Annotated in this window: 54 protein-coding genes and 5 tRNA genes (2 of these 59 running past the window's edge); 36 read left to right on the forward strand and 23 right to left on the reverse strand. The window is 71.6% G+C overall.

Annotated elements, in window-relative coordinates; all coding sequences use genetic code 11:
- Both AB0F62_RS05805 and AB0F62_RS05810 read right to left on the reverse strand, forming a co-directional pair.
- On the reverse strand, positions 1-243 hold the 5' end (the start) of the coding sequence (locus AB0F62_RS05805) for a glycosyltransferase 87 family protein (RefSeq protein WP_361792580.1). The gene continues 1065 nt to the left of window position 1, outside the view; 243 of the gene's 1308 nt are visible here — the first part of the coding sequence; the start codon lies at positions 241-243; its stop codon lies beyond the left edge, outside the window.
- A gap of 138 nt (positions 244-381) precedes the next feature.
- Complete coding sequence (locus tag AB0F62_RS05810; RefSeq protein WP_361792582.1) at positions 382-1572, reverse strand: helix-turn-helix domain-containing protein; 1191 nt, start codon at positions 1570-1572, stop codon at positions 382-384.
- 142 nt (positions 1573-1714) lie between these two features.
- On the opposite strand from AB0F62_RS05810, the gene AB0F62_RS05815 reads away from it, so the two are divergent.
- Complete coding sequence (locus AB0F62_RS05815) at positions 1715-2644, forward strand: proline dehydrogenase family protein (protein WP_361792583.1); 930 nt, start codon at positions 1715-1717, stop codon at positions 2642-2644.
- Positions 2645-2681: 37 nt separating this feature from the next.
- Positions 2682-4322 (forward strand): L-glutamate gamma-semialdehyde dehydrogenase, encoded by a 1641-nt coding sequence (pruA, locus tag AB0F62_RS05820; RefSeq protein ID WP_361792585.1) that lies wholly within the window; start codon positions 2682-2684, stop codon positions 4320-4322.
- A gap of 420 nt (positions 4323-4742) precedes the next feature.
- Here the strand turns inward: pruA and AB0F62_RS05825 are convergent, their stop codons facing one another.
- The gene (locus AB0F62_RS05825) at positions 4743-6353 is read right to left on the reverse strand and encodes a metallophosphoesterase family protein (protein ID WP_361792587.1); all 1611 of its coding nucleotides are present in this window, start codon (positions 6351-6353) and stop codon (positions 4743-4745) included.
- A gap of 130 nt (positions 6354-6483) precedes the next feature.
- Between AB0F62_RS05825 and AB0F62_RS05830 the strand changes: the two genes are divergently transcribed.
- Complete coding sequence (locus AB0F62_RS05830) at positions 6484-7521, forward strand: 3-isopropylmalate dehydrogenase (protein WP_361792589.1); 1038 nt, start codon at positions 6484-6486, stop codon at positions 7519-7521.
- A gap of 207 nt (positions 7522-7728) precedes the next feature.
- Positions 7729-8817: a branched-chain amino acid aminotransferase gene (locus AB0F62_RS05835; protein WP_361792591.1), complete on the forward strand. Its 1089-nt coding sequence runs from the start codon at positions 7729-7731 to the stop codon at positions 8815-8817.
- Between the two features lie 96 nt (positions 8818-8913).
- Here AB0F62_RS05835 and AB0F62_RS05840 read toward each other — a convergent pair whose 3' ends face one another.
- On the reverse strand, positions 8914-10338 hold the full coding sequence (locus AB0F62_RS05840; RefSeq protein WP_361792593.1) for a cytosine permease: 1425 nt from the start codon (positions 10336-10338) through the stop codon (positions 8914-8916).
- Positions 10339-10480: 142 nt separating this feature from the next.
- On the opposite strand from AB0F62_RS05840, the gene ureA reads away from it, so the two are divergent.
- The 7 genes from ureA (at position 10481) to AB0F62_RS05875 (ending at position 17883) form a co-directional block, all read left to right on the forward strand.
- The gene (gene ureA, locus AB0F62_RS05845; protein ID WP_361792595.1) at positions 10481-11164 is read left to right on the forward strand and encodes an urease subunit gamma; all 684 of its coding nucleotides are present in this window, start codon (positions 10481-10483) and stop codon (positions 11162-11164) included.
- Entirely contained in the window at positions 11161-12849 is a 1689-nt protein-coding gene (locus AB0F62_RS05850; RefSeq protein WP_361792597.1) for an urease subunit alpha, read from the forward strand. The genes ureA and AB0F62_RS05850 overlap by 4 nt, the downstream gene beginning before the upstream one ends.
- Before the next feature lie 14 nt (positions 12850-12863).
- Entirely contained in the window at positions 12864-13907 is a 1044-nt protein-coding gene (locus AB0F62_RS05855; RefSeq protein ID WP_361792599.1) for an agmatine deiminase family protein, read from the forward strand.
- Positions 13908-13932: 25 nt separating this feature from the next.
- Entirely contained in the window at positions 13933-14547 is a 615-nt protein-coding gene (locus AB0F62_RS05860; protein WP_361792601.1) for a TetR/AcrR family transcriptional regulator, read from the forward strand.
- A 354-nt stretch (positions 14548-14901) separates the two neighbouring features.
- On the forward strand, positions 14902-16506 hold the full coding sequence (gene cimA / locus AB0F62_RS05865; RefSeq protein WP_361792603.1) for a citramalate synthase: 1605 nt from the start codon (positions 14902-14904) through the stop codon (positions 16504-16506).
- Positions 16507-16907: 401 nt separating this feature from the next.
- Positions 16908-17225 (forward strand): hypothetical protein, encoded by a 318-nt coding sequence (locus AB0F62_RS05870; protein ID WP_361792605.1) that lies wholly within the window; start codon positions 16908-16910, stop codon positions 17223-17225.
- Between the two features lie 151 nt (positions 17226-17376).
- Positions 17377-17883, forward strand: coding sequence for a hypothetical protein (locus AB0F62_RS05875; protein ID WP_361792607.1), 507 nt, complete (start codon positions 17377-17379; stop codon positions 17881-17883).
- Positions 17884-18023: 140 nt separating this feature from the next.
- Here the strand turns inward: AB0F62_RS05875 and AB0F62_RS05880 are convergent, their stop codons facing one another.
- A complete protein-coding gene (locus AB0F62_RS05880; RefSeq protein ID WP_361792609.1) occupies positions 18024-18857 on the reverse strand; it encodes an MOSC N-terminal beta barrel domain-containing protein in 834 nt (277 codons plus the stop codon).
- A gap of 72 nt (positions 18858-18929) precedes the next feature.
- On the opposite strand from AB0F62_RS05880, the gene AB0F62_RS05885 reads away from it, so the two are divergent.
- The 5 genes from AB0F62_RS05885 to AB0F62_RS05905 all read left to right on the forward strand — a co-directional run bounded on the left by AB0F62_RS05885 (position 18930) and on the right by AB0F62_RS05905 (position 23488).
- Positions 18930-19409, forward strand: coding sequence for a GNAT family N-acetyltransferase (locus AB0F62_RS05885; RefSeq protein WP_361792611.1), 480 nt, complete (start codon positions 18930-18932; stop codon positions 19407-19409).
- Positions 19410-19502: 93 nt separating this feature from the next.
- Entirely contained in the window at positions 19503-20594 is a 1092-nt protein-coding gene (locus AB0F62_RS05890) for a CoA ester lyase (protein WP_361792613.1), read from the forward strand.
- The gene (locus AB0F62_RS05895; RefSeq protein ID WP_361792615.1) at positions 20591-21463 is read left to right on the forward strand and encodes a CoA ester lyase; all 873 of its coding nucleotides are present in this window, start codon (positions 20591-20593) and stop codon (positions 21461-21463) included. The genes AB0F62_RS05890 and AB0F62_RS05895 overlap by 4 nt, the downstream gene beginning before the upstream one ends.
- A 167-nt stretch (positions 21464-21630) precedes the next feature.
- Complete coding sequence (locus AB0F62_RS05900) at positions 21631-23253, forward strand: acyl-CoA carboxylase subunit beta (RefSeq protein WP_361792617.1); 1623 nt, start codon at positions 21631-21633, stop codon at positions 23251-23253.
- Between the two features lie 16 nt (positions 23254-23269).
- Positions 23270-23488 (forward strand): acyl-CoA carboxylase epsilon subunit, encoded by a 219-nt coding sequence (locus tag AB0F62_RS05905; protein ID WP_089224994.1) that lies wholly within the window; start codon positions 23270-23272, stop codon positions 23486-23488.
- 168 nt (positions 23489-23656) lie between these two features.
- Here the strand turns inward: AB0F62_RS05905 and AB0F62_RS05910 are convergent, their stop codons facing one another.
- From AB0F62_RS05910 to AB0F62_RS05965, 12 genes are all read right to left on the reverse strand, one after another.
- A complete protein-coding gene (locus AB0F62_RS05910; RefSeq protein ID WP_361792619.1) occupies positions 23657-25312 on the reverse strand; it encodes a WD40 repeat domain-containing protein in 1656 nt (551 codons plus the stop codon).
- Positions 25309-26106: a nucleic acid/nucleotide deaminase domain-containing protein gene (locus AB0F62_RS05915; RefSeq protein ID WP_361792621.1), complete on the reverse strand. Its 798-nt coding sequence runs from the start codon at positions 26104-26106 to the stop codon at positions 25309-25311. The genes AB0F62_RS05910 and AB0F62_RS05915 overlap by 4 nt, the downstream gene beginning before the upstream one ends.
- Positions 26103-26684: an SUKH-4 family immunity protein gene (locus AB0F62_RS05920; RefSeq protein ID WP_361792623.1), complete on the reverse strand. Its 582-nt coding sequence runs from the start codon at positions 26682-26684 to the stop codon at positions 26103-26105. The genes AB0F62_RS05915 and AB0F62_RS05920 overlap by 4 nt, the downstream gene beginning before the upstream one ends.
- A gap of 35 nt (positions 26685-26719) precedes the next feature.
- Positions 26720-28477: a nucleic acid/nucleotide deaminase domain-containing protein gene (locus AB0F62_RS05925; protein WP_361792625.1), complete on the reverse strand. Its 1758-nt coding sequence runs from the start codon at positions 28475-28477 to the stop codon at positions 26720-26722.
- A gap of 160 nt (positions 28478-28637) precedes the next feature.
- Entirely contained in the window at positions 28638-29216 is a 579-nt protein-coding gene (locus tag AB0F62_RS05930) for an ATP/GTP-binding protein (protein WP_089224993.1), read from the reverse strand.
- Positions 29197-29766, reverse strand: a complete 570-nt coding sequence (locus AB0F62_RS05935) for a DUF742 domain-containing protein (protein ID WP_361792627.1) — start codon at positions 29764-29766, stop codon at positions 29197-29199. The genes AB0F62_RS05930 and AB0F62_RS05935 overlap by 20 nt, the downstream gene beginning before the upstream one ends.
- A gap of 71 nt (positions 29767-29837) precedes the next feature.
- Complete coding sequence (locus tag AB0F62_RS05940) at positions 29838-30251, reverse strand: roadblock/LC7 domain-containing protein (protein ID WP_018562059.1); 414 nt, start codon at positions 30249-30251, stop codon at positions 29838-29840.
- A 9-nt stretch (positions 30252-30260) separates the two neighbouring features.
- Positions 30261-33362 (reverse strand): nitrate- and nitrite sensing domain-containing protein, encoded by a 3102-nt coding sequence (locus AB0F62_RS05945; RefSeq protein WP_361792629.1) that lies wholly within the window; start codon positions 33360-33362, stop codon positions 30261-30263.
- A 462-nt stretch (positions 33363-33824) separates the two neighbouring features.
- Entirely contained in the window at positions 33825-34433 is a 609-nt protein-coding gene (locus AB0F62_RS05950; protein WP_078620110.1) for an ATP/GTP-binding protein, read from the reverse strand.
- Positions 34414-34821, reverse strand: coding sequence for a DUF742 domain-containing protein (locus AB0F62_RS05955; RefSeq protein WP_361792631.1), 408 nt, complete (start codon positions 34819-34821; stop codon positions 34414-34416). The genes AB0F62_RS05950 and AB0F62_RS05955 overlap by 20 nt, the downstream gene beginning before the upstream one ends.
- Positions 34822-34897: 76 nt before the next feature.
- A complete protein-coding gene (locus AB0F62_RS05960; protein ID WP_018562063.1) occupies positions 34898-35311 on the reverse strand; it encodes a roadblock/LC7 domain-containing protein in 414 nt (137 codons plus the stop codon).
- Positions 35312-35320: 9 nt separating this feature from the next.
- Entirely contained in the window at positions 35321-38815 is a 3495-nt protein-coding gene (locus AB0F62_RS05965; protein WP_361792633.1) for a nitrate- and nitrite sensing domain-containing protein, read from the reverse strand.
- 567 nt (positions 38816-39382) lie between these two features.
- On the opposite strand from AB0F62_RS05965, the gene AB0F62_RS05970 reads away from it, so the two are divergent.
- From AB0F62_RS05970 to AB0F62_RS06015, 10 genes are all read left to right on the forward strand, one after another.
- Positions 39383-39571 (forward strand): hypothetical protein, encoded by a 189-nt coding sequence (locus tag AB0F62_RS05970; protein ID WP_361792635.1) that lies wholly within the window; start codon positions 39383-39385, stop codon positions 39569-39571.
- A gap of 86 nt (positions 39572-39657) precedes the next feature.
- Complete coding sequence (locus tag AB0F62_RS05975; RefSeq protein ID WP_361792637.1) at positions 39658-40449, forward strand: fumarylacetoacetate hydrolase family protein; 792 nt, start codon at positions 39658-39660, stop codon at positions 40447-40449.
- On the forward strand, positions 40442-41926 hold the full coding sequence (gene gltX, locus AB0F62_RS05980) for a glutamate--tRNA ligase (RefSeq protein ID WP_361792639.1): 1485 nt from the start codon (positions 40442-40444) through the stop codon (positions 41924-41926). The genes AB0F62_RS05975 and gltX overlap by 8 nt, the downstream gene beginning before the upstream one ends.
- Positions 41927-41995: 69 nt before the next feature.
- Entirely contained in the window at positions 41996-42955 is a 960-nt protein-coding gene (locus AB0F62_RS05985; protein WP_361792641.1) for an RluA family pseudouridine synthase, read from the forward strand.
- Positions 42956-42964: 9 nt separating this feature from the next.
- Positions 42965-43684, forward strand: coding sequence for an HAD family hydrolase (locus AB0F62_RS05990; protein WP_361792643.1), 720 nt, complete (start codon positions 42965-42967; stop codon positions 43682-43684).
- Between the two features lie 88 nt (positions 43685-43772).
- Positions 43773-43844: transfer RNA gene (locus AB0F62_RS05995), tRNA-Gln, on the forward strand.
- A 17-nt stretch (positions 43845-43861) separates the two neighbouring features.
- Positions 43862-43934, forward strand: a tRNA-Glu gene (locus tag AB0F62_RS06000).
- Between the two features lie 27 nt (positions 43935-43961).
- A tRNA-Glu gene (locus AB0F62_RS06005) sits at positions 43962-44034 on the forward strand.
- Between the two features lie 12 nt (positions 44035-44046).
- A tRNA-Gln gene (locus AB0F62_RS06010) sits at positions 44047-44118 on the forward strand.
- An 18-nt stretch (positions 44119-44136) separates the two neighbouring features.
- Positions 44137-44209: transfer RNA gene (locus AB0F62_RS06015), tRNA-Glu, on the forward strand.
- Positions 44210-44292: 83 nt separating this feature from the next.
- Here the strand turns inward: AB0F62_RS06015 and AB0F62_RS06020 are convergent.
- Positions 44293-44985 carry a MerR family transcriptional regulator gene (locus tag AB0F62_RS06020; protein WP_361792645.1) on the reverse strand — a complete coding sequence of 231 codons (693 nt, stop codon included), beginning with the start codon at positions 44983-44985 and terminating at the stop codon, positions 44293-44295.
- A gap of 102 nt (positions 44986-45087) precedes the next feature.
- Between AB0F62_RS06020 and AB0F62_RS06025 the strand changes: the two genes are divergently transcribed.
- The gene (locus AB0F62_RS06025) at positions 45088-45582 is read left to right on the forward strand and encodes a DUF4188 domain-containing protein (RefSeq protein ID WP_361792647.1); all 495 of its coding nucleotides are present in this window, start codon (positions 45088-45090) and stop codon (positions 45580-45582) included.
- A 22-nt stretch (positions 45583-45604) separates the two neighbouring features.
- Here the strand turns inward: AB0F62_RS06025 and ndgR are convergent, their stop codons facing one another.
- Positions 45605-46321 carry an IclR family transcriptional regulator NdgR gene (ndgR, locus tag AB0F62_RS06030; RefSeq protein WP_361792649.1) on the reverse strand — a complete coding sequence of 239 codons (717 nt, stop codon included), beginning with the start codon at positions 46319-46321 and terminating at the stop codon, positions 45605-45607.
- A gap of 160 nt (positions 46322-46481) precedes the next feature.
- Between ndgR and leuC the strand changes: the two genes are divergently transcribed.
- The 4 genes from leuC (at position 46482) to AB0F62_RS06050 (ending at position 49602) form a co-directional block, all read left to right on the forward strand.
- The gene (gene leuC / locus AB0F62_RS06035) at positions 46482-47903 is read left to right on the forward strand and encodes a 3-isopropylmalate dehydratase large subunit (RefSeq protein ID WP_361792651.1); all 1422 of its coding nucleotides are present in this window, start codon (positions 46482-46484) and stop codon (positions 47901-47903) included.
- 5 nt (positions 47904-47908) lie between these two features.
- Positions 47909-48502, forward strand: a complete 594-nt coding sequence (gene leuD / locus AB0F62_RS06040; protein WP_361792653.1) for a 3-isopropylmalate dehydratase small subunit — start codon at positions 47909-47911, stop codon at positions 48500-48502.
- A 131-nt stretch (positions 48503-48633) separates the two neighbouring features.
- Entirely contained in the window at positions 48634-48867 is a 234-nt protein-coding gene (locus AB0F62_RS06045; RefSeq protein WP_018562075.1) for a hypothetical protein, read from the forward strand.
- A 123-nt stretch (positions 48868-48990) separates the two neighbouring features.
- Positions 48991-49602, forward strand: a complete 612-nt coding sequence (locus tag AB0F62_RS06050; RefSeq protein WP_361792655.1) for an HU family DNA-binding protein — start codon at positions 48991-48993, stop codon at positions 49600-49602.
- Between the two features lie 76 nt (positions 49603-49678).
- On the opposite strand, the gene AB0F62_RS06055 is transcribed toward AB0F62_RS06050, so the two are convergent.
- Together AB0F62_RS06055 and cofC are read right to left on the reverse strand one after the other, a co-directional pair.
- The gene (locus AB0F62_RS06055) at positions 49679-49897 is read right to left on the reverse strand and encodes a hypothetical protein (RefSeq protein ID WP_361792657.1); all 219 of its coding nucleotides are present in this window, start codon (positions 49895-49897) and stop codon (positions 49679-49681) included.
- 10 nt (positions 49898-49907) lie between these two features.
- On the reverse strand, positions 49908-50681 hold the full coding sequence (gene cofC / locus AB0F62_RS06060) for a 2-phospho-L-lactate guanylyltransferase (protein WP_361792966.1): 774 nt from the start codon (positions 50679-50681) through the stop codon (positions 49908-49910).
- Between the two features lie 290 nt (positions 50682-50971).
- On the opposite strand from cofC, the gene AB0F62_RS06065 reads away from it, so the two are divergent.
- Genes AB0F62_RS06065 through AB0F62_RS06075 form a run of 3 tightly spaced genes read left to right on the forward strand, consistent with a single transcriptional unit; the run spans position 50972 to position 53859 of the window.
- A complete protein-coding gene (locus tag AB0F62_RS06065) occupies positions 50972-51697 on the forward strand; it encodes a lysophospholipid acyltransferase family protein (RefSeq protein WP_361792659.1) in 726 nt (241 codons plus the stop codon).
- Positions 51694-52695 (forward strand): NAD(P)H-dependent glycerol-3-phosphate dehydrogenase, encoded by a 1002-nt coding sequence (locus AB0F62_RS06070; RefSeq protein ID WP_361792661.1) that lies wholly within the window; start codon positions 51694-51696, stop codon positions 52693-52695. Before AB0F62_RS06065 ends, AB0F62_RS06070 begins: the two co-directional genes overlap by 4 nt.
- 27 nt (positions 52696-52722) lie before the next feature.
- Complete coding sequence (locus AB0F62_RS06075; protein ID WP_361792663.1) at positions 52723-53859, forward strand: D-alanine--D-alanine ligase family protein; 1137 nt, start codon at positions 52723-52725, stop codon at positions 53857-53859.
- A gap of 37 nt (positions 53860-53896) precedes the next feature.
- On the opposite strand, the gene AB0F62_RS06080 is transcribed toward AB0F62_RS06075, so the two are convergent.
- Both AB0F62_RS06080 and AB0F62_RS06085 read right to left on the reverse strand, forming a co-directional pair.
- Positions 53897-54361 carry a DUF3515 domain-containing protein gene (locus AB0F62_RS06080; protein ID WP_361792665.1) on the reverse strand — a complete coding sequence of 155 codons (465 nt, stop codon included), beginning with the start codon at positions 54359-54361 and terminating at the stop codon, positions 53897-53899.
- 50 nt (positions 54362-54411) lie between these two features.
- On the reverse strand, positions 54412-54645 hold the full coding sequence (locus tag AB0F62_RS06085; RefSeq protein ID WP_018562083.1) for an Lrp/AsnC ligand binding domain-containing protein: 234 nt from the start codon (positions 54643-54645) through the stop codon (positions 54412-54414).
- A gap of 155 nt (positions 54646-54800) precedes the next feature.
- Here AB0F62_RS06085 and AB0F62_RS06090 point away from each other — a divergent pair, with 155 nt between their 5' ends.
- Both AB0F62_RS06090 and thiD read left to right on the forward strand, forming a co-directional pair.
- Positions 54801-55760 (forward strand): thiamine-phosphate kinase, encoded by a 960-nt coding sequence (locus AB0F62_RS06090; RefSeq protein ID WP_361792667.1) that lies wholly within the window; start codon positions 54801-54803, stop codon positions 55758-55760.
- A 22-nt stretch (positions 55761-55782) separates the two neighbouring features.
- Positions 55783-56259, forward strand: partial view of a bifunctional hydroxymethylpyrimidine kinase/phosphomethylpyrimidine kinase gene (gene thiD / locus AB0F62_RS06095; protein WP_361792669.1) — the 5' portion only. 312 nt of this gene lie beyond the right edge of the window; the window shows 477 of its 789 coding nt (coding positions 1-477); its start codon is at positions 55783-55785; the stop codon falls past the right edge of the window.

Below are 56259 nucleotides of genomic sequence, written 5' to 3' on the forward strand. Positions count from 1 at the left end.
GACCCTGAAGCCGTACAGGTCGGTGCCGTTCACGACGGCGGCGCCCTCGGCGCGGTACACCTGCATGTCGGCCATGGGCACGGCCATCGACAGGCACAGCGCGGTGAACGCGGCCAGCGACAGGACCAGCAGCAGCCCGGCGAGGACGAGTCTGCGGTCGGGGCGGGATCTGCCGGAGACGGTCGGCGAGGTCCTCCACAGCGCCGGGCGTTCGCGTCCGTGGGCCTCCGTGGAATGAGTCACCGGCTCCTGATCCCTTGTTTCGCCATCCGCGGTGTTCGCGACGGACGCGCGGTTCGCCCGCGTCCTATGCGTGCTGATCAAGCCCCCCTCGGCCTCGCGCCACGTTACTTGTGCCCCCTCGGGTCGGCAACAGTCCCATCAGTCCCCGAGCCCGGCTGTCTTGAGGGCCATGTGCAGCAGCAGCCGGTCCTCCCCGTCGTCGAGGTCGAGACCGGTCAGCCGCTCGACGCGGGACAGCCGGTAGTAGAGCGTCTGACGATGTATTCGCAGTTCGGCGGCGGCGCGACCGGCCTGCCCCGCGCGGTCGAGGTACACCTCGGCGGTGCGTGCGAGGTCGGCGTGCGACGGATCCAGCAGCGGGCGTACCGCGGGGTCCACCGCCGCGGTGGGCAGCGCGGCCAGCATCCGGTACGGGCCGATCGCGCTCCACTGCGCCGTACGCCCGAGCCTGGGCTGGGCGCGGGCCGCGCGGGCGGCCGCGACGGCCTCGTGCCACGCGTCGGGCAGTTCTGTCAGTCCCTGGCGCGGGGCGCTGATGCCCGCTCGCGCCCCCGGGTCCGCCGCCTTGCCGTTGCCCTCCAGCAGCCGCGCCGCGGCCGTCAGCGCGGGCCCGGGAATCGCCGCCGAGCGCAGCCGTACCAGCGCCGCGAGGGCGCCGGCGGCGGGCTCCCGGTGCGCCTCGCCCGCGGTCTCCGGTCCCGGCGGTGCCACGCACAGCGCGGCGGCGCCCGGCACGGTGCGCGGCCCCGGTGCCTCGCCCTCCCCGCCACCGGGCCAGGGCAGGACGCACACCAGCGCGTGGGCCTCCTCCGCGTCCGGGCCCAGCGCCGCCCGCAGGGCCTCGCGCGCGGCGTTCCGTCCGGCCCCCGGGGCGGAGGCGAGCAGCTCGCCCAGCGCCCGGCCGGCGTCGGCGCCCGAGCGGGACTCGGCGGCCAGCAGCGCGCCGATGCGGGCCGCGACCTCCATGGCGGCGGTCAGCTGGGCGTCGGTGTGCCCCGCGGTGTCCAGCAGCCACACATAGCCGTGGACGACGCCGCCGTGCCGCACCGGCAGGCACAGCCGGGGCCGGAAGACCCCGGCGTCCGGGGCGGCCGGGATGCGGACCGGGTCCGTGGCGCGGGCGATGCCGAACCGCTCGAACCAGGAGCGGACCTCGGCGGTGGAGCGGCGGGTGAGGATCGACCGGGTGCGCACGGGGTCCATGGCGCTGTCGTCGTCGCTGTCGTGCGCGCCGAAGGCGATCAGCCGGAAGTCGCGGTCCTCCAGGGTCGCGGGGGCGCCGAGCAGCGCCGAGACCTCGTCGACCAGCTCCTGGTAGTCACCACGCACGCCGCCATTCTCCCTCATACATCTGTATGAGGGATGCCGCCGTGATGCGTGACAGCTGTCGATGGCGGGCGGGGTAGGTGGATCCTAGATTTCACGGCGACGCTGCCTGCCCCCTGGGCAGCCCTTCTTCCAGGAGGAGACCGTGCTGGGTCCCGTGCTGCTCGCCGCCTCGCGCAGCGACCGTATGCGCCGCGTCGTCGCGGGCGCGCCGATCACCCGTCCCGTGGTGAACCGCTTCATCGCGGGTGACGAACTGGCGCCCGCCATGGAGACCGTGCGGTCGCTTACCTCGTCCGGCCTGGAGGTCACCCTCGACCATCTGGGCGAGGACGTCACCGACAAGGCGACGGCGCTCGCGACCCGCGACGCCTACCTGCGTCTGCTGGAGGCCCTGAAGGACGAGGGCCTGGGCGCCCGCGCCGAGGTCTCCGTCAAGCTCTCCGCCTTCGGGCAGGCCCTGCCCGAGGGCGGCCACGACATCGCGCTGGAGAACGTCCGTCCCGTCGCCGACCTGGCGAGCGAGATCGGCACGACGGTCACGCTCGACATGGAGGACCACACCACGGTCGACTCCACCCTCGCGATCCTCGCCGAGCTGCGCCGCCGCCACCCCGCCACCGGCGCCGTCCTGCAGTCGTACCTCTTCCGCACCGAGGAGGACGCCCGCAACCTCGCCGTCGCCGGCTCCCGGGTGCGCCTGGTGAAGGGTGCCTACAAGGAGCCCGCCACCGTCGCCCACCAGGACAAGGCCGAGGTCGACCGCGCGTACGTGCGCTGCCTGAAGATCCTGATGGCGGGCGAGGGCTACCCGATGATCGGCTCCCACGACCCGCGGCTGATCTCCATCAGCCAGGAGCTGGCCCAGCGCCACGGCCGCAAGCAGGGCTCGTACGAGTTCCAGATGCTGTACGGCATCCGCACCGCCGAGCAGCGGCGCCTGGCGGACGAGGGCGAGCGCATGCGCATCTACGTCCCGTACGGCGCAGACTGGTACGGGTACTTCATGCGGCGCCTCGCGGAGCGGCCGGCGAACCTGGCCTTCTTCCTGCGCTCCTTCCTCCCCACCCGCTGAGCCCCCGACCCCACAAGGACACAAGGAGATGTCTTCCATGGACGCTGTGACCCAGGTCCCCGCCCCGGTGAACGAGCCGGTGCACTCCTACGCCCCGGGGAGCCCGGAGCGGGCACGGCTGGAGGCGAAGCTCAAGGAGCTGGCCGGGAACCCGGTCGAGCTGCCGATGACCATCGGCGGCGCGAAGCGGATGGGCGGCGGCGAGCGCTTCGACGTCGTGCAGCCGCACAACCACGGCGCCCGCCTCGGCACCTACGCCAACGCCACCCAGGACGACGCCCGCGACGCGATCGACGCCGCGCTGACCGCCGCCCCGGCCTGGCGCGCCATGTCCTTCGACGACCGCGCCGCCATCATCCTGCGCGCCGCCGACCTGCTGGCCGGCCCCTGGCGCGAGACCATCGCCGCCTCCACGATGCTCGGGCAGTCCAAGACCGCCCAGCAGGCCGAGATCGACAGCCCCTGCGAGCTGGTCGACTTCTGGCGCTTCAACGTGCACTTCGCCCGCCAGATCCTGGCCGAGCAGCCGATCGCCAACTCCCCGGGCGTCTGGAACCGCCTCGACCACCGGCCGCTGGAGGGCTTCGTCTACGCGATCACGCCCTTCAACTTCACCGCGATCGCGGGCAACCTGCCGACCGCTCCCGCGCTCATGGGCAACGTCGTGGTCTGGAAGCCGTCCCCGACCCAGACGCACGCCGCCGTGCTGCTGATGGAGCTGCTGGAGGAGGCCGGGCTGCCCAAGGGCGTCATCAACCTGGTCACCGGTGACGGCATCGCCGTCTCCGAGGTCGCCTTGGAGCACCCGGACCTGGCCGGCATCCACTTCACCGGCTCCACCCGCACCTTCCAGCACCTGTGGAAGACGGTCGGCAACAACATCGACAAGTACCGCAGCTACCCGCGGATCGTCGGCGAGACCGGCGGCAAGGACTTCGTCGTCGCCCACCCGTCGGCCGACCCGGCGGTGCTGAAGACCGCGCTGACCCGCGGCGCCTTCGAGTACCAGGGCCAGAAGTGCTCGGCGACCTCCCGCGCCTACATCCCGCGCTCGCTGTGGGAGAACGGCTTCAAGGAGGAGTTCGCGGCCGAGGTCGACGGCCTCACCATGGGTGACGTCACCGACCTGTCGAACTTCATCGGCGCCGTGATCGACGACCGCGCGTTCGCCAAGAACAAGGCCGCCATCGACCGTGCCAAGGCCGACCCGACCGTCGAGGTCGTCGCCGGCGGCACCTACGACGACAGCGTCGGCTACTTCGTCCGGCCGACCGTGCTGGTCTCCTCCGACCCGGAGAACGAGATCTTCCGCGAGGAGTACTTCGGCCCGGTCCTGGGTGTGCACGTCTACGACGACGCGGACGAGGGCGCCTTCGAGGCGATGCTCGCCCAGATGGAATCGGTCGCCGCCTACGCGCTGACCGGCTCGGTCGTCTCCCGTGACCGCGCGGCCGTCGCCCACGTCATGGAGAAGCTGCGCTTCGCCGCGGGCAACTTCTACATCAACGACAAGTCCACCGGTGCCGTGGTCGGCCAGCAGCCGTTCGGCGGCGGCCGCGCCTCCGGCACCAACGACAAGGCGGGTGCCGCGCAGAACCTCATGCGCTGGACGTCGACCCGGTCGATCAAGGAGGCCCTGGTGCCCCCGACCGACTACCGCTACCCGCACATGGGCTGACCTCCGCGTCACCCGGACGAGCCCGCAAGGGGCAGGGCCCGGTACCCCCGATTCCGCGGGGTGCCGGGCCTTCGCCGTCTCAGATAGTAGGAAGTCCGAGTAATTGTGGAGACAGATCGGCCCGGCTGTCCTAGCTTTGTAGGAGCCGAACGTCTCGCTCCACCAGCGACCGGCGGACGAGAGCCGCGCACCATTCGCAGGTCACCCCCTGCAGCGCCGCTCCCCGCCCCGTTCTATGGCGACGCAACCCTCCTCTTCTTCTTTGGGAGCTGTTCACCATGGACGAGACCGCCCGCAAGAACGCCGCCGAAGCCCTGCAGCGCGCCCTGGACCGCCGTGACAACGGCGGGTCGACCGGACACGAGCCGCGTTGAGCGGCGCTTCCGTGCCCCGCCCCATCCGCCGTCTGCGCCGCCTCGCCTACCTGGCCGTCCGCGCGATGGTGAAGTGATCGATCCGCTCGCCGCTCTCGGCGAGCGCGGACACGAGCAGCCGCGCCGTTCGGCCGGACGGCGCGGGCTGCGACTCCACGGCCAGGAACGAGTAGCCCGTGTAGCGGACGCGTGACCACTCCACCGTCTCGGTGGCCTTCCGGGCGCCCTTCACCCAGTGATAGGTGTCCACGCTGTCCAGATCCTTGACGTGGCCCTCGTAACTGTCCGGCACGGGGAAGCTGTAGAGGGCCCTGCCCGCGCCGCCCGCCGTGACGTAGACGATGCCGTCCCGCTCGGGGTCGGTGGTCGCCCCGATCGGAACCTCCGCGCCGACGGCACCGCGCCGCACCGCGTCGGTGCGCTCGTAGACGTGGTTGTGCCCGTTCACCACCAGGTCGACGCGGTGCTGCTCGAAAAGGGGCACCCAGGCCTCGCGCACCCCGCCCTCGGAGGCGTGCGCGCTGGTGGTCGAGTAGGCGCAGTGGTGGAAGAAGACGACGACGAAGTCGATGTCGCGCCGGGCGCGCAGTTCGCCCAGGCGCCTGTCCAGCCAGGCGGTCTGCCGGCCGCCGCTGATCCCGCGATTGGCGGGGATCTCGTAGGACACGTCGTTGGCGTCCAGGGCCACGACGGCCACGTTGCCGTAGGTGAAGGAGTAGGCGCCGGGGAGCCGGGCCGGGTCCGGGCCGTTGACCGGCAGCGACCAGCGGGCCTCCTGACCTCCGTAGCCGCTGGGGGAGTACCAGGCCTCCATGTCGTGGTTGCCGACCGCGACCATCCACGGGACCCGTGAGGCGACGCTCTCGGTCTGGGCGAGGAACTGGTCCCAGGTGCGGGCGTCGTAGCTGTCGCCCTCCTCGCCCTGGCCGGAGTCGTCGGCGTAGCAGATGTCACCCGCGTGGAGATGGAACGCCGGGTTCTGAGCCAGGATCAGGCTGTCGTTGGCGAGCGCGTGGTAGCTGACGCCCTGGTCGCCGAAGGCCGTGAAGACGAAGGGCCGACGCTGCCCGGGGACCGGGGCGGTGGTGAAGGAACCGACGGTGGCGTAGGCGGCCGCCGACGCGGGGTCGAAACCCTGGTGGCCGACGCCGTAGTAGTACGTGGTGCCGGGGCGCAGCCCGTCGAGCGCCGCGTGCAGGTAGTACTGGTCCACCGCGGGCAGTTCCTTGCCGAGCGCGGGCGTGTGCAGCGGACGCACCTCGGCCTCGATCCGCAGACCGAGGTCCCAGGGCCGCAGCCCCACCCTCACGAACGGCCGCCGCACCGGCAGCGGTACCTGCCAGGAGACGCGCATCTGGGTCCCGGGGTCGGCTCCGAAGGCCAGGTGCCGGCCGAACGGGGCCACCAGCGAACCGTCCACATGGGCCGCCGCGGGCGGGGCGAGCACCTCGGGGAAGCGCGCGGGCGCCGCGGCGCCCTCCCTTCCGGCGTAGGCGGACGGGCCCAGCACACCGGCTCCGGCGACGATCCCGGCCGCCGCCACGCCGCCGCGGATCACCCGCCTGCGGGAGTGCCGCTCCCTCAGGTAGGCGTGCTGCTCCGCCATGCTCATACGGCCGGCGAGGTGCTCGTCGATGCCCATCCGTGGAGTGTCCATGGATGGGGAATTCCCGGCCCCCGCCAACTCAGCACGGTCAGACGGGTGAACAGCGTCCGACGGGACGGCGGAGTGTCCGCCATGCGGACATCGTGTGTCATTCCATGGACGGGAGAGTAGGGTTCTCGCCATGTCTCGCAGCATCAGTCTCGCAGTGATCCCCGGCGACGGAATCGGCCAGGAAGTGGTGGCCGAGGGTCTCAAGGTCCTGTCCGCCGTCCTTCCGGAGGACGTGAAGCTGGAGACCAAGGAGTACAGCCTCGGCGCCAAGCGCTGGCACGAGACCGGCGAGACCCTGCCGGACGCCGAGCTGGAACAGCTCAAGGTCCATGACGCGATCCTGCTGGGCGCGGTCGGCGACCCGTCGGTGCCCTCCGGCGTCCTGGAGCGCGGGCTGCTGCTGAAGCTGCGCTTCGCCTTCGACCACCACGTCAACCTGCGGCCCTCCCGGCTCTTCCCGAGCGTGAAGGGCCCGCTGGCCGGGGACCCGAGCATCGACTTCGTCGTCGTCCGCGAGGGCACCGAGGGTCCCTACGTCGGCAACGGCGGCTCCCTGCGCACGGGTACGCCGCACGAGGTGGCCACCGAGGTCAGCCTCAACACCGCGTTCGGCATCGAGCGCGTGGTCCGCGACGCCTACGCCCGCGCGCAGGCGCGTCCGCGCAAGAAGCTCACGCTGGTCCACAAGAACAACGTCCTCGTGTACGCCGGACACCTCTGGAAGAACATCTTCGACCGGGTCGGCGAGGAGTACCCCGAGGTCACCACCGACTACCTGCACGTGGACGCGGCGACGATCTTCTTCGTCACCCAGCCCGAGCGCTTCGACGTGATCGTCACCGACAACCTCTTCGGCGACATCCTGACCGACCTCGCCGCCGCCGTGACCGGTGGCATCGGCCTCGCGGCCAGCGGCAACATCAACCCGAGCGGCGAGTTCCCGTCGATGTTCGAGCCGGTCCACGGCTCCGCCCCGGACATCGCGGGCCAGGGCAAGGCCGACCCGACCGCGACCGTGCTGTCCGTCGGCATGCTGCTGCGGCACCTCGGCTACATCGCCGAGGCCGAGCGCGTCGAGGCCGCGGTCGCCGCGGACCTCGCCGAGCGTTCCGGGACGCGCAGCACCGGTGAGACCGGCGACGCGCTCGCTGCGCGAGTAGCCGGCTGACCGCCGGGTTACCCACGCCAGTCGGCCCGGCCGGTCAGCCACCGTTCCACGACTGACCCTGACCTCTCGGGCCGCACATGTATGTCCACGGCCCCGCCGCTGCGATAATCGGCGGTGGGGCCGCTGTGCGAGGGGAAACTCGGACGTCCTAGCACCTGGGGACGGCGGGTGCGGTCCGCCCTGACCTTGACGCGAAGGACACGACACATGACGACGCCCACGATCGAGCTCAAGCCCTCCTCGCACCCGCTGCCCGCCGCGCAGCGTGAGGCGATCCTCGCCAGCCCGGGTTTCGGCCGCCACTTCACCGACCACATGGTGACGATCCGCTGGACCGAGGGCCGCGGCTGGCACGACGCCGAGCTCGTCCCGTACGCGCCGCTCTCCATCGACCCGGCCAACATGACGCTGCACTACGCGCAGACGATCTTCGAGGGGCTCAAGGCCTACCGCCAGCCCGACGGCTCGGTCGCCACCTTCCGTCCCGAGGCCAACGCCGAGCGCTTCCAGGCCTCCGCCCGCCGCCTGGCCATGCCCGAACTGCCCGTCGAGACCTTCATCGCCGCCGTCGACGCGCTCGTCGCGCAGGACAAGGAGTGGGTGCCCAGCCAGGGCGAGCAGTCGCTCTACCTGCGGCCCTTCATGTTCGCCACCGAGGTCGGCCTCGGCGTCAAGCCGGCCAACGAGTACCTGTTCATGGTGATCGCCTCCCCGGCCGGCGCCTACTTCTCCGGCGGCGTCAAGCCGGTCTCCGTGTGGCTCTCCGAGGAGTACGTCCGTGCCGCGCCCGGCGGCACCGGCGCCGCGAAGGCGGGCGGCAACTACGCGGCGTCCCTGGTCGCGCAGGCCCAGGCCATCGAGCACGGCTGCGACCAGGTCGTGTGGCTCGACGCGATCGAGCGCCGCTGGATCGAGGAGATGGGCGGCATGAACCTGTACTTCGTGTACGGGGACAGGATCGTCACGCCCGAGCTCACCGGCTCCCTCCTCCCGGGCATCACCCGGGCCTCCCTGCTGCGGATCGCGGCCGACTTGGGATACGAGGTGAGCGAAGGCCGCCTCTCCGTGGACGACTGGAAGAACGGCAACGCCGACGGGTCGCTGACCGAGGTCTTCGCCTGCGGGACCGCCGCCGTGATCACCCCGGTCGGCTCCGTGAAGTCCACCCGGGCGGACTGGACGGTGGCCGACGGCCGGCCCGGCGAGGTCACCATGAAGCTCCGCAAGGCGCTGCTGGACATCCAGACCGGTCAGGCTCCCGACACCCACGGCTGGATGCACCCGCTGGGCGGCTGACGCACCTTCCGGCGGCGCCGCGCCGAGCACGCGCACGGGCGGCGCCGCGCACCGCCGCCGGTCGGCGGGGAGCGGCACCCCTTACGGCGGCACCTCTCACACCGGGACGGCGATCCGTTCCGGGGTGTCCGCCGGCACGGGGTGCGGGCGGCCCACGTGGAGAGCGAGGTACACCGCTGCGGTGACGGCACCGGATATCAGGAAGCTCAGATCGATCCCGCCGGTCGCGTCCAGCAGGGGCCCGCTGTACGCCGGGGTGTCGACCGCGAGCAGCCCGACAACGGATCCCGCCGCCCAGGCGGCGGCCGCCCGCACATTCCAGCCGCCGCGGTACCAGTACAGGCCGCCTCGGCTGCGCCGGTTGTAGACCTGCAGCGCGTCGGCGTCGTAGCGCCCCCGGCTCCGTGCGAATCCGATGAGGGTGATGACCGCCCACGGGGTGCCCACGGCGGTGAGCAGCAGGACGAACGAGGTCATCGCCTCCTGCGCGGCCCATGTGAAGTGCCCCAGGTAGACCAGCGCCGTGGAGACCGCGGCCACCGCATACGTGGCCTGCGTGCGGGTCGCCCGGGGCAGGATCGCGTCCAGGTCCAGGCCCATGCTGTAGAGCATCAGCCCGGCGTTGCCCACCGAGCCCGCCGAGGCGTTGACCAGCAGCAGCGCCAGGTACCAGGCGGGAGTCGCGGCCACCAGCGGCCCGGCGTAGTCCTCGCCGGCGCCGACCGCGAGTGCGGTGAAGGTGCCGAAGAGCTGCGGCACGAGCAGCCCGGCGACGAGTCCGGCGCAGGTGGCGCCGAAGACCCGCGGCTGGGAGAACCGGCGCGGCGATATGTAGCGCGTGTAGTCGCCGAGCAGGGTGATGAAGGCGATGGGGCCGCTCAGGCCCGCCGAGACCGTGGCGAGCAGCCAGGTCGGCCAGAAGCCGCCGAGCAGGTATGCCGTGCCGGAGGGCGCGGCCGTGGTGAAGTCCCCCGCGTACGCAAAGACCCCGATGGCCAGCAGCACCGTCAGCCCGACGGACAGGGCACGGCTGAGCCGGAGCAGCATCCGGTAGCCGAAGACGGCCGACGTGGCGGTGCAGGCCGCCAGCAGGGCGTAGACGACGGCGTAGCTCCAGCCTCCGGCAGGGAGTCCGGTGAGCCGGTTCAGGCAGCCGACGACCGCGTCGCCGCCGACCCACAGGGTCAACGCGGTGTAGCCGAGGGACAGCAGCAGGCCGATGACCGAACCGAGGAGCCGGCCGCGCACGCCGAAGTGGGCCCCGCTGCTCGTGGAGAGGTTGGTCGCGGTGCGCAGGGAGACCAGGGTGAGCGGGGCGACCAGCAGGGTGCCGACCGCGGTCCCCACGAGGAGCGACGTGAAGGAGGCCCACCAGCCGAGGCCGAACGAGACCGGCAGCCAGCCGAAGACGATCACGCCGAGCGCGAGGTTGGAACCCAGCAGGATGCTGACCAGATCGCGGGGGCGACTCGTCCGTTCGCCGTCCGGGACGGTGTCCACTCCGCGTTGTTCGATCTGCATGGCGGGCTCCCTTGCCGTGCCGGAGAAGTTAGAACGCCATTCAATTTCTCCCGACCGCTGTGCCAGGTAAATACTTCCCAAGGGTGTCTTTCGGGTTTAGAGTGATGTTCTAAACGGTGATCGATGTGGGAGGTGCGGAGGCGTGAGGCTCACCCCGACCGAGCGGGACCGGCTGCTGCTGTTCGGCGCCGCCGAGCTGGCGCGGGCGCGCCGGGCCCGCGGTCTTCGGCTCAATGTGCCCGAGGCCACCGCCCTGATCGCCGACGCGGTCTGCGAGGCCGCCCGGGACGGCGCGCGCCTCGCGGAGGCCGTCGAGGCCGGCCGTGCCGTGCTCGGCCCCGGCGATGTGCTGCCCGGCGTGGCGGACGTCGTCACCGAGATCCACGTCGAGGCCGTCTTCGACGACGGCTCGCGGCTGGCCGTGGTCTCCGACCCGATCGGCGGAGGCTCGCTGGGGGAGGACGCCCCCGGCGCCGTGCTGCCCGGCCCCGCGTATCCCGAGCGGCCCTCGGAGGCGGTCGTGACCGTGCGCAACACCGCCTCCGTGCCGGTCAGCGTGACCTCGCACTTCCACTTCTTCGAGGTCAATCCGCGGCTGGACTTCGACCGTCCGGCGGCGTACGGCATGCGGCTGAACGTCCTGGCCGGATCGTCGGTGCGCTTCGGCCCGGGGGAGGAGCGCGAGGTCGGGCTGGTCCCGATCGGCGGCGACCGCGTGGCGATCGGCTTCGCCGGGCTCGTCGACGGTCCGCTCGACGCGCCCGGTGCCAAGGAGGAGGCGCTGCGGCGAGCCGCCGCGTGCGGGTACCTGGGAGCCGACCGATGAGCATCGATCCGTACGAGTACGCCGCCGTCCACGGCCCGCGCGCCGGGGACCGGGTCCGGCTGGGCGACTCGGGCCTGGTGGTCCGCGTCGAGTCGGACTCGCAGCGGCCCGGCGACGAGTTCCTCGCCGGATTCGGGAAGACCGCCCGCGACGGGCTGGCGCTGAAGGCCGCCGCCGTCCGCGAGACCTGCGACGTGGTGATCAGCAACGTGCTGGTCATCGACGCGGCCGTCGGCATCCGCAAGGTGTCCGTCGGGATCCGCGAGGGCCGCATCCACGCCATCGGCCGGGCCGGCAACCCCGACACGCTCGACGGGGTGGACGTCGTGGTCGGCACGGGCACCTCGATCGTGTCCGGCGAGGGGCTGATCGCCACCGCCGGCGCCGTGGACACCCATGTCCACCTGCTGTCCCCGCGCATCATGGAGGCCTCGCTCGCCTCCGGCGTGACCACGATCATCGGCCAGGAGTTCGGGCCCGTCTGGGGCGTCGGGGTCAACTCGCCGTGGGCGCTGCGGCACGCGTTCAACTCCTTCGACGCGTGGCCCGTCAACATCGGCTTCCTCGGCCGTGGTTCGTCCTCCGACCCGGCACCTCTGGTCGAGGCGCTCGCCGAGGGCGGGGCGTCCGGCTTCAAGGTCCACGAGGACATGGGCGCGCACACCCGAGCCCTGGACACCGCGCTGCGGGTCGCCGAGGAGTACGACGTGCAGGTCGCCCTGCACAGCGACGGCCTGAACGAGTGCCTGTCCGTCGAGGACACCCTCCGCGTGCTGGAAGGCCGCACGATCCACGCCTTCCACATCGAGGGCTGCGGCGGCGGGCACGTCCCCAACGTCCTGAAGATGGCGGGCGTGCCCAACGTCATCGGCTCGTCCACCAACCCCACGCTGCCCTTCGGCCGGGACGCGGTCGGCGAGCACTACGGGATGATCGTCTCCGTCCACGACCTCAAGCCGGACCTGCCGGGCGACGCGGCGATGGCCCGCGACCGCATCCGCGCCGGGACGATGGGCGCGGAGGACGTGCTGCACGACCTGGGGGCGATCGGGATCACCTCCTCCGACGCGCAGGGCATGGGCCGCGCCGGGGAGACCGTGCGCCGCACCTTCGCGATGGCCGGGAAGATGAAGGCCGAGTTCGGCCCCCTGGAAGGGGACGGCCCGCACGACGACAACGCCCGCGTGCTGCGGTACATCGCCAAGCTCACCATCAACCCGGCGATTGCCCACGGCCTCGCCCACGAGATCGGCTCGATCGAGGTGGGCAAGCTCGCCGACATCGTGCTCTGGCGGCCGCAGTACTTCGGCGCCAAACCGCAGATGGTGCTCAAGTCCGGCTTCCCCGCCTACGGCGTCACCGGCGATCCCAACGCCGCCACCGACACCTGTGAACCCCTCGTCCTCGGCCCGCTGTTCGGGGCCCACGGCGCCACCGCCGCCGATCTGTCGGTGGCGTTCGTGGCCCGGCCCGCCCTGGAGCTGGAGAAGGACCGGATGCCCACCCGGCGCCGCCGCGTCGCCGTGCGCGGCACCCGCGGCATCGGACCGGCCGATCTCGTCCTCAACTCCCGTACCGGGCGCGTGGACGTGGACGGCGGGACGGGGCTGGTCACCCTCGACGGCGACCCCCTGCGCTCCGAGCCCGCGGAACAGGTGTCGCTCAGCCGCCTCTACTTCTTGTGACAAGGACCAGCACCATGCACCACCACCCCGCCGCCGACGGCTACGCGATGCCCCCCGAGTGGGCCCCGCACACCCGCACGTGGATGGCGTGGCCCTCGCCCAGCGTGACCTTCGACGGCGCGGAGGACCTCGCCGGCTCCCGCGCGGCCTGGGCGGCGGTGGCCCGGACGATCGCCCGCTTCGAACCGGTGACCGTCGTGGCCCGGCCCGAGGACGCCGTGGGCGCCCGGGAGCTGCTCGGCTTCGACGGCGCGGACGTCACCGTCGCCGAGGCGCCGCTGGACGACGCCTGGATGCGCGACATGGGCCCGACCTTCCTCACCGGCGCCGGCGGGCTCGCGGCCGCCGACTGGACGTTCAACGGCTGGGGCGCCCAGGAGTGGGCCTCCTGGGAGCGGGACGCGAGGATCGGCTCCTTCGTCGCCGACCGGGCCGGGGCCGCGCGCTACGGCACGTCCTTCGTGAACGAGGGCGGCGGCCTCCACGTGGACGGCGAGGGCACCGTGCTGCTCACCGAGACCGTGCAGCTCGACCCGGGCCGTAACCCGGGCTGGACGCGGGAGCGTGCGGAGGCCGAGATCCACGCCTTCCTGGGTACCCGCAAGGCGATCTGGCTGCCCCGGGGCCTCACCGCCGACTACGGCCGCTTCGGCACGCGCGGGCACGTCGACATCGTCGCGGCCTTCGTCCGCCCCGGCGTGGTCGCCGTCCACAGCCAGCAGGACCCGGGCCACCCCGACCACGCGGTCTCGCGGGAGGTCGTGTCCCTGCTGCGGACCGCGACCGACGCCCGGGGCCGGCCGCTGGAGGTCGTCGAGCTGCCCGCTCCCGGCATCCGGGAGGTGGACGGCGAGCCGGTCGACTACTCCTACGTCAACCATTACCTCTGCAACGGCGCCGTGATCCTCTGTGCCTTCGGCGACCCCGCCGACGAGGTCAACCAGAAGATCTTCCAGCGGCTCTTCCCGGACCGCGAGGTGGTCCTGGTGGACGCTCGTACGATCTTCGCCCACGGTGGTGGTATTCATTGCATCACCCAGCAGCAGCCCCGGGTGTGACCGCCCCACCGTCTCCGGAGGAACAGTGACCGGATCCGCCCGTCCGCGGCGGCGGCTCAAGCAGCCCCGCGAGGACGTGATGGCCGCCGCCATGGCGACCATCGCCGAACGCGGGCTGGCCGAGCTGACCATCGCGGGCCTCGGCCGGCAGGTCGGCATGAGCAGCGGCCACATCCTCTACTACTTCGGCAGCAAGGACGAGCTGCTGCTGCAGACCCTCGAGTGGAGCGAGGAGCAGCTCGCCGCCGAGCGCAGGCGGGTGCTGGGCGGTCCCGCCGCCCCCCGCGAGCGGCTCGACGCGGTCATCGACCTCTACCTCCCCGACGGGCGCCGCGATCCGCGCTGGACGCTCTGGTCCGAGATCTGGAACAGGACGACCGCCGCCGAGGAGGTGCTGCGCCGCCAGCTCGACCTCGAACTGGTCTGGCACCGCGACCTGGTCGCCCTGCTCGCCGAGGGCATCTCGCGCGGCGACTTCCGGCCGCTGGACCCGGAGCGCTTCACGGTACGGCTGCGGGCCCTGCTGGACGGCTTCGGCGTGCCTCTGGTCATCGGGCTGCCCGGGATGGACCGGGAGCAGGCGCTGGGGCACGTCAGGGAGTTCCTGGACGAGTCGCTCACCCCCGCGTCCGCCGGCTGACCGGCTCAGTCCGGCGCCCGGGGCCTGAACAGGGCGTTCCTCACGGCCACCGGGCAGGTGACCGCATCATGAGACCGTGTCCCACGTCCGCGGGTCCTGTGGCAGACTGCCGATGTGCCCTCGTTCGCCATGATTATCGGCAGCAGGCGCGCCGGTCCTCAGTGACCGCTCACCGCAGACCTTCGCGGAAGCGATCACCGTGTCCCAGACCCGCGCGCAGACCTCTCGCACCCGCGAGAGGTTTTTTCGTTTCCCGGCCCACCCGCGCCGGAGGCGGCGCAGCGCGAGGGATGATGGGGGCAAGTGGAGCCCGGTCTTCCGGAACCACTCACCCGACAGGAGTTGGAACAAACCATGACGGCCGTACTGGACGACAGCTTCCACGTCTTCGACACCACGCTGCGCGACGGCGCGCAGCGCGAGGGCATCAACCTCACCGTCGCCGACAAGCTGACGATCGCCCGGCACCTGGACGACTTCGGGGTGGGCTTCATCGAGGGCGGCTGGCCCGGCGCCAACCCGCGCGACACCGAGTTCTTCGCCCGTGCCGCCGCCGAGCTGGACCTGCGGCACGCCCAACTGGTGGCGTTCGGCGCCACCCGCCGCGCCGGAGGCAGCGCCGCCGAGGATCCGCAGGTCAAGGCGCTGCTGGAGTCGGGCGCCCCGGTCATCACCCTGGTCGCCAAGTCCCACGACCGCCATGTCGAGCTGGCTCTGCGCACCACCCTCGAGGAGAACCTGGAGATGGTCCGGGACACCGTCTCCCATCTGCGTTCCCAGGGCCGCCGGGTCTTCGTCGACTGCGAGCACTTCTTCGACGGCTACAAGGCCAACCCGGCGTACGCCAAGGAGGTCGTGCGCGCCGCCCACGAGGCCGGGGCCGACGTGGTCGTCCTGTGCGACACCAACGGCGGCATGCTGCCCGCCCAGATCACCGCCGTGGTCCGCACCGTGCTCGCCGACACCGGCGCCCGCCTGGGGATCCACGCGCAGGACGACACCGGCTGCGCCGTCGCCAACACCCTGGCCGCCGTCGACGCGGGCGCCACCCATGTGCAGTGCACCGCGAACGGTTACGGCGAGCGGGTCGGCAACGCCAACCTCTTCCCGGTCGTGGCGGCGCTGGAGCTCAAGTACGGGCGCAAGGTCCTGCCCCCCGGCACCCTCGCCGAGATGACCCGCATCTCGCACGTCATCGCCGAGGTCGTCAACCTCACGCCCTCCACCCATCAGCCGTACGTGGGGATCTCCGCCTTCGCCCACAAGGCCGGGCTGCACGCCTCCGCGATCAAGGTCGACCCCGACCTCTACCAGCACATCGACCCGGAACTCGTCGGCAACACCATGCGCATGCTGGTCTCCGACATGGCGGGCCGCGCCTCGGTCGAGCTCAAGGGCAAGGAACTCGGCATCGACCTCGGCGACGACCGCGAGCTGATCGGCCGGGTCGTGGAGCGCGTCAAGGAGCGTGAACTCGCCGGCTACACCTACGAGGCCGCCGACGCCTCCTTCGAACTCCTGCTGCGCGAGGAGGTGGAGGGCCGCCCGCTGCACTACTTCCGGGTCGAGTCCTGGCGCGCCATCGTCGAGGACCGCCCCGACGGCACCCACGCCAACGAGGCGACGGTCAAGGTGTGGGCCGACGGCCAGCGCATCGTCGCCACCGCCGAGGGCAACGGCCCGGTCAACGCGCTGGACCGCGCGCTGCGCGTCGCCCTGGAGCGCACCTACCCGCAGCTGGCGAAGCTGGAGCTGGTCGACTACAAGGTCCGCATCCTGGAGGGCAAGCACGGCACCGAGTCGATCACGCGAGTGCTGGTCTCCACCACCGACGGCAGCACCGAGTGGTCCACCGTGGGCGTCGGCGAGAACGTCATCGCCGCCTCGTGGCAGGCCCTGGAGGACGCGTACGCGTACGGGCTGCTGCGCGCCGGCGTCGACCCGCGCCGGAACGACTGAGGAGCGCGAGCGAAAGGGGCGGACGCGGTGTATTCGCCCGCGTCCGCCGCGCCGAAAGGGCAACGGGCACAAAGGCGGCTGCCGCGCCGGAATCATCGCCGTGGGCACCGGAATTCCCACGCCGGTATTTCCGGGCGATGGATCCGTCCGGAAGAGCGACCGTCCATGAGTGGACACCCGGCGCCCGGGTCGTTACGGTCGAATGGTCGGCGTCATCGACGTGGGATGACTTGATCCGCAGGTCAGATGGCGTCCGCAGCCGGAATCGACCGGCTATCGTGGTGCCCGGCGCATCGCATTGCAGATTTCGCTCCCTGGCCCGCCGCCGCATGCCGTTTCACGCGCCCCGGCCAGGTCGAGGCACCATCCGCGCGTACCAGATTCCAGGGAAGAAGAAAGTCATGCGCGCCAAGCGAAACATCGCATTGCTGGCCAGCCCCTTCGTCGCGGCCGCGGCGCTGGCGTTCTCGTCGGCGGTACCGGCGACGGCGTCCGCGGACGCGTCGCACCACGCGACGGCGTCCGCGCAGCAGGCTCCCGGCAAGAACGACCCGAAGTACCAGCAGGGCTACAACGCCGGACTGCTCGACGGGCGCTTCGACGGGAACTCCTGCTCGTACTACGACTCCTACAGTCCGCAGACCACGAACTCCAAGTACAGGTCGGGCTACTCCAACGGCTACAACGTCGGCTACAACGCCACCTGCGACGACAGGTAGCACCACCGGCACGACCGGCACCCCGGCGGAGACCCGCGCGCTCGGGCCCCAAGTGCCGTGCATACGCGCGTAGAACGCCGGGCACACTCCTCCTGCTCCACCTGCACCGCCGCCCCACCGGAAGCACGGTCCCCAGCAGGAGGAATCCCCCATGAAGGTCCGCTCCCTCCTGAGCGCGCTCGTTCTCGCGCTCGGAGTGCTGTTCGCCCCCGGCGTCGGCCTGGCCGCGTCCCACGACGCCTACGCCGTCACCAAACTGACGCACGCCCAGGCCACGACGATGTTCCGCAACGCCGGGATCACCTGGTCCTCGTCGGGTGGCTGTTCCAACCGCAACAACGCGACCTGCACGTCCTTCGACCAGCTCAACCAGGCGACCGCCCAGGGCGCGGTGACCCTGAAGGGCGCCACCGGCTGCGCCCTGAACATCACCGGAGGCACCGAGACCGGTCACGCGAGCGGCACCTACTCGCACTGGAACGGCTACAAGCTCGACTACGGCAAGAACAGCTGCGTCACCAACTACATCCACAGCGCCTTCACCTACATCGGCCTGCGCGGTGACGGCGCTCCCCAGTACCGGTCCGGTTCGGGCAACGTCTACGCCGACGAGGGCAACCACTGGGACGTCCTGTACTACAACTGCGGCGGCTGCTGATCCGTGCCGGGTGAACCGCCCGCGGCTCGGTCCCGGCCGAGCCGCGGGCGGTCCCGCGCCTCTACGGCGGGCTCACCGCAGCCGTCGAGTCCAGCACCAGGATCCCGTCGCGGCCCCGGCGCAGCAGCGGCCAGGGCGGGTCACGCCCACGCCCGCACCTCCACCCGGTCGCCCACCGCGATCGTGCCGGGCCGGAGGACCGCCGCCTTCATCGCGAAGCTCACCTTGTTGCCGTACTCCGGCTCGCGCCGGTAGCCCGCCAGGGAGCGCACCGGCTCAGGGCCGGCGGTGCGGCCGGTCGCCTGGTCGACCATCGGCACGGAGCAGCGCATGGCGCGCACGGAGTAGCCGACGCGGACGGCGCCGACGTCCATCAGCCGCACCCGGTCCTCGGTGTGGGGCTCGGTCCAGCCCACGACCACGATGTTGGGGCGGAAGCGGTCCATGGGCACGGGGGCGGCGCCCCGCTCCACGATGCGCCGGTTGAGGTCGTCGAGAGAGGCCAGTGAGGCCACGGAGAGGGCGTGGGCATCGGCGAAATTGACCTTGCCGGGGTGCTCGCCCCAGCCGTCCCGGTCGAAGCCGGGGCGGACCCGGACCAGCCGCGAGGGCACGCCCAGCGCCTCGGAGAACCACGCCGCGGCCTCCTCGCCCTGGTCCACCGCCGGTCCCTGGGGCCGGTCGAAGATGCTGACCTCGCGCAGCGGGCCCTCGTGCGCCACCTCCACCGACAGTTCCCCGGCACCGGGCGCGGACAGCGCCAAGTGCTTCCCGTCGTCGGTGACTTCGACGCGCACGACCGCCATCCGCGGCAGCGTGCGCTGGCTGCGGAAGCTGCCGTCGGAGGCGTCGACGACCATGAACGTACGGTCGTGGACCAGCCCGGTCGCGGTGACCTCGGCGTGCTCCAGGGGCACGCCCGAGCAGCCCTTGACGGGGTAGCAGGTCAGCGAGTGCACGGTCGCGGCGGCCATGGTGCACGTCCTTCCGGGAAGCGGTGGGAAACCCATTCGATCACGGTCCCGCGCCGGGCGTACCTTCCTCGCGTGACCGATGACACAGGGATACGGATCAGGCCCGCCGATGCCTCGGACGCGGACGCGATCACCGCGCTCTTCCTCGCCTCCAGGGCGGCGGCCATGCCCTATCTGCCCCGGCTGCACAGCGACGAGGAGACCCGGTGGTGGATCGCGAACATCGTCCTGGAGCAGTGCCGGGTGTGGGTGGCCGAGCAGGCCGTCACCGGTGCCGCGCTCGGTTTCGCGGCCCTCGACGGCGGCCGGCTCGAGCACCTCTACCTGCGCCCCGACGCGCGCGGACGGGGCATCGGCGCGTCGCTCCTCGACGAGGTCCTGCGGCACCACCCGGACGGCCCACTCTCGCTCCACGTGTTCCAACGCAACACCGCGGCACGCGCGTTCTACGAACGGCACGGCTTCCGCGCGGTCCCGGGCAGCGCGGGCACCGGGAACGAGGAGGGGGAGCCCGACCTGACCTACCGTCTGCACCCGGTGGACACCCGGTGACCAACGGCACACGTACCGACCGGTAACGCGACGGGTCCGCGGATCATAGGGTGAGCGCCGTACGCTCCCCACCCTCGAACCCCGGGAGACCGCATGCGTTCCGCGAAGGACTTCTTCCGACCGCTGGCCGTGGGGGCCCCGGCCCCCGTACGGGAAGTGCCGTTCAGGCCGTCGCGGATGATCCACTTCTTCGATCCGAGCAACGAGAGGATGGCGGCCAAGGTCCCCGCCATCGCCCCCACGGTGGACGTCCTGCTGGGCAACCTGGAGGACGCCGTCTCCGCCGACCACAAGGAGGCCGCGCGGGCCGGCCTGGTGGCCACGGCGAAGGCCCACGACTTCGGCGACACCCAGCTGTGGACCCGGATCAACAGCCTCGACTCACCCTGGGCGCTGGACGACCTGCTGACCCTGGTCGCGGAGATCGGCCACAAGCTCGACGTCGTCATGGTGCCCAAGGTCGAGGGCGCCGAGGACATCCACTACGTCGACCGGCTGCTCGCCCAACTGGAGGCCAAGGCGGGCATCGAGCGGCCGATCCTCGTCCACGCGATCCTGGAGACCGCGACGGGCGTCGCGAACGTCGAGGAGATCGCCGGGGCCAGCCCCCGGATGCAGGGCATCTCCCTCGGCCCGGCGGACCTCGCGGCGAGCCGCCGTATGAAGACCACCCGCGTCGGCGGTGGGCACCCCGGGTACCTCGTGCGGGAGGACCCCAAAGGCCTCCTGGGCACAGAAGGGGAGATGGAACTGCCCCGGCTGACCTTCCAGCAGGACCTGTGGCACTACACGATCGCGCGCATGGTCGACGCCTGCGCCGCGCACGGGATCCTGCCGTACTACGGCCCGTTCGGCGACATCAAGGACACCACCGCCTGCGAGGACCAGTTCCGCAACGCCTTCCTGCTCGGCTGCGTCGGCGCGTGGAGCCTGCACCCGGTGCAGATTGACATCGCCAAGCGGGTCTTCTCCCCGGCGCCGGCCGACGTGGCCTGGGCGCGCAGGGTCATCGACGCCATGGGCGACGGCACCGGCGCGGTGATGATCGACGGCAAGATGCAGGACGACGCCACGGTCAAGCAGTGCCATGTCGTCGTCGAGCTCGCGGAGGCCCTGGCCGCCCGTGACCCGGAGCTGGCCGAGACCTACGAGGCCGCGTACAAGGAGCAGGAGCAGAACCGATGACCGACGCGATCCTGCGGCCGCGCCGCTCCGTCCTCTACATGCCCGGCGCGAACGAGCGGGCCCTGGAGAAGGCCAAGACCCTTCCCACCGACGCGCTCATCCTCGACCTGGAGGACTCCGTCGCGCCCGACGCCAAGCCCGACGCGCGCAAGCGGGTCGCGGCGGCCGCCGCCTCCGGCGAGTACGGATACCGGGAGGTCACCATCCGGGTGAACTCGCCCGGCACCCCCTGGCACGAGGACGACCTGCGGGCCGCGGCGGAGGCCGGGCCGGACGCCGTGGTCGTGCCCAAGGTCGACTCGGCCGCGACCGTGCACGCCATCGAGCGCGCTCTGGAGGCGGCCGGCGCCCCCGACAGCACGGCCATCTGGGCGATGGTGGAGACCCCGCGCGCGATGCTCGACGCCCGCGCGATCGCGGCGGCCTCGGAGCGGCTCGCCGTCCTGGTCATGGGCACCAACGACCTCGCCAAGGAACTGCACGCCGAGCACGTCCCCGGCCGCGCCCCGCTGCTCACCGGACTGTCCCTCGCTCTTTTGGGTGCCCGCGAGGCCGGCAAGGCGATTCTGGACGGTGTCTACAACGACGTCAGGGACATGGCGGGCTTCGAGGCGGAGTGCGTCCAGGGCCGGCAGTTCGGCTTCGACGGCAAGACCCTGATCCACCCCGGGCAGGTGGAGGTCTGCAACAGGGCCTTCGCGCCCTCGCAGGAGGAAGCGGACAAGGCACGGCGCATCATCGAGGCATTCGAGGAGGCCATGGCCGCGGGACGCGGGGTGGTCACGGTCGACGGCCGCATGATCGAGAACCTCCATGTGGATGACGCCCGGCGTGTCCTTGCGCTGGCCGAGGCGGTGTCCGGGAGGTAGCGATCCGGCCGTGTCCGGGTGGACGACCGCTACAAAGAATGGGTCCCGCACGCGACGTGCGGGGCCTTTCTTGTGTTGGTTCTGTCCAGATGCTCCATGAAGCGGGTCCGGACACTGTACGAAGTCGACGCCGATTTTGGCGGCCCCCCGCTCGTATGGTCGATGGCATGAGCGTTTTGGACGAGGTGCCGACCCAGCCCGCCGAGGCCGAAGGGGCCGAAGAGGCCGCGCAGCCGGCGAATGACGCCCGCGGGCGCGTCGCGGAGCTGCACGCCATCCGCGAGCAGGTCCGGCTCGGCCCCAGCGAGAAGGCGACCCAGGCCCAGAAGGCCAAGGGCAAGCTGACGGCCCGCGAGCGCATCGAGCTGCTGCTCGACGAGGGTTCCTTCAACGAGGTGGAGCCGCTGCGCCGGCACCGCGCCAGCGGATTCGGCCTGGAGGCGAAGAAGCCGTACACCGACGGCGTCATCACCGGCTGGGGCACCGTCCACGGACGGACCGTCTTCGTGTACGCCCATGACTTCCGGATCTTCGGCGGCGCGCTGGGCGAGGCCCACGCCAGCAAGATCCACAAGATCATGGACATGGCCATCTCGGCCGGTGCGCCGCTGGTCTCGCTCAACGACGGTGCCGGCGCCCGCATCCAGGAGGGCGTCTCCGCGCTCGCCGGCTACGGCGGCATCTTCCAGCGCAACACCCGCGCCTCCGGTGTGATCCCGCAGATCTCCGTGATGCTCGGCCCCTGCGCCGGCGGCGCGGCGTACTCCCCGGCCCTGACGGACTTCGTGTTCATGGTCCGGGAGACCTCGCAGATGTTCATCACCGGCCCGGACGTCGTCCAGGCCGTCACCGGCGAGAAGATCTCCCAGAACGGCCTCGGCGGTGCCGACGTCCACTCCGAGGTCTCCGGTGTCTCGCACTTCGCGTACGACGACGAGCAGACCTGCCTGGAGGAGGTCCGCTACCTGCTGTCGATGCTGCCGCAGAACAACCGCGAGAACCCCCCGTCGGTCCCCGCCGCGGACCCGGTCGACCGGCGCGGCGACGTCCTGCTGGACATCGTCCCGGCCGACGGCAACCGCTCGTACGACATGCACCAGGTGATCGAGGAGATCGTCGACGACGGCGAGTACCTGGAGATCCACGAGCGCTGGGCGACCAACATCATCGTGGCCCTGGCCCGCCTCGACGGCCAGGTCGTCGGCATCATCGCCAACCAGCCCGCCTCCCTCGCCGGCGTCCTCGACATCGAGGCCAGCGAGAAGTCGGCCCGCTTCGTGCAGATGTGCGACGCCTTCAACATCCCGCTCATCACCCTTCTGGACGTCCCCGGCTTCCTGCCGGGCGTCGACCAGGAGCACGGTGGCATCATCCGGCACGGCGCCAAGCTGCTGTACGCGTACTGCAACGCGACCGTGCCCCGGATCTCGCTGATCCTGCGGAAGGCGTACGGAGGTGCGTACATCGTCATGGACAGCCAGTCGATCGGCGCCGACCTCACCTACGCCTGGCCCACCAACGAGATCGCCGTCATGGGCGCCGAGGGTGCCGCCAACGTCATCTTCCGGCGCCAGATCGCCGAGGCAGACGACCCCGACGCCATGCGCGCCCGCATGGTGAAGGAGTACAAGTCCGAGCTGATGCACCCCTACTACGCCGCCGAGCGCGGCCTGGTGGACGACGTGATCGACCCCGCCGAGACGCGCGAGGTCCTCATCCGCTCGCTCGCGATGCTGCGCACCAAGCACGCCGACCTGCCGTCCCGCAAGCACGGCAACCCGCCCCAGTAAGGGAGAGACGAACCCCGTGAGCACCCCTGCCGACAGCACCTCCGCCGCCCTCGTGCGCGTGGAGCGCGGCCACGCCAGCGACGAGGAGCTGGCCGCCCTCACCGCTGTCCTGCTCGCCCGCGCCGCGGCCCAGGGCCAGGACGCGACCGACTACGTCAAGCCCCGCTCCACGGCCGGCTGGCGCCGCCTGGAGCGGCAGTCCGGCTTCAGCGCGCCGCACAGCTGGCGCAGCTGACCCTCCGGTCCCGTACGACGGCGGCGCGGCACCCCTCGGGGTGCCGCGCCGCCGTCGTGTGGAGGGGGCGCCACCGCCTCGCGGCGCGAGTGACGGGGGTCGTGAGGCGCCGCCCCGCGGGGCTGTGGGGGGCTGCGGGGCCGTTGGGCGGAGGCGCGGGCCGTGCCGTTACGACGCCTCCCGTCGCGTGTGCAGCGCGGCGATCCCCGCCGTTCCGGCGACGAACAGCGTGCCGTCGCCGGCGAGGGCGAGTGCCGCGGCGCGGTGCGGCGGGGTGAGGACCCGGCGTGTCGCCTCGAAGAGGTTCCACAGATGCAGTTCACCGTCGGACCAGGCCGCGGCCACCATGGGTCCCGCGGGGGTGTCGGAGGCCGCGAGAGCGGTCACCACCGCCTCGCGCCGGTCGACGGGTTCGGGCATCGGGTCGGTGCCCGTCTCCCACAGGCGCAGTGTTCCGTCGGCTCCGCCGCTCAGACAGAAGGTCAGGTCGTGCGCCGGTACCTCCAGGAGGGCCAGAGCCGTGACCGGGGCGGGATGCAGTGTGCGGCCCGCGGCGCCCCGGTCGTGGGCGTCCACGTCCCACAGATGGGCGCGGCCCCCGGCGTCGCCCACGACGACGTGGCGGCCGCAGGCGGCGAGGGCGGTGGGCGCGGCGGCCGCCGGGTTGTGGACGTCGGCGATCCGGGAGAGGGCGACGGAGACGTCACCCGCGGGGTGCAGGAAGTCGTTGCCGTCCAGGAGGAGCACGCTCCCCGCGAGCGAGACCGCGGCGACCGGCCGCACGGCGGGATCGGCCGGGACGCCCCGCCGGACGCCGCCGGTCGCCGGGTCGAGGAGCCGCAGCCGGCCCACCGGGTCGGCGGTGAGCAGCGCGTCGCCGCCCAGGGTCAGCGCGGTGACCGGCTCGGGCGAGGCCCACCGGGCGGTCCAGGAGTGCCCGCGGGCCAGGGGGGCGAGGTAGGCGGCGAGCTTCGGGTCGTCGGCGAGCGCGGCCGCGTGCAGGACGGCGGCCCGTTCGGGACCGGTGAGACCCAGCCCGGTGAGTGCGGGAGCGGCGCGGCGCCACACGGCACGCAGCCCCGGCGGGGCGGGGGTGCGGGAGTCCGCCAGGGCGGCCGTGATCGCGGGAGCGGGACCGTGGACGAGGAAGCCCGGGTCACCGGTGAGCCGGCCGGCGGTGCCCGTGGCCAGGGCGAGGCCGAGAACCCGGGCACGCACCGTTTCCGGCGCCCGTTCCCAGTCGGGGCTGCCGGCGGGCCCGGCCGGTACCGAGGCCAGCAGCCCCGCCAACTCCTCGCCGTCCATCGCCGGTTCCGTTGCGGAGAGGGCGCCCGGGAGCGCCACCTCCCGGAACGGCGCGAGCCGGCCGACGGTGCCGGAGTCCGCCGCTTCCACGATCAACCGTACGTGGGGGAGGCGCAGCAGCGGCCCGAGCAGCCCGCCGACGATCTCCGCGGGAGCCGCCCCGAGCGCCTGGTGCAGATCGGGAACCGCGAGCAGGACCGGCCGTGCGTCGCGGGCCAGCCTGCGCAGGACGTCCGGTGCGTCGAGCGGGCCGTACCCGAGTTGGCGGCCCATCTCCCAGGTGAACACCTCGGCCGTGAGCCCCGCGGCGGGCACCAGCGCGTGCACGCGCAGCGCGGGATGGGGACCGGAGCCGGTGACGTACCAGGCCAGGAGCCTGCTCTTGCCGCCGCCGCGCCCACCGGTGAGCAGGCAGAGCCGGGGGGCCGTTCCGTCGGCTGCCCAGTCGAGCAGCGCGCGCCCGGACGGCACCAGGGCGTCGTCGAGCGGCGGCCAGGCCGCGTCGCCGGGCGCCGTCACGCGTCCGCGCTCCCGCGCAGCCGGCGCAGGCCCTCCGCCCGGGACTCCGCGTCCTCGCCGTACGGGAAGGTGTGGGTGAGCCGAGCGTCCGGGAAGACGTCGCCGAGCCACATCGCGCAGTAGTGCCCGGGCAGGAAACACGCCTCCAGATCGGTGTGGACGGCCGTCACCTGCTCCGGCTCGACCCCCGCCGCCCCCAGGGACGCCCACAGCCGCTCCTCCGGGTGAACGCAGATGCCGCTCGCCTGGGTGAAGATCTTCTTCTCCCCGCCCGCGTCCACGACCTCCATCGCCGCGAACCACCGCACGCTCGCGGTGTCCCGGATGTCGTCGAGCACCAGCGGCCACCAGTTCTCGCGGTCGGCGAACGCCGGTTCGTCCAGCGCGCGCAGCCGCTCCTCCAGCCTGCCGAAAGCCGCCCGGGCCTCGGCGGGGTCGTCCGTCCCGGCGATCGCGCCCAGGGCCAGATCCAGTTCGAGCAGGCCCTGCGCGAAGGCGGCGGCCGAACCGCCGACGAACCGGGTCGGCTCGTCGTAGCCGAGCAGGACCGCCCGCACGGCGCCCTGCGCGTCCACGCACAGCTCGTAGCCCCTGTCGTCGCCCAGCCGGGTCCAGGTGTCCTGGCCCTCCCCCCGGACCTCCGCGCCGACGGAGCGCGCGAACTCGCCCAGCGGGACGGGATCGGCGGTGCCGGTGCGGAAGTACGGGCCGACCTGCAGCGGCAGGACGAGTTCTGCCAGCCGGCGCACACCCTCGGCGCCGAACCGCCCGGTGAGTCCTTCGCCCGTGGTCACCACATGCCTCCGCAGATGTCCTCGATCACGGCGTGCCACAGCCCCTCGGAGCGGGCGAAGGGCAGCGGGTCGGCCTCGGAGATCTCCCGGCGCACCTCCGCGGCCGCGCGTCGTACGGCCTCCAGATCCTGGTTCGCGCCGCCCTTGGTGGTGAACTCCGGGCGCCGCACGGCGAGGACCTGCATCGCGTACGCCATGCCCGACAGGTCGGTGTGGACGGGTTCGGCCTCGCCGAGCTCGCCGTGCAGCGCGAGGACGCGGCCCGACGCGCCGTCCAGGGCGAGGGCGCTCCAGGCGGCCTCGCCCAGGAAGAACCAGTGGCGCACGGCGTCCGGGCCGAGTCCGAACGCGGCGAGTTCCTCCTCGCCGTACTCGTCGAGCAGCGGGGTGAGTCCGCCGCCCAGGTCGTCGACGACCTCGAACAAGGCGCCTTCGACGAGGGGCAGGCCGACGTCCGCCAGGAAGGTGCGCGTGGGGACGTGGGAGAGCTCCGGTGCCTGTGCCTGTTCCGGCAGGCGCACCACGGCGTCGGCGCCGAAGGTCCGCACCAGCGTGTCGTGGGTGACGGTGCTGATCATGTCTCCTCTGAACGGCCGTCGCGGCGGCGGTGACGTCAGCGCCGGTGGCGGCCGAGCCGGTTGGTGTAGTCGTTGAGGGCGTCGTTCCCGCGGGCCTGGGAAGCCTCCCGGTTCCGCTTCAGTTCCTCGGGCGTCGCACCCGTTGCGTTCTCACCGTATTCGAAGCTGTGCGACACCTGGACATCCTCCGGGAGGTGGCGTTGGAGCCATTCGCCGCAGTAGTACGGGTACGTCCGGCAGGGCGCGCGCTCGGTGTAGGCCTCGGTCACCCCGTCCCCGGTCCCGCCGCGTATGAGGGGGATGCCCAGCACGCGCTCCGAGTGCCGCGAGTCGGTGCTGTGGCCGACCAGGATGAACTCGTTGTCACCGTCCTTGATCCGGAACGCCGCGTAGTTGCGGTTGCCGTAGTCCCCGAGGGCGTGCCGCGCCATCTGGGTGGCGCGGGACAGATCGGTGCTCCCGGCCTCCACCGGTTCGGAGCGCTTGCGGGGCCCCTCCTTGCCGGGGGGAGTGCGGCCCAGCGGGACCGACCTCTTGCGGTGGCCGGGGAGCGGGTTGCCCCCGTCGATGAGCCTGCCGACCAGCGGATCGTTCGCCGAGTCCGCCTTGGTCCGCGAGATTCCGGTGGGATCGTTGCCGTCGAAGCCGAGCCGGTGCACGGTGCCGTGCTCGTCGACCAGGTACACGGGTGTCTTGTCACCGAAGTTCTGCAGCTGCCCGGCCGAGTGGGTCTTGTGCAGGCCGACGAGGTCGGCGGCGGTGCGCTCGTCGTTGTCCTTGTGGTTGCTGTGCATCTGGCGCACGCCGCGTCGCATGTCCCCGGTGATGTGCGACGCGGCGCTGTCCAGGCCGTTGCCCACGCCCGTGATGACGGTCTCGATGAACTGTTCGGCGGCCTGGGTCAGTTCCCCGCCCTTGCCCTTCGTCCTCGAGTGGTGCCCTCGGGCGCGGTGGAGCTTGTCACGGCCCCGGGACTTCATCTCCTCGCCGTGGTTGCCGACGGAGGCGTCGAAGTCGTCGTAAGCGCCTTCGTCGTGGCGTATCTGGTCGCCCCCGCCTCCACCGCCCCCGCCGCCGCCGCCCCCGCCGCCTCCGGCGCTGGCCAGCACGAAGCTGCCGTCCTTGCCGCCGCTCACCTGGTGCTTGGCGTCCTCCACGCCCTGCTGGAAGCCGTCCTTGCCCGCGTCGGCCGCACGGCCGAGGTCCACGCCGTGCTGGATGCCCAGCGCGTTGGCGCCGAGCTGGATGGCCAGGTCGCCGGCCATGTTGCCCAGGGCCGCGTACACCGGGCCCGTCGCGAGGCCGATGACCTGGTCGAGCGCCTGCTGGGCGGCCTCCTTGAAGAGGCGTTTGACGATGATGCGGGTCGCCTGGGTGGCGCCCGCCGCGCCGAGTTCCGACAGGCCCAGGGTGAAGGGCGCGGCGGCCTGGGCGGCGATGAGCTCGACCGCCAGGATCCCGAGCTGGACCACCGCGCCGATCTTGGCGCCCTCGATCACCAGGGCCACGCCGTCGAGCGCGGTCGCACCGAGCCGGCCGGCATCGGCGAGGTTGCCCAGGTGTGAACCGACCTTGTTCCAGTGGGCGTTGAAGGCATCGACGGCCGGACCCTCGGTCGCCCCGAGCAGGCCGGCCACGGCCTCGTGCAGGCCGCCGCCGCCGTGGTCCACGTCGTCGGCGAACTCCCGGAGGGCCGCGGCCATTTCGCGGTAGTCGTCCTCGTCCACGTTCGGCCACATGATGCCGATCAGGTCGAGGAACCAGGCCAGTTCGTCCGGCAGTACGACGCCCATGAGCAACCCCCGTCGACTCCGGCGCAAGAAGCGGTTCTTCCGCCTCTCTTTTACCAAACACCTTACGAGTGCGAGCGGTTGCTGACCGAATATGAAGGAAACGCGAAGGCCCCGCACATGATGTGCGGGGCCTTTCGCGTCGTGCGGGGAGCGGGAGCCGCTACCGCAGGCGCGCCATCAGGGCGTGCTCGACCAGCGTGATGAGCGCGCTCTTCGCCTCGGCGCGGTGCCGGGCGTCCGTGATGATGATCGGCGCCTCGGGGCCGATCTGGAGGGCCTCGCGGACCTCCTCCGGGTTGTACGGCTGGTGCCCGTCGAAGCCGTTGAGGGCGATGACGAAGGGCAGACCGCTGTTCTCGAAGTAGTCGACCGCCGGGAAGCAGTCGGCCAGCCGGCGGGTGTCCACGAGGACGACGGCGCCGATGGCACCGCGGACCAGGTCGTCCCACATGAACCAGAAGCGGTCCTGGCCGGGCGTGCCGAACAGGTAGAGGATCAGGTCCTCGTCCAGGGTGATACGGCCGAAGTCCATCGCCACGGTGGTCGTGGTCTTGTCCGGCGCGTGGGTCAGATCGTCGATGCCCGCCGAGGCGGAGGTCATCACGGCTTCGGTACGCAGCGGGTTGATCTCCGATACGGCACCGACGAACGTGGTCTTGCCCACGCCGAAGCCGCCCGCCACCACGATCTTCGCCGAGGTGGTTGAGCGAGCTGGACCGCTAGAGCTTGCGAAGTCCACTGAGCACCCTTTCGAGCAGTGTCACGTCTGGCTGTCCGCCCGAGGCATCGTCGCCACCGGGCTGGTGAATGGCGACGAGCCCGGCCTCCGCCAGGTCGGCGACGAGGATTCGGGCGACGCCGAGGGGGATGGAGAGGAGCGCGGAGATCTCCGCGACCGACTTGATCTCCCGGCAGAGGATGCAGATCCGCTGGTGCTCCGGCAACTGACCCCGCAACTGCGCCGGGTCGGCGGTCGTGCTGACCAGCGCCTCGATGGCGAGCTGGTAGCGCGGCCGGGTTCGGCCGCCGGTCATGGCATAGGGGCGGACCAGACCGGACGGCGGCTTGGAACGGCCGGCGGCCTGGGACGTCCGTGGCGGTGGCGCCTGGGGGGGTTCGTACGGCTGGATCCTCGGCTGCCGGTGCGACGGCATGGGACCGGGACCTGGGGTTCCCCCTCCGTAGGAAGGGGATGGCTCCTGGCTCGGCGCCGAGGGAAAGTTGAACCGCTTGAGGGGCGGCTGCTGTTGGTGATTGCCGTACTGATCTCCGCCTGGGGGCGTTGCCACGGGTCCTCCTCCAGCTGGGTAGCGCGTCTGAGCACCCTACGGGTACTCAGACGCGCCCGCATGCCTGTCTGTCAGTTGAGCAGGCTGCCCTGCAATTCCGCACGAAGGTCGGGAGTGAGGACATTGCCCGCACGGTCGACCAGCAGGGCCATCTCGTAGCCCACGAGGCCGATGTCGCACTCCGGGTGCGCCAGCACGGCCAGCGAGGATCCGTCCGAGACGGACATGATGAAGAGGAAGCCGCGCTCCATCTCCACGACGGTCTGGTTCACGTGGCCGCCCTCGAAGATGCGGGAGGCACCCGCGGTCAGCGAGGTCAGACCGGAGGCCACCGCGGCCAGCTGGTCCGCACGGTCCCGCGGGAATCCCTCGGACATCGCCAGCAGCAGGCCGTCGGCAGAGACCACAACCGTATGGGAGACCCCTGGGGTCTGGTCCACGAAACTGGTGATCAACCAGTTCAGGTTCTGTGCCGCCTGGCTCATCGGACTCAACTAACGCTCCTGGTGCTTGGGGCCGAAGCCCTGGCCGTTCGTGTCAGTTCCCGCAGTGCGCCCCTGCTGGACGCCGCGCCGCAGATTGCTCAGTCGGCCGCGGACGTCCTCGGGTGCACGGGAGACCATGGGGCCGCCCTGCGGAGTCTGCTGTGCGGTGCCCGGGACCAGGTTGGCCTTGGGGACCCGCCGGGGCAGGCCGGAGGGGGTGACCCCGCCCGCCTTGGGCTTGCGGGCCTGTTCGGCCCGCTGCCAGTTGTCGTCGTTCGTGGAGCGCCACTCGTCGGGCTCCCCGCCCGATGCCGGCGCGGAGGGTGCCGGCTGTGCCGGGAAGCCGTCCGCCGCCTGGGTCTCCGGCGCGGCCGGGCCCGCCGGGCCGGACTGCTGCCATCCGCGGTCGCGGCGCGGAAGGCCCGCGTCGGTGACCGAGGAGTGCAGCGGGCCGGAGGTCGGACCCGGTCGGTCGAAGCCTACGCGCTCCGGGGCCTCGAAGGGGACGGCAGTCGCGGAATCGGCTCCGCCCTGGGCCGGGAAGGCCGGCGGCTGGGCCGTCTGCGGCAGGTCGCCGCCGGGCATCGCCGTCCACTCCTGCTGGGCGTAGCCGTTCTGCTGCTGCCACTCGTCCTGGGCGTAGCCGTTTTGCGGAGCTGCGTAGCCCTGCTCCGCGTAGCCGCCGTCGGAGAACGCGGTCTCCTGGAACGCGGGCTGCGCGTCGAAGCCGTGCTGCTCCTGGTAGGGCTGGGCCTGCGGCTCAGGGAAGCTCTGCCCGTCGAAGCCGTTCGCCGGGTAGCCGTTGTCCTGGTAGCCGTTGTCCGGGAAGGGGGTCTCCTGGAAGGCGGCCTCGGAGCCGGGCTCCTGGAAGCCCTGCTCCTGAGCGTCCTCCGGGAACGGCGGGCGCTCACCGGTGCGGTCGCCGGCCGCGGCCTCGAGCTGGGCCCGGCGCTGGTCGCGCATGAGGGAGCGGCCGACCGGGTCGAGCGCGCGGGCGTCGTTCGGGACCTCGAGGCGCTCGTAGCGGGTGTCGTCGAAGCCGAGCTCCGCGGCGGTCGGCGCGTAGGCGGCGAACTGCTCGGTCTCGTGCTCCGGCACGATCCGGGACACGGTGAAGTCGTCCTCGAGCGGGACCTCCTCGCCACCGCCACCGTGGGTGATCGGCTCGGGGAGCATGACCAGGGAGGTCGTGCCGGCCTGCTCGCCGGACGGGCGGAGCTGCACCCGGATGCCGTGCCGGTCCGCGAGGCGGCCGACCACGAACAGACCCATGCGCTTGGAGATCGACGCGTCGACGGTCGGCGGGTCGGCCAGCTTGTGGTTGATGTCCGCGAAGTCCTCGGCGGTGAGGCCGATGCCCTTGTCGTGGATCTCCACCATCACGCGGCCGTCGGGCAGCCGGGTCGCGGTGACGCGCACCTTGGTCTGCGGCGAGGAGAACGTCGTGGCGTTCTCCAGCAGCTCGGCCAGCAGGTGCACGAGGTCGGTCACGGCGGTGCCGTGGATGTCGGTGTCCGGGATGCCGACCAGCTCGATGCGCGCGTACGCCTCCACCTCGGAGGCCGCGGCGCGGAGCACGTCGACCAGCGGGACCGGCTGGTTCCAGCGGCGGCCGGGCTCCTCGCCGGCGAGGACCAGGAGGTTCTCGCCGTTGCGGCGCATGCGGGTCGCCAGGTGGTCCAGCTTGAAGAGGTTCTCCAGCTGGTCCGGGTCCGCCTCGTTGTTCTCCAGGTCCGTGATCAGCGTCAGCTGGCGCTGGATGAGGCCCTGGTTGCGGCGGGAGAGGTTGGTGAAGATCGCGTTGACGTTGCCGCGGAGCAGGGCCTGCTCGGCGGCGAGCCGCACGGCCTCGCGGTGGATCTGGTCGAAGGCGCGGGCGACCTCGCCGATCTCGTCGTTCGAGGTGATCGGGATGGGCTTGACGCGGGTGTCGACCTTGCCCGGGTCGGTGCGGGAGAGCTGGTCGACCAGCCCCGGCAGGCGCTGCTCGGCGACCTCGAAGGCCGCGGTGCGCAGCCGGCGCATGCTGTTGCTCATCGAGCGGGCCACCATCGCGGCCACGATGAAGGCGATGATCAGCGCGATCAGCACGACGGCGGAGTTGACGATCGCCTCGATGCGGGCGCTGTCGGCGATGTCGCTCGAGTCGTTGTACGCCTGGTCGGCCAGGTGCTGCTCGACGCTCTTGTACGCCTCGAAGGCGAGGGTGTTCGCGGCGAACCAGCTCTCCACGGTCACGCCCTGGCTCTTGAGCTGCTCGGGGCTGGCACCGGACGCGATCTTCGTGATCATGTCCTCGATCGCCGGCGGCGGGTCGAACTGACGGCCTGCCGCCTTGGCCGCCTCGGCGGCCCGGACGGCCTGCTCCTTGCCCTTTTCGAGGGCGGCGGCCTGGGCGTCCTGGAGTCGCTGGTAGTCGGCGTCGGTGCCGCCGCCCCGGTACTCCTCGAGGGCGACCTGCTGCAGGTAGGCGTACGAGGTGAAGGCGGTGAGCTGGCGCTTCAGTTCGCCCTCGGCGAGCTTGCTGCGGTCCTCGACGAGCAGGTGGGTCCCGATGGACCGGGTGAGCGACTCGGCGGCCTTGGCCAGCTCGAGCGCGTACAGCGTGCGGCCGTAGGAGGCGACGCTGGTGGTGCCGAAGCCCAGCTCGTTCGCGAGCTCCATCAGCGGGTGCTGGACCTCGACGTACTTCTCTTCGGTCTGCACGCCCGTGAGCTGCCGGGTGAAGGCGGTGTCGCGCAGCTTCGCGAGGACCTTCTCGCCCTCGCGGATGTTCGCCACGCGGCGCTGCAGCCGGTCGCTCACGGGGAGCTCGGCGACGGTGGCGTCGAACTTCGCGGCGGCCTGGTCGGTGGCCGCGCGGGTCTGGACGACGACCTTGTTCTCCCTGTCGCCCGCGAGGAGGGGAACAACGCTGTGATCGCGCTCGTTCAGGATGGCGTTGGCGTAGTCCACGGCGGCCCGCACGGCGTTGGCGGTACGCACCGCGTCGTCGGCGTCCTGCCAGGTCTTCACCGAGTTCTGCACCCGGAAGCCGCCGAAGACGAGGGCGACCAGCACCGGGATGAGGAGGATGACGTTCAGACGGGTGGCCACCCGCCAGTTGCGCATGGCCCATCGGCTGCCCGGGCCGGTCACCGACTCGGGGGCGGCGACGGCCTCGGGGGCATCGGCCGGGGCCGTGCCGTGTCGCGCAGGCGGGGTGAAATTGCCACGCGGGTGGTCCGCGGGACCCGGCTCTGCTCGCCTCGTGTTCCTCACTCGACCAACAACCTCTCGGCGACGGCGCCGGCGGCGCCGTTCCTACTCTCGGGTTTCGATGAATTCCAGCACGTCATGGGGGTGCTCCACAAACGTCCGCGGAGGACGCGGAAGCCATGATCAGACGCCGGTTAAAAGGGGCATAAGCGTAAAGCGGTGGCAATTCACTGAGTAGATGTATGCGCAGTGAAGCCGACTGGGAGCAGGCGGTGTTCGGGATGTTCCGATTCGCGGTCGAAACGTTATGAACAGAAGGACCGGCCATGTCAAAAGACACAGCCGGTCCATACGCGAAGTGGCAAGCTGGAACGCTTACTTGAGACGAGCGAGCAGCGCGTGTTCCACGAGCGTGATAAGCGCGCTCTTCGCCTCGGCGCGGTGCCGGGCGTCCGTGATGATGATCGGTGCGTCCGGGCCGATCTGCAGGGCTTCCCGGACCTCATCGGGTGTGTACGGCTGGTGACCGTCGAATCCGTTCAGCGCGATGACGAACGGCAGACCGCTGTTCTCGAAGTAGTCGACCGCCGGGAAGCAGTCGGCCAGTCGGCGGGTGTCGACCAGGACGACGGCGCCGATGGCACCGCGGACCAGGTCGTCCCACATGAACCAGAAGCGGTCCTGACCCGGCGTACCGAACAGGTACAGGATCAGGTCGTCGTCGAGCGTGATACGGCCGAAGTCCATGGCCACGGTCGTCGTTGTCTTGTCGGCCACATGCGTCAGATCGTCCACGCCCGCGGACGCCGAGGTCATCACGGCCTCCGTGCGGAGCGGGTTGATCTCCGAGACCGCGCCGACGAACGTGGTCTTGCCCACGCCGAAGCCACCCGCCACCACGATCTTGGCCGAGGTGGTGGAGCGGGCCGCGGGCGGCGCACCGTACGCCGCCTGCTGCCCCGGCCTAGAGCTTGCGAAGTCCACTGAGCACCCTTTCGAGCAGTGTCACATCAGGCTGTCCGCCGGCCTCGCCACTGCTCGGCTGGTGGATGGCGACCATACCGGCCTCAGCCAGGTCGGCCACCAGAATCCGGGCCACCCCCAGCGGGATCCCCAGCAGTGCGGAGATCTCGGCGACCGACTTGATCTCCATGCACAGGTGGCAGATGCGCTGGTGTTCGGGGAGCAGCCCCTGGTAGGCACTCGGGTCCGCGGAGGTGCTGACCAGTGCCTCGATGGCGAGCTGGTAGCGCGGCCGGGTGCGACCACCGGTCATGGCGTACGGCCGCACCAGCGGCTGGTCGCCTTCGCCCCCGTACGGCGCATGGTGGGGCGCGCCGTACGGGCCGGGCGAGGCGGGCGGCGGGGTCATGAATGGTCCTCCGGGTAAGAGCGGACGCGTGTCGCGAGTAGTCATGGGGCGTGCATTCGGCTGGGCTCCGGGGAGCTCAGCCCATCAGGCTGCCTTGGAGTTCTGCGCGCAGGTCGGGGGTGAGAACGGCGCCCGCTCGGTCGACGAGCAGGGCCATCTCGTAGCCGACGAGGCCGATGTCGCACTCGGGGTGCGCCAGTACGGCCAACGAGGATCCGTCGGAGACCGACATCAGGAGGAGGAAGCCGCGCTCCATCTCCACGACGGTCTGGTTGACGCTGCCGCCCTCGAAGATGCGGGACGCGCCCGCGGTCAGCGAGGTGAGGCCGGAGGCCACCGCCGCCAGCTGGTCGGCGCGATCACGGGGGAAGCCCTCGGACATGGCAAGCAGCAGGCCGTCGGCGGATACGACCACGGTGTGGGACACCCCGGGGGTGTTGTCCACGAAGTTGGTGATCAACCAGTTCAGATTCTGTGCCGCCTGGCTCATCTGACTCAACTAACGCTCCTGCTGGTGAGTGGTGCCAAAGCCGCGGCCGTCGGTAGCTCCCGTACCGGCCTGGCGGCCCTGCTGGATACCGCGACGGAGGTTGGTCAGGCGTCCGCGCACGTCGTCGGGGGCCCGGGAAATCTGCGGACCGCCCTGTGGGGCTTGCTGGGGAGCACCGGCTCCCGGGACGAGATTGGCCTTGGGGACCCGCCGAGGCAGACCGGAGGGGGTGACCCCGCCGGCGGACGGCTGGCGCACCTGGCCGGCGCGCTCCCACACCTCGTCGTTGGGCGAGGACCGCCACGACGCCGGCTCGCGGCGCGGAGGCTGCGCGGGCTGCGGCGGCTGCTCGGCGCGGACCCGCTGAGGTGCGGGCTGCTGCGGGTGCTGCTGCGGCGCGGGCTGCTGCGGGCGCTGCGGCGGCCGGGTGGGCGCTGCGGCGCTGGGGCTGCTGCCGTTCTGCTGCGGGACGACCGGGCCGCGCTCGACGTGCACCTGCTGCATGCGCTCCGCACGACCGGTGCGGAACCAGTCCGACTCGAGGGAGTCGAAGATCGGGCTCGACTCGTCCGAGCGGACCGGCGCCGGCGGCAGTGCCATCGGCTCGCTGGCGGCGGGCAGCGGCTGCCGGTCGGCCTGCGGGGCCGCGGGCCGTTGCTGCTGCTGGCCGGCAGCGGGTCCCTGGGCGTACGGGCCTCCGTGCCGCGGTCCCTGCGGTGCCGCCGGAGCGGGCGCCGGGGTCTGCGGGGTGGCCGGACGCTGGAAGACGTCGCTGCGGGTGAACTGGCCCGGCTGCTGCGCGGGGGCGGCGGCCGGGGCCTGGCCGCCGTGCTGCGGGCCGTACTGCGACTCGCCGTACTGCGACTGACCGTACTGGGTCTGGCCGTACTGCGACTGGTCGTACTGCTGCTCGCCGTACTGCGGCGGGGTGTGCGGCATCGCGTTGAAGTCCGGGCGCTCGAACTGCGCCGTGGACTCCAGGTCCTCGTGACCGCGCGGCATGTCCGCCTCGGGGCCGTGGGCGGCACCCATCGGCTGCGGCGCCGCGTGGCGCTGCGGAGGAGCGGCGGGCCGCTGCGGCTGCTGAGGCTGCTGCTGCTGCGGCGGCCGGCCCTGGCCACCGGGGACCTGCTCGTTGGCCCAGCTCGGGCCCGAGCGCTGCGGGGCCGGCGCGGCCGGCCGCTGGCCGGGCGCCGAAGGCCCGCCGGGCCCGGCAGGACGGCCGCCCTGCGGACCGGTACCGGGGCCACCGGGGCCGGAGTTGAGGGCCGGACGCGGCGCGGCGCCGGGCATCTGCCCGCGCTGCGGACCGCGGTTCATACCGGCCAGACCCGTGCCCGCGCCGGCGCCCATGGCGGCGGGGCCGCCCTGAGCCGCCGGGGCGCCGCCCGGCTGCTGGCCGCGGTTGCCCGCGCCGGGCTGCGGCTTGGCGCCGCCCTGGGTGACGTCCACCGGCAGCATGACGAGCGCGGTGGTGCCGCCCGAGTCGGACGGACGGAGCTGGATCCGGATGCCGTGTCGCAGGGATAGGCGGCCGACCACGAACAGACCCATGCGGCGGGAGACGGAGACGTCCACCGTCGGCGGATTGGCGAGCCGCTCGTTGATGTCGGCGAGGTCCTCCGGGGAGAGGCCGATGCCGGTGTCGTGGATCTCGATCAGCACGCGGCCGTCGGGCAGCGCGTGACCGGTGACCCGCACCTTGGTCTGCGGCGAGGAGAACGAGGTCGCGTTCTCCAGCAGCTCTGCGAGCAGGTGGACGAGGTCGTTGACGACGCGGCCGGTGACTTCCACCGACGGCACCGAGGTGAGCTCGATGCGCTCGTACTGCTCCACCTCGGAGGCCGCGGCGCGGAGGACGTCGACCAGCGGGACCGGGCGGGTCCAGCGGCGGCCGGGCTCCTCGCCCGCGAGGACGAGGAGGTTTTCGCCGTTCCGGCGCATACGGGTCGCGAGGTGGTCGAGCTTGAAGAGGCTGGACAGCTGGTCCGGGTCGGCCTCGCGGGACTCCAGTTCGGAGATCAGGCTCAGCTGACGCTGGATCAGGCCCTGGCTGCGGCGCGAGAGGTTGGTGAACATCGCGTTGACGTTCCCTCGCAGCAGCGCCTGTTCGGCGGCGAGACGGACCGCCTCGCGGTGGACCTCGTCGAACGCGCGGGCCACCTGGCCGATTTCGTCGCGGGTGTGGATGCCGATCGACTCGACCGAGGTGTCCACGTCCTGCGGGTCGGACTCGGAGAGCTGCTTGACCAGCTCGGGCAGCCGCTTCTGGGCGACTTCCTGAGCGGTGTCCTGCAGCCGGCGCAGCGAGCGGACCATGGAGCGGGCGACGACGAAGGCGCCGACGACCGAGATGCCGAGCACGAGGAGGATCAGCGCACCGCTGATGATCGCCTCTTGCTGGGCCTCGTCGCGCAGCTTCAGGGCCTGCTGCTGCATCTCCTGGAGGAGGTGCTGCTCGATCTGGCTCATGACGCCGAGCTTGGTCTTGGCGAGGTCGTCCCAGTCCCGGTAGGTGCCGGTGAAGTTCTGGATGCTCGCCTCGGAGGCCGTGATGCGGTCGGCCTGCTCGTTGAGGTTGGTGATGGTGTCGTTGCCGCCGTTGAGGCCCTTGAGGAGCTCCTCGGCGTTCGACCGGCCGTAGATCTGGCTGAACTGCTTCAGCTCCGTGCCCTCGGAGCGGCGGGCGCCCTGGACGAAGCGGAAGTCGTTGGGGCTCAGCTGCGAGTCGTTGGCCAGCGCGGCGCTGATGACGGCGCGTTGGATGGAGTCGTACTCCTTGGCGGCCGAGAACGCCGCCAGCGCGCGGGTACTGGCGATCATGTTCGGGTTGCCGGTCGCCTCGGCCATCTGCTGGGAGAGGTCGATCAGCGACTGGATGAGGGCGTCGTACTCGCTGACCGTCACCGAGATGTAGTCGCCCTGCTCGTACGAGCGGTCCCGGATCGCCTGCAGTGTGCCGAGCTGACGGTTGATCGCGGTCAGCGAGGCGTTGACGCCCGTGAGGTCGGGGGAGACCTCGTTGGCGGCACCGATGAAGGCCTCGCGTGCCAGCTTGGTCTTCTCGCGCGCGGCGAGAATGTCGTCGTCTTTCGGGTCACTGGGCTTGCTGGACAGCGGGCCGGCCGAGACGTCGCGCTCGTCCTGGAGCGCGGCGGCCAGTTTGGTCGCCTGCTCCGTGAGGTCGGTCAGGGACGTCATGGCGTCCAGCTGCTGCACGTTCTCCAACGAGCTCTGGATGCGCAGCGCACCCAGCGTGGTCGCGGCGACCACCGGCAGCGCAAGCAGGGACACCAGACGAGTGCTGATGCGCCAGTTGCGCATGGCTATTCGAGAGCCGTGCTTCGGTCCGGTGTGCACACCGAACCCCGGCGTGACGACGTCTTGTCCGCCCGCGGTTCCGGCGTCTGCGGTTTCATCCCGGCGGGTGGGACCGGTGTCGGCCCCACCGCGCTGCTCCGGGTCGCCCGCAGCGCCGCCATCCCTCTTGAAACGTCCCTGCACTAGCGTCGCAACCTCTGGACCAGGCGTCCCCCGCACGGGCGGCAGGACGGTGTCGAGTCTTCGGAGTCCCGCCCTCCCCGGCGGATACCCATTGGCCGCCGCCGCTTCGGCGATCGCACGCTCCCCCCTGCGCGCCGGCATCTGTTGATACGGCGGTCCGGGGAATTTCAGCACAGTGCCGGACGTCCAACAAGGGCCGACAGGTTTCGAGTGGAATACGTGACTCAGTGCGTCCGGAGGATCACGCGGTGTCGGTGCGCTTTCGGATGTCTTCCGGCAATCCGGGCTTTCCTCGCGGTGGATGGGGTCCTCCGGCCGGCGCCCGGCTGCCGCCAACCGGGGGTGAAGAGTCCGGATGGGCCGTGATGTCGGGTTCGGTGGTATCGATGGGCTGCCCGATTCGCCGTGCTTGTCCGGTGGTTCGTGAGCAAAATCACAGACCGTCAGTTGTATTGGTCATCCGGATGGGGGAATGGGCGCCGATAGATTGACGTTTGACACAGCCGTGTACTACGTCAACCGCGCCTTGCGGGGCGCCCGGTAACAACGCGAGGTTCTGACCGCCCCATGAAGACGACCATGATCATGCGACCCATAGCCAACCCGCGCCGCACCACCCTCGCGCACCTGACCGACGCCGAGGACACGCGGACCGCAGAGGTCGCACCGGCCGTCGAGGGCGCGGAGGCCGTCGTGCTGCCCCGCCAGACCGCCAACCCCCGCCGTACCGTCCTGAAGGACCTGCCGACCGCCTGAGCCGCGGCTCGGCGGGCGGGGCCGGCGGCCACCCCCCGGGATAACCTGGAGCGTCAGTCTCCGGCCAGTGAGGTGAGCTGCTTCCCGTGCGCATCGCCAGGTTCTCCATCGACGGCAATGTCGCCTTCGGCGTCGTCGAGGGCGACGAGTCCGTCCCGGACGGACTCGTCCTCGACATCATCAAGGGCATCCCGTTCGCCGAGTACGAGCGCTCCGGTACCAAGGTGCCGCTGAGCAAGGTCCGGCTGCTGCCGCCCGTGCTCCCCAGCAAGGTCGTCGCGATCGGCCGGAACTACGCCGAACACGCGGCGGAGCTGGGCAACGAGGTCCCGGAGGTGCCGGTCGCCTTCTTCAAGCCGTCCACCTCGGTCATCGGCCCCGGCGACCCGATCGTGTACCCCTCCTTCTCGCAGGAGGTGCACCACGAGGCCGAGCTCGCCGTCGTCATCGGCCGCATGTGCCGCGAGGTCCCGCGCGACCGCGTCGCCGAGGTCGTCCTCGGCTACACCTGCGCCAACGACGTCACCGCGCGGGACGCCCAGAAGGCCGAGAAGCAGTGGGCCCGCGCCAAGGGCTTCGACTCCTCGTGTCCCCTCGGTCCCTGGATCGAGACGGATCTCGACCTCGCCGCCGCGAACGACCTCGCCGTCACCGCGACCGTCAACGGCGAACCGCGTCAGTCCGGCCGCACGAGCCAGATGATCCGCTCCATCGAGGACCTGATCGTGCACGTCACCGAGGCCATGACGCTGCTCCCGGGCGACGTCGTCCTCACCGGCACCCCGGCGGGTGTCGGCCCGCTCCACGTCGGCGACGAGGTCGCCGTCACCATCGAAGGCATCGGCACTCTCACCAACAAGGTGATCAAGCGTGACTAGCGCAGCTCCCGTACGCGTACGTTTCTGCCCCTCGCCGACCGGCAACCCCCACGTGGGCCTGGTCCGCACCGCCCTGTTCAACTGGGCGTTCGCCCGGCACCACCAGGGCACCCTCGTCTTCCGCATCGAGGACACCGACGCCGCCCGCGACTCGGAGGAGTCGTACCAGCAGCTGCTGGAGGCCATGCGCTGGCTCGGCTTCGACTGGGACGAGGGCCCCGAGGTCGGCGGCCCGCACGCGCCCTACCGGCAGTCGCAGCGCATGGACGTCTACAAGGACGTCGCCGCCAAGTTGCTCGAGAGCGGCCACGCCTACAAGTGCTACTGCACCACCGAGGAGCTGGACGAGCGCCGCGAGGCCGCCCGCGCCGCCGGCCGCCCCTCCGGCTACGACGGCCACTGCCGCGACCTCACCGCCGAGCAGGTCGAGGCGTACGAGCGCGAGGGGCGCGAGCCCATCGTCCGCTTCCGCATGCCCGACGAGACGATCACCTTCACCGACCTGGTGCGCGGCGAGCTGACCTTCACCCCGGACAACGTGCCCGACTACGGCATCGTCCGGGCCAACGGCGCCCCGCTGTACACGCTGGTCAACCCGGTCGACGACGCGCTGATGGAGATCACGCACGTGCTGCGCGGCGAGGACCTGCTCTCCTCCACCCCGCGCCAGATCGCGCTCTACCGCGCGCTCGCCGAGATCGGCGTCGGCAACGGCACCACCCCGCTCTTCGGGCACCTGCCGTACGTCATGGGCGAGGGCAACAAGAAGCTGTCCAAGCGCGACCCGCAGTCCTCCCTCAACCTCTACCGGGAGCGCGGCTTCCTCCCCGAGGGACTGCTGAACTACCTGTCGCTGCTGGGCTGGTCGCTCTCCGCCGACCGCGACGTGTTCTCCGTCCAGGAGATGGTGGCGGCCTTCGACATCGACGCGGTCAACGCCAACCCGGCGCGCTTCGACCTCAAGAAGGCCGAGTCGATCAACGGCGACCACATCCGCCTGCTGGACGTGAAGGCGTTCATCGAGGCCTGCGGCCCGTGGCTGAAGGCCCCGTTCGCCCCCTGGGCGCCCGAGGCCTTCGACCGGGCCGCCTTCGAGGCGATCGCACCGCACGCCCAGACCCGGCTGACCGTGCTCTCCGACATCACCGACAACGTCGACTTCCTCTTCCTCGACGCGCCGGTGGCGGACGAGGCGTCCTGGGAGAAGGCGATGAAGGACCCGGCCGCCGCCTCCGCGCTGCTCACCACCGCGCGCGAGAACCTCGCCGCGGCCGACTGGAACGCCGAGGCCCTGAAGACCGCCGTCCTCACCGCCGGCGAGGCGCACGGCCTCAAGCTCGGCAAGGCCCAGGCGCCGGTCCGGGTCGCCGTCACCGGCCGCACGGTCGGGCTGCCGCTCTTCGAGTCCCTCGAAGTCCTCGGTCGCGAGCGCACCCTGGCCCGCGTCGACGCCGCCCTGGCGAAGCTGGCCGGCTGACCGGTCCACGCCGATCCGCCCCGGGCCCTTCTCCAGGAGCCCGGGGCGGCACGATTCCCGGACGACGTCATGCGCCGCAGGACCAGACCCCCGAGCCCCCCGCTGCCCCAGCGTCGCGGGGTCGACCCGGTACGGCTGCGGCTGCCCGGCACCGGGACCTGGGCGTCGGTCCGCGAGCACCTGGTGGCCAGGCTCGGCGCGGCGGTACCCCCCGCCCGTATCGACGCGATGTTCGCGGCCGGTGAGGTGCACGGCGCCGACGGCCCCCTCGCCCCCGACGCCGCCTACCGGCCGGGCGCGTACATCTGGTTCCACCGGGAGCCGCCGGAGGAGGTCCCGGTGCCCTTCGGCATCGACGTGCTCCACCGGGACGAGCGGCTGCTCGTCGTCGACAAGCCGCACTTCCTCGCCACCACCCCGCGCGGCGGACACATCGTGGAGACGGCGCTGACCCGCTTGCGCCACGACCTCGGCCTGCCCGAGCTCAGTCCGGCCCACCGGCTCGACCGGCTGACGGCGGGCGTGGTGATGTTCGTGATCCGCCCCGAACTGCGCGGCGCCTACCAGACGATCTTCCGCGACCGGCTGGTGCGCAAGGAGTACGAGGCCGTGGCCCGGCATGACCCCGGCCTGGCGCTGCCGTGCACGGTCGAGAGCCGGATCGAGAAGGAGCGCGGCGTGATGGCCGCCCGGGAGGTGCCCGGCGAGCCCAACGCCCGCAGCCACGTGGAGCTGCTGGAGCACCGGGACGGCCTTGCCCGGTACCGGCTCCGCCCCGAGACCGGGCGCACCCACCAGCTGAGGGTCCACATGAACTCCCTCGGAGTACCGATCCTCGGCGATCCCGTCTACCCGCACGTCCTGCCGGACGCCGCGCCCGGCGATTTCTCCCGGCCGCTGCAGCTGCTGGCCAGGGTCCTGGAGTTCGACGACCCCGTGACCGGCGAGCGACGCCGTTTCGTCAGCCGCCGGACGCTGTTCACCCGGTATCCGCCGGACGCCGGCGTCGCGGGCGGGACCCCGGGCTAGAGTCGGCATATGCCGATCCGCGCCGTGCTCTGGGACATCGACGACACGATCTTCGACTACTCGGGAGCCGAGCGGGCGGGCGCGCTGCGTCATCTGGAGGACGAGGGCCTGCTCGGCGCGTTCGGCGGCGAGGAGCCGGCACTGCGGACGTGGCGCGAGGTGATGGAGACGCACTACGCGCGCTTTCTCGCCGGGGAGCTGACCTTCCCGGAGCACCGCAGGGAACGGGCCCGGGCCTTCCTCGGGCCATCCGTGAGCGACGCGGCGGCCGACGCCTGGTTCGCGGCCTACTACGTGCACTTCGAGGCGGCCTGGGCGGTCTTCCCGGATGTCGTCCCGGCCCTGGACGCCCTGACACCGGGCTACCGGCACGGCCTGCTGTCCAACTCCAGCACCGCCCACCAGGAGCGCAAGCTGACCCGGCTCGGACTGCGGGGCCACTTCGAGTGCCTGGTCTGCTCGCAGGAACTGGGGCACGCCAAGCCCGCGCCGGAAGCCTTCCTGGGCGCGTGCGCGGTGCTGGGCCTGCCGCCGGAGGAGGTCGCGTACGTCGGGGACAAGGCGGACACCGACGCACGCGGGGCGGACGCCGCGGGCCTGTACGGAGTGTGGCTGGACCGTACGGGCTCCGTCACCGCACCCGACCTGCGGCGGATCACGGGGCTCGCGGAGCTGCCCGCACTTCTGGCGGCGGATACTCGTTTTGGAGCCCCGTCACCGATCGGGTAATGTTCTTCCTGCGCCGCCCGGGCGGGCCGAAAAGGCCGGCACGGGGAGCGTGACCAAACAAAACCCCCCACGGGGGGTTGAGTTTTGGTGGGGTATGGTGTAATTGGCAGCACGACTGATTCTGGTTCAGTTAGTCTAGGTTCGAGTCCTGGTACCCCAGCGCAGAGTTTCTGCAAAGCCCCCGTTGTGTAGCGGCCTAGCACGCTGCCCTCTCAAGGCAGTAGCGCCGGTTCGAATCCGGTCGGGGGTACTGATCTCTCTCGCAGGGATCGCTAGGGCCCCCGTTGTGTAGCGGCCTAGCACGCCGCCCTCTCAAGGCGGTAGCGCCGGTTCGAATCCGGTCGGGGGTACTTGACACACCATGGGGTATGGTGTAATTGGCAGCACGAGTGATTCTGGTTCATTTAGTCTAGGTTCGAGTCCTGGTACCCCAGCGTATTTCCACAAGGCTTGCCCCCGTTGTGTAGCGGCCTAGCACGCCGCCCTCTCAAGGCGGTAGCGCCGGTTCGAATCCGGTCGGGGGTACACCGAGGAGAGGCCCTCCGCTTCGGCGGGGGGCCTCTTCCGTTTTCGCGCGGCCCCTTTCGTCCGGCCGCGTTCACGCGGCGTCATCCCGCGCCGTCCGGAATCGTGCGGCATCGTCCGGCTTCCTCCGCGTCGTCGTCTCCGAAGCGGCGCCGTGACTCCTCGGCCTCCGCGAGCCGGCGCAGGCCGAGCAGCACGGGCTCGTAGAGCACCGTGAGCGTCACCGCGGCGGCCGCCTGTTCCAGTGGGGTGTCGTAGGTCTCGACCAGATCCAGGTCGTGGACGGCCTGTTGGGCGGCGAGTCGCGCGTAGGGCGCCAAGTGCCGTGCGCCGCTGGGGTATCCGAGGCGGGTCAGGGCGGCGACCGCCGTGACGAGCATCCGGTACGCGGGGGAGGGGCCGTGCTCCTCGCTGCCGTAGCGCCAGCCGAGTTCGGCCATCAGCCGGTCCACCTCGCGGCGGGCCGTGGTGGTCGCCGGGTCGTCCTCGTCGGGCTCCGGGCCGTGCGGCAGGGCGAAGGTGGCGGCGCCGAGCCGCTTGTGCTGGTTGAGCGACTCGTCCTCCACCGCGGCGAGCACCTGCCGCGCGGTGGCCACCGGCACCTTGCCGATCTGGATCAGCGCTCGTACGAACCGCAGCCGGCGCAGGTGCTCCTCCCCGTACTCCGCCTGCGTGGCCGTGACCCGGCGGCCGGGCGGGAGCAGGCCCTCGCGCAGGTAGTACTTGATCGTGGCCGTCGCCACTCCGCTGCGTTCACTCAGCTCCGCCAGCCGCATTCCCTTGCGCCTTTCACTGGATAGTGCCACTATCTAAACATGGATAGTGACGCTATCCAACCGCTCCGTGCAGCGGTTCGCAGGGCTGAACAGGGGAGAAGCATGTCCGCACAGGTGAATCCGGGGCGCCACACCGCCGCCGCCGAGGGCGACGTCGTCGTCTTTCTGATCGGGATGCGGATCAACCGCCTGTGGGCGCTGCGCAGCTGGCTGCCGGTGTTCACGGCCATGCCGCGGATGCTCAGGGAGCTGTCGCGGGACAAGGGCAGCGGCTTCCTCGGCTACCGCCTGCTGTTCGGCGGCCGGGTGATCTGCGTCCTGCAGTACTGGTCCACGAAGGAGCAGCTCTTCTCCTACGCGGCGCAGCAGGACAAACAGCACCGGCCCGCGTGGACGGCGTTCAACCGCCGGGCGCGGGCCGGCAAGGGGCGGGTGGGGATATGGCATGAGACATACGCCGTGCCCGCGGGCTCGTACGAGTCCGTCTACGTCGACATGCCGGGCTTCGGCCTGGGAGGCGTGGCCGGGGTCGTCCCGGTGGGCCGCCGCGGTGAGACGGCGGCCCAGCGGCTGAAGGCGGGGGAGCGGGCGGCGTGAGAGGGGCGCGCGGTGCGGCGGTTCAGCCGGTGCGGCGCAGCGCCTCGGACAGGCGGGCCGCCGCGTCGACGACGGCCTGGGCGTGCATGCGCCCGGGGTGCCGGGTCAGCCGCTCGATCGGGCCGGAGACGGACACCGCGGCCACCACGCGGTTGGACGGGCCGCGTACCGGCGCCGAGACGGAGGCCACGCCCGGCTCGCGCTCGCCGATCGACTGGGCCCAGCCGCGGCGCCGCACTCCGGAGAGCGCGGTGGCGGTGAAGCGCGCCCCCTGAAGGCCGCGGTGGAGCCGCTCGGGCTCCTCCCAGGCCATGAGGATCTGGGCGGCGGATCCCGCCTTCATCGGCAGCGTCGAGCCGACGGGCACGGTGTCCCGCAGTCCGGACAGCCGCTCGGCGGCGGCCACGCAGATGCGCATGTCGCCCTGGCGGCGATAGAGCTGGGCGCTTTCGCCGGTCACGTCGCGCAGATGCGTCAGCACCGGGCCGGCGGTGGCCAGCAGGCGGTCCTCGCCCGCCGCGGCGGCGAGTTCGGACAGTCGCGGGCCGAGGATGAAGCGCCCCTGCATGTCGCGGGCCACCATCCGGTGGTGCTCCAGGGCGACGGCGAGGCGATGCGCGGTCGGGCGGGCGAGACCCGTGGCGCCCACGAGACCGGCCAGGGTGGCCGGGCCGGACTCGAGCGCGCTGAGCACCAGAGCCGCCTTGTCGAGAACGCCGACGCCACTACTGTTGTCCATGAAACGATACTCGCGTCTCACTCTGTGAAACGCAAGTTCAATTTTCCCGTGAACGCGGCACGCTGGATGGACAGGGCCGGAGCGCCCACTCCCCACAAGGGGGTGGACACGCACGGCAACGACGAACAGGCCGGCAGCGCGGCCGGTCGGAGGGAATGCGATGGCCAGGACACTCGCGGAAAAGGTCTGGGAGGATCACGTCGTACGGCGCGCCGAGGGCGAGCCCGACCTCCTCTTCATCGACCTGCACCTACTCCACGAGGTCACCAGCCCGCAGGCCTTCGACGGTCTGCGGATGAACGGCCGTCCGGTGCGCCGGCTGGACCTCACCATCGCGACCGAGGACCACAACACCCCCACCCTCGACATCGACAAGCCCATCGCCGACCCGGTCTCGCGTACCCAGCTGGAGACGCTGCGCAAGAACTGCGCCGAGTTCGGGGTGCGGCTGCACCCGCTGGGCGACGTCGAGCAGGGCGTGGTGCACGTCGTCGGTCCGCAGCTGGGCCTGACGCAGCCGGGTATGACGGTGGTCTGCGGTGACAGCCACACCTCCACCCACGGCGCCTTCGGCGCGCTGGCGTTCGGTATCGGCACCAGCCAGGTCGAGCACGTGCTGGCCACCCAGACCCTGCCGCTGGCCCCGTTCAAGACCATGGCGATCACCGTCGACGGCGAACTGCCCGACGGCGTCACCGCCAAGGACCTGATCCTGGCGATCATCGCCAAGATCGGCACCGGCGGCGGCCAGGGCTATGTCATCGAGTACCGGGGCTCGGCCATCGAGAAGCTCTCGATGGAGGCCCGGATGACCATCTGCAACATGTCGATCGAGGCGGGCGCGCGGGCCGGCATGATCGCCCCCGACCAGACCACCTTCGACTACCTGCAGGGCCGCCCGCACGCTCCTGAGGGCGCGGACTGGGACGCCGCGGTCGCGTACTGGAAGACGCTGAAGACCGACGAGGACGCCGTCTTCGACCACGAGGTCGTCATCGACGCCGCCTCACTGTCCCCGTTCGTCACCTGGGGCACCAACCCCGGCCAGGGAGCACCGCTGAGCGCCTCCGTGCCGGACCCGGGCTCCTTCCAGGACCCCAGCGACCGCCTGGCCGCCGAGAAGGCCCTGGAGTACATGGGCCTGGAGCCCGGCACGCCGCTGCGCGAGGTGAAGGTCGACACCGTCTTCGTCGGCTCCTGCACCAACGGCCGCATCGAGGACCTGCGCTCCGCCGCGTCGATCGTCAAGGGCCGCAAGGTCGCCGACGGTGTGCGGATGCTGGTCGTGCCCGGCTCGGTCCGGGTCGCCCTGCAGGCCGTGGAGGAGGGCCTGGACAAGGTCTTCAAGGAGGCCGGCGCCGAGTGGCGGCACGCGGGCTGCTCGATGTGCCTGGGCATGAACCCCGACCAACTGGCTCCCGGTGAGCGCTCCGCGTCCACCTCCAACCGCAACTTCGAGGGACGGCAGGGCAAGGGCGGCCGGACCCACCTGGTGTCGCCCCAGGTCGCGGCCGCCACCGCGGTCACCGGCCACCTCTCGTCCCCCGCCGATCTGTCCGGCGCCGTCGTCCTGGAGGCCTGAGCACGATGGAAGCTTTCACCACGCACACCGGCCGCGCCGTTCCGCTGCGCCGCAGCAACGCCGACACCGACCAGATCATCCCGGCCCACTGGCTGAAGAAGGTCACCCGCAACGGCTTCGAGGACGGCCTGTTCGAGGCCTGGCGCAAGGACCCCGAGTTCGTGCTCAACCGGCCCGAGCGCCAGGGCGCGACCGTCCTGGTCGCCGGCCCCGACTTCGGCACCGGTTCCTCCCGCGAGCACGCGGTGTGGGCGCTGCAGAACTACGGTTTCAAGACCGTCATCTCCTCGCGCTTCGCCGACATCTTCCGCGGCAACTCGTTGAAGAACGGCCTGCTCACCGTGATCCTCCCGCAGGAGACGGTGGAGAGGCTGTGGGAGCTCACCGAGGCCGACCCCTCGGCCGAGATCACCGTCGACCTCGAGACCCGCGAGGTCCGCGCCGAGGGCATCACCGCCCCCTTCGAGCTGGACGACAACGCCCGCTGGCGGCTGCTGAACGGCCTGGACGACATCAGCCTCACCCTGCAGAACGAGGCCGACATCGCCGCGTACGAGGCCAAGCGCCCCTCCTACAAGCCGCAGACCCTGCACGCCTGACCGGAGCGGCCGCCCCGCGGCCATCCCTTCCGGCACCTTCCGCAGCGCCCCCCGCCCCACCGGCGGGGGGCGCTGCGGCGTGTTCGGCCCCACACCTCGTGACAACTCACCGCAGATGACACAATCGGCACATGGAACACGATGGCCAACTCGAGCTGTACGGGTTCCTCGCTGCCAGGTTGAAGCAGGCCCACACCCGGGTGGCGGGTCTGCAAGTGCCGGAGGACGTCAGGATGCAGTTGACCCGGCGGCTGCTCGTCATCACCGCCGCCGCGAAGCACGATCTCGCGGGTGCGGCAAGGCGTCTGGAGGAACTGATGAAGGACCTCGACGAAGGCCGATTCCCCGATCAAAGGTCTTCCTGAGCCCCGAGTTCGTTGCGGCACAAGGGTGATTCGCCCGTTTCGTATTTGATTTGCGGTATATATCCGCCTAGCGTGCGAAAAAGCCCGAACTTCATCGCCGGGCAAGTTTCCGAAGGGGAAGACGTGAACAAGGCGCAGCTCGTTGAAGCGATTGCCGACAAGCTCGGCGGCCGTCAGCAGGCCGCGGACGCGGTCGACGCCGTCCTGGACGCGATCGTCCGCGCGACGGTGGGCGGGGACCGGGTCTCGGTCACCGGCTTCGGCTCGTTCGAGAAGGTGGAGCGTCCCGCCCGCTACGCCCGCAACCCCCAGACCGGGGAGCGGGTCCGGGTCAAGAAGACCTCCGTCCCGCGCTTCCGCGCCGGTCAGGGCTTCAAGGACCTGGTCAGCGGGTCGAAGAAGCTCCCCAAGGTCGGCGAGGTCTCCGTCAAGAAGGCGCCCAAGGGCAGCCTGACCGGCGGCGTCACCGCCAAGGCCACGACCAAGAAGGCCGCCGCGAAGAAGACGACGGCCAAGAAGGCCACCGCGGCCAAGGCGACGGCGGCGAAGAAGGCCACCGCCGCCAAGACCACCGCGAAGAAGGCCACCGCCGCCAAGACCACGGCGGCGAAGAAGGCGACCGCCAAGAAGACCACGGCGAAGAAGGCGACCGCCAAGAAGACCGCCCCGGCCAAGAAGGCGCCGGCCAAGTCCGCGGCGCGGAAGACCGCCACCAAGCGGGCCGCCAAGCGGTAGGGATTCCGCGGAGCCGCACACGCCGACGGGCCGGGTACCCCTGACTCAGGGGCGCCCGGCCCGTGCCGTCATGTCCTCAGGCTCCCGGGTCCGGGAAGGTCTGCAGCGTCACGAAGACCACCCGGCGGCCGTCCCCGGCGCCCTCCGTGCGGATCCGCACCCGCTGACCGGGCCGCAGCAGCCGCAGTCCCCCGGCGTCGAACGCCGCCGCGTCGAACGGCAGCGGCGTCCCGTCGTCCAGCAGCACGCTGCCGGCGCGGGTCTCGGGGTCGTAGGTGTACGCGGTGGCCTGCATGGGCCTCAGCCTAGCGGGCGCCGCTACCCGGGGCCGGGGCGCCGGCGGCCCTGCACCCGGCCGCTTTGGACCCCGCGGCCTCGGACGTTGCGGCCTCGGAGTCCCCGGCCGCGGAGTCGGGGGCGCCGTTCGCCGTGGCGCCGTCTCCCGGCGCCGCCCGAAGTCCGGCCCGCAGCAGTGCCCGCGTACGGGGTCCGACCCCCAGCGCCAGGGCGGCGGCCAGGTCCTCGCCCGTATCGACGTCCCGGCGCACGGAGTCCACGTCCGGCAGGACGATCTCGCGGGCTCCTGAGGCCCGGTGGCGGGCCCGTGACGGCCCTCCGAAAGCCGGCACGAGGGGGATCCCGGCGGTGGCGGCCAGCAGCGTCGTGCCGATTCCGGCCGCGTCGGCCAGAAACGCCCGCCCTGGGCGCCGGGCGGCCGCACGGAGCACCGCGGCCAGTTCGGCGGGCCGCAAGGCCGGGAGATCGGCGTTCAGGGCCGCCACGGCGGCCCCGGGGTGCCGTGCCCGCACCGCGTCGGCGCCGTGCCGCAGCGCGGCGTTGAGCCCGGCCGCGGGCGAGTCCGCCCGGATCCGCGCCCCGAGCGCCGAGAGCGCGGCCGAGGCGAGCGGATCATCGGTGACGACCGTCACATTCCGGACGGCTTCGCAGGCGAGCGCGGCGGCCACCGTGTCCTGCGCGAAGGCCAGCGCCAGCCCGGGCCGTACGGGGCCGACGGCCTCCGCGAGACGGCTCTTGGCGGCGGCCAGCGGCTTCAGCGGGACGACGAGCGACCATTCCACGGGTGGCGACACCGAACTATTGTGCTCGGGTCCCCCGGGCCCATCGCCACCCTGCCCCCCAACCCCCCTTCCCGGAGGCCCGCCTCCGGGTGCACGATCTCCCTGGTACGCGCCCGGGCCTTCTGGCCTCGGCGCTTTCGCCGGGGCGCACCCTCTGGGCCCTTCGCCCTGGCGTTACCGTGGCCCTACCGGCGACACTTGTGCGGCCATACCGGCCGCACGGTGCCGCCGACCACAGCAGGCCGCGATCCGGTGATCCCGGGTCGGCGGCGGAACGAGGAGGAGTTCTGGTGTCCCGCCGCAGAATCGGCTTCTGGTACCGGCTGGCAGCCGTCATCGCGAAACCGCCGCTTGTCGTTCTCTTCAAGCGGGACTGGCGCGGAATGGAGCACATTCCGGCCCAGGGCGGATTCATTACCGCGGTCAACCACAACTCGTACCTCGACCCGCTGTCGTACGCGCATTTCCAGTACAACAGCGGCCGGGTCCCGCGCTTCCTGGCGAAGGCCCCCCTGTTCAAGCCCGCCTTCGTCGGCGCGATACTGCGCGGCACCGGCCAGATCCCGGTCTACCGGGAGAGCACCGACGCGGCCAACGCCTTCCGGGCCGCCGTGGACGCCATCAACTCCGGCGAGTGCGTCGCCTTCTACCCGGAGGGCACGCTGACCCGGGATCCCGAGATGTGGCCGATGGTGGGCAAGACCGGCGTCGCGCGCGTCGCGCTGATGACCAAGGCCCCCGTGATCCCGGTCGCCCAGTGGGGCGCCAACGAGGCGATGCCCCCGTATGCCAAGGACAAGAAGGTCCGGCTCTTCCCGCGCAAGACCCTCCGGGTCGTCGCCGGGCCGCCGGTGGATCTGTCGGCGTTCTACGGCCAGGAGGCCAGCGCCGACGTACTCAAGGACGCCACCGACACCATCATGGCCGCGGTGAGCGAGCTGCTGGGCGAACTGCGCGGTCAGACTCCGCCCGCCGAGCGCTTCGACCCGCGCAAGCAGAGGGGGATCACCAAGTGACGACGCGCTGCGCGGTCTACGGCGCGGGCTCGTGGGGCACCGCCTTCGCGATGGTGCTCGCCGACGCCGGTGCCCAGGTGACCATGTGGGGGCGCCGCCCCGAGGTGGTCGAGGCCGTCAACAGCACGCGCACCAACCCGTACTACCTGCCCGGGACGGAGCTGCCGGCGACGATCACCGCCACCACCGATCCCGCGGAGGCCGCACGGGACGCGGAGTTCGTGATCCTGTCCGTACCGTCGCAGACGCTGCGCGGCAACCTGGCCGAGTGGCAGTCGCTGCTGCCCCGCGACTCCGTGCTGGTCAGCCTGATGAAGGGCGTCGAACTCGGCACCGCCAAGCGGATGAGCGAGGTCATCGAGGAGGTCGCCAAGGCGGGCCCGGAGCGCGTGGCCGTGCTGTCCGGTCCCAATCTGGCCAAGGAGATCGCCGCCCGGCAGCCCGCCGCGTCGGTCGTCGCCTGCCGCGACGAGGCGGTGGCCAAGCGGCTGCAGGCCGCGAGCCACACCGCGTACTTCCGTCCGTACACCAACACCGACGTCGTCGGCTGTGAACTCGGCGGCGCGGTCAAGAACGTGATCGGCCTCGCCGTCGGCATCGCCGACGGCATGGGCCTGGGAGACAACACCAAGGGCTCGCTGATCACGCGCGGCCTGGCGGAGACCACCCGGCTCGGCATCGCGCTGGGCGCCGACCCGCTCACCTTCTCCGGTCTCGCCGGTCTCGGCGACCTGGTCGCGACCTGCTCCTCGCCGCTGTCGCGCAACCACACCTTCGGCTTCAACCTCGGCAAGGGCATGACGCTGGAGGAGACCATCGCGGTCACCCGGCAGACCGCCGAGGGCGTCAAGTCCTGCGAGTCGGTGCTCGACCTGGCCCGCCGGCACGGCGTCGACATGCCCATCACCGAGACCGTCGTCGACATCGTGCACAACGGTAAGCAGCCCGTCGTCGCGGTCAAGGAGCTGATGTCGCGCTCCGCGAAGTCGGAGCGCTGACGTCCGGAACGGTAAGGTCAACGCGACATGAGCAATCAGCCTTCTTCCCGCAAGCCGCGCGTCGCTGTCGTCTTCGGCGGACGCAGCTCCGAGCACGGCATCTCGGTCGTCACCGCAGGCGCCGTCCTGAGCGCGATCGACCGCGACAAGTACGACGTGCTGCCGATCGGCATCACCACCGACGGCCGTTGGGCGCTCACCGCCGACGACCCGTCCCGGATGGCGATCACCGACCGCGCGCTCCCCGGCGTCGCACAGCTCGCCGAGTCCACCGACGGCTCGGTGCTGCTGCCCGTCGACCCGGCCAACCGCGAGGTCGTCTACAGCGAGCCCGGCTCGGTGCCCAAGGCGCTCGGCGACGTCGACGTCGTCTTCCCCATGCTGCACGGGCCCTACGGCGAGGACGGCACCCTCCAGGGCCTGCTGGAGCTCTCCGGAGTGCCCTACGTCGGCTCCGGCGTGCTCGCCTCGGCCGTCGGCATGGACAAGGAGTACATGAAGCGGGTCTTCACCTCCTTCGGCCTGCCGGTCGGCCCGTACGTGGTGATCCGCCCCCGCGAGTGGGAGCAGGACCCCGCCGCGGCCCGCAAGAAGGTCGTGGACTTCGCCGCCGACCACGGCTGGCCGGTCTTCGTGAAGCCCGCCCGCGCCGGCTCTTCCATGGGCATCAGCAAGGTGGCCGACCTCTCCGCCCTGGACGAGGCGATCGAGGAGGCCCGCCGGCACGACCCCAAGGTGCTGGTGGAGTCGCTGCTGAGCGGTCGCGAGATCGAATGCGGCGTCCTGGAGTTCGAGGACGGCCCGCGCGCGTCCGTCCCCGCGGAGATCCCGCCGGTCACGGCGCACGACTTCTACGACTTCGAGGCGAAGTACATCGACTCCGCCGAGGGCATCGTGCCCGCCCCGCTGACCCCGGAGCAGACCGCCGAGGTGCAGCGGCTCGCCGTGGCCGCCTTCGACGCGGCCTCCTGCGAGGGCCTGGTCCGCGCGGACTTCTTCCTGCAGGACGACGGCGAGTTCGTGATCAACGAGATCAACACCATGCCGGGCTTCACGCCGATCTCCATGTACCCGCGCATGTGGCGGGAGAGCGGCGTCGGCTACGCGGAACTGGTGGACCGGCTGATCCAGGCCGCGCTCCGGCGCTCCACCGGCCTGCGCTGAGCCCCGCCGGACCGCCGGAAGCGGTCCTTCGGGGCCGTCAGAGCTCGGAGGGGATCGTGGTCTCGACGGCGTGCCCGAGGTCGGTCAGCGGATCGACCTCGGGCTTGTAGCTGTCCGGGACGGTCACCTCGACGAAGGCCCTGCGGCCGGTCGTCGTGAAGCGGTAGCCGTCGCCGGTCTGCTCGATGAGCCAGCTCACCCCGTTGACCTCGACCGCGTCCGCGGTGGGGTTGTACGTGGCGCTGCCCGGCGTCAGCATCTCGGGTCGGGGCACGCCGCAGCGCAACACCACCGTAGGATCCCCCCATCCGGCGGTGAGCTCGGAGACGGGGCTCAGCGACCGCTTCGACAGGCCGTCGACCTTCTTCGGCAGTGCGTCGTGCAGCGCGCCGCACAGCCGGGCGGCCTGGGTGGGGGGCGACGGGACGGCGACCCCGCCCCCGGCACCGCCGGAGGCGGAAATCCAGACCGCCGCCGCGGACAGGCACGCGACGGCGGACACGGAGACTAGCGCGACCCGGCGGTACATCACCCGCCGAGCTTACAGGGGGCCTAGAGATGGACGACCGGACAGGTCAGCGTGCGGGTGATCCCCTCCACCTGCTGCACTTTCGCCACCACGAGGCGCCCCAGGTCGTCGACCGTGTCAGCCTGGGCACGCACGATCACGTCGTACGGGCCGGTGACGTCCTCGGCCTGGATGACCCCGGAAATCTTGGAGATCACCTCCGCTACTGCCGAGGCCTTCCCAACCTCGGTTTGAATCAGAATGTACGCCTGTACCACGGAACCTCCAGGGCGGCTACGAGGATCATGTGGGAGGGAACGTCACGGTACCGCGTCGCCGCATGCCGCGGGGAGACCCGCGCGGTACCGGCCGCGCGAAAGCAGTCGCGCAAGCGCACACAGATGGGGACCGGCCAGGTGAAGGGGACAGTCAGATGAAGGGCACCGTGGGCGAACTGGGGGAGTTCGGGCTCATCAGGGAGTTGACCTCGCGGCTCACCTCCAGCCCCGCCGTACGGCTCGGTCCGGGCGACGACGCGGCCGTGGTGGCCGCCCCGGACCGGCGGGTGGTGGCCACCACCGACGCGCTCGTGGAGGGGCGGCACTTCCGCCGCGACTGGTCCACCGCCTATGACGTGGGCCGCAAGGCCGCCGCGCAGAACCTCGCCGACATCGCCGCGATGGGGGCCGTGCCGACCGCGGTGCTGCTCGCCCTGGTCGTCCCGGCGGACCTGCCCGTGACCTGGCCGGTCGAGCTGATGGACGGCATCCGGGACGAGTGCCAGGTGGCCGGCGCGGCCGTGGTCGGCGGCGACGTCGTCCGCGGCGAGACGATCATGGTCTCCATCACCGCACTGGGCGACCTGCGCGACCGCGAACCCATCACCCGATCCGGTGCCCGACCGGGCGACATCGTCGCCGTCACCGGCTGGCTGGGCTGGTCCGCGGCCGGACTCGCGGTGCTCTCCCGGGGGTTCCGCTCCCCGCGCGCCTTCGTCGAGGCGCACCGCCGGCCCGAACCGCCGTACCACGCCGGCCCCGCCGCGGCCGAACTCGGCGCCACCGCCATGACCGACGTCAGCGACGGACTCGTCGCCGACCTCGGGCACATCGCCTCGGCCAGCGGGGTCGCCATAGACCTGCGCTCCGCGGACATCGACATCCCGGCGCAGATGGCCGACATCGGGCAGGCCGTCGGAGTCGACCCCCTGCACTGGGTGCTGACCGGGGGAGAGGACCACGCCATAGTCGCCGCCTTCCCCCCGGACACGAAGCTGCCCGCCCGCTGGCGGGTCATCGGCCGGGTGGTGAAGGCGACCACGGCACCCCAGGTCACCGTGGACGGCGCGCCCTGGGACAAGGCGGGCGGCTGGGACCACTTCGGGGCCGAGTAGCCGGGGCGGCTAGATTCGCCGTATGACGATCCCACCGCGTGTGCTCACCGTCGCCGGCTCCGACTCCGGCGGCGGCGCGGGCATCCAGGCCGACCTGAAGACCATGCTCGCCCTCGGCGTCCACGGCATGAGCGTGGTCACGGCCGTCACGGCCCAGAACTCACTGGGCGTCCAGGGCGCCTGGGAGCTCCCCGTGGAGGCCGTGCGGGCCCAGTTCCGCAGCGTCGTGGACGACATCGGCGTCCAGGCGGTCAAGACCGGGATGCTGTCCTCGACCGCGCTCGTCGGCGCCGTGGCCGAACTCCTCGCCCCGCTCGACGTCCCCGTGGTCGTCGACCCCGTCGGCGTCTCCAAGCACGGTGATCCGCTGCTCGCCGCCGACGCCGTCGAGGTCGTCAGGACGCGGCTGCTGCCGCTGGCCACCGTCGCCACCCCGAACCTGGACGAGGTGCGGCAGCTCACAGGAATCGTCGTGGACGGCGAACCCGCCATGCGCGAG

This window comes from Streptomyces sp. NPDC026673, assembly GCF_040638135.1.
Classification (GTDB): Bacteria; Actinomycetota; Actinomycetes; order Streptomycetales; family Streptomycetaceae; genus Actinacidiphila.

Excerpts from the sequence above, each read along its gene's own strand:
- AB0F62_RS05970 (WP_361792635.1), top strand. The coding sequence starts at position 39,383 with ATGAAGACGACCATGATCATGCGACCCATAGCCAACCCGCGCCGCACC.
- AB0F62_RS05830 (WP_361792589.1), top strand. The coding sequence starts at position 6,484 with ATGTCTCGCAGCATCAGTCTCGCAGTGATCCCCGGCGACGGAATCGGC.
- AB0F62_RS06045 (WP_018562075.1), top strand. The coding sequence starts at position 48,634 with ATGGAACACGATGGCCAACTCGAGCTGTACGGGTTCCTCGCTGCCAGG.
- AB0F62_RS05985 (WP_361792641.1), top strand. The coding sequence starts at position 41,996 with ATGCGCCGCAGGACCAGACCCCCGAGCCCCCCGCTGCCCCAGCGTCGC.
- AB0F62_RS06055 (WP_361792657.1), bottom strand. The coding sequence starts at position 49,897 with ATGCAGGCCACCGCGTACACCTACGACCCCGAGACCCGCGCCGGCAGC.
- AB0F62_RS05990 (WP_361792643.1), top strand. The coding sequence starts at position 42,965 with ATGCCGATCCGCGCCGTGCTCTGGGACATCGACGACACGATCTTCGAC.
- leuD (WP_361792653.1), top strand. The coding sequence starts at position 47,909 with ATGGAAGCTTTCACCACGCACACCGGCCGCGCCGTTCCGCTGCGCCGC.
- AB0F62_RS05960 (WP_018562063.1), bottom strand. The coding sequence starts at position 35,311 with ATGAGCCAGGCGGCACAGAATCTGAACTGGTTGATCACCAACTTCGTG.
- pruA (WP_361792585.1), top strand. The coding sequence starts at position 2,682 with ATGGACGCTGTGACCCAGGTCCCCGCCCCGGTGAACGAGCCGGTGCAC.
- AB0F62_RS05825 (WP_361792587.1), bottom strand. The coding sequence starts at position 6,353 with ATGGACACTCCACGGATGGGCATCGACGAGCACCTCGCCGGCCGTATG.
- AB0F62_RS05890 (WP_361792613.1), top strand. The coding sequence starts at position 19,503 with ATGCGTTCCGCGAAGGACTTCTTCCGACCGCTGGCCGTGGGGGCCCCG.
- AB0F62_RS05925 (WP_361792625.1), bottom strand. The coding sequence starts at position 28,477 with ATGGGCGTCGTACTGCCGGACGAACTGGCCTGGTTCCTCGACCTGATC.
- AB0F62_RS06075 (WP_361792663.1), top strand. The coding sequence starts at position 52,723 with ATGAGCAATCAGCCTTCTTCCCGCAAGCCGCGCGTCGCTGTCGTCTTC.
- AB0F62_RS05870 (WP_361792605.1), top strand. The coding sequence starts at position 16,908 with ATGCGCGCCAAGCGAAACATCGCATTGCTGGCCAGCCCCTTCGTCGCG.
- AB0F62_RS05900 (WP_361792617.1), top strand. The coding sequence starts at position 21,631 with ATGAGCGTTTTGGACGAGGTGCCGACCCAGCCCGCCGAGGCCGAAGGG.
- AB0F62_RS05895 (WP_361792615.1), top strand. The coding sequence starts at position 20,591 with ATGACCGACGCGATCCTGCGGCCGCGCCGCTCCGTCCTCTACATGCCC.
- AB0F62_RS05945 (WP_361792629.1), bottom strand. The coding sequence starts at position 33,362 with ATGCGCAACTGGCGGGTGGCCACCCGTCTGAACGTCATCCTCCTCATC.
- AB0F62_RS05875 (WP_361792607.1), top strand. The coding sequence starts at position 17,377 with ATGAAGGTCCGCTCCCTCCTGAGCGCGCTCGTTCTCGCGCTCGGAGTG.
- AB0F62_RS05880 (WP_361792609.1), bottom strand. The coding sequence starts at position 18,857 with ATGGCCGCCGCGACCGTGCACTCGCTGACCTGCTACCCCGTCAAGGGC.
- AB0F62_RS05955 (WP_361792631.1), bottom strand. The coding sequence starts at position 34,821 with ATGACCCCGCCGCCCGCCTCGCCCGGCCCGTACGGCGCGCCCCACCAT.
- AB0F62_RS05840 (WP_361792593.1), bottom strand. The coding sequence starts at position 10,338 with ATGCAGATCGAACAACGCGGAGTGGACACCGTCCCGGACGGCGAACGG.
- leuC (WP_361792651.1), top strand. The coding sequence starts at position 46,482 with ATGGCCAGGACACTCGCGGAAAAGGTCTGGGAGGATCACGTCGTACGG.
- AB0F62_RS05920 (WP_361792623.1), bottom strand. The coding sequence starts at position 26,684 with ATGATCAGCACCGTCACCCACGACACGCTGGTGCGGACCTTCGGCGCC.
- AB0F62_RS06020 (WP_361792645.1), bottom strand. The coding sequence starts at position 44,985 with ATGCGGCTGGCGGAGCTGAGTGAACGCAGCGGAGTGGCGACGGCCACG.
- AB0F62_RS05855 (WP_361792599.1), top strand. The coding sequence starts at position 12,864 with ATGCACCACCACCCCGCCGCCGACGGCTACGCGATGCCCCCCGAGTGG.
- ndgR (WP_361792649.1), bottom strand. The coding sequence starts at position 46,321 with ATGGACAACAGTAGTGGCGTCGGCGTTCTCGACAAGGCGGCTCTGGTG.
- AB0F62_RS05940 (WP_018562059.1), bottom strand. The coding sequence starts at position 30,251 with ATGAGCCAGGCGGCACAGAACCTGAACTGGTTGATCACCAGTTTCGTG.
- AB0F62_RS06090 (WP_361792667.1), top strand. The coding sequence starts at position 54,801 with ATGAAGGGCACCGTGGGCGAACTGGGGGAGTTCGGGCTCATCAGGGAG.
- cimA (WP_361792603.1), top strand. The coding sequence starts at position 14,902 with ATGACGGCCGTACTGGACGACAGCTTCCACGTCTTCGACACCACGCTG.
- AB0F62_RS05835 (WP_361792591.1), top strand. The coding sequence starts at position 7,729 with ATGACGACGCCCACGATCGAGCTCAAGCCCTCCTCGCACCCGCTGCCC.
- AB0F62_RS05850 (WP_361792597.1), top strand. The coding sequence starts at position 11,161 with ATGAGCATCGATCCGTACGAGTACGCCGCCGTCCACGGCCCGCGCGCC.
- AB0F62_RS06025 (WP_361792647.1), top strand. The coding sequence starts at position 45,088 with ATGTCCGCACAGGTGAATCCGGGGCGCCACACCGCCGCCGCCGAGGGC.